Raw genomic sequence first — 57,671 nt, forward strand, 5'->3', positions numbered from 1 at the left:
TACGGCATGACAGAAACCTCCCCCACCATCAGCCAGACCCGCCTCGACCAACCGCGCAACGACGACTCGGTCGGCCAGGCCATCCCCGGCGTGGAAGTGCGCCTGGTCGATGCCGGCGGCGCCGACACGGAAGACGGCGCAGCCGGCGAGCTATGGGTGCGCGGCCCCAACATCATGGCCGGCTACTACCGCGAGCCGGAACTGACAGCGGCAACGATGCGCGACGGCGGCTGGCTCAACACCGGCGACGTCGCCCGGCGCGATGCAGACGGCGCATTGTTCATCGTCGGCCGCACCAAGGAGTTGATCATCCGTTCCGGCTTCAACGTCTACCCGCTTGAGGTGGAGACGGTGCTGAACGCGCATCCGGCGGTAACGCAATCGGCCGTGGTGGGCCGCGTCGCCGCCGACGGCAATGAGGAAGTCGTGGCCTTCGTCGAAATCGATCCGCGCCGCCAGGTCACGGCTGACGAATTGCAGCAGTACCTGGCGGGCCTGCTGTCGCCGTACAAATGTCCATCAGAGATTATCGCCATGCAGGCCTTGCCGGCAGCGGCCACCGGAAAAATATTAAAAGGGCAGCTGCGGCAACTGGCACAAAGATAACCACACCAAGGGGAGACCGGCATGAAACACATCACAATTGCGGCACTGATCGCGATGGCAATGGCAGGCGGCGCAGGTGCCGAGGAATTCACGGTCGGCGCGGAACTGCCGCTGACCGGCACGCTGGCCCGCGTCGGCTCCGGCATGCAGGAAGGCGTGATGGTCGCCGCCGAGGTGTTCAACAAGACCAACGGCAAACACAAGATCAAGATCATCACCATCGACGACGAATCGGCGCCGGCCAAGGCGGTGGCTGCGGTGGAGAAGCTGGCCAGCCAGGGCGCGGTGGCGATCACCGGCGGCTACGGCTCCAACAACATCTCTCCCGCATCCGACGCGGCCAACAAACTGGGGCTGGTCTACATCACCTCGGGCGGCGTGGACGACAGCCTGGTCAACAGCGGCCGCAAGAACTTCTTCCGCATCAATAACACCGCCGGCTATGAAAAAGCCGTGCAGGGACTGCTGGCGGACATGGGCGTGAAATCGGTGTCCATCGTCTTCTCGACCAAGGAAGCGACCTCCGACCTGGCCAACTCGGTGCAGAAGGTGTTGACCACCAAGGGCGTCAAGGCCGTCACCCACTCCTTCGATCCGGCCATCACCGACTTCAAGCCGATCATCAACAAGATCAAGCTGCAGGACAAATCGGAGGCGATACTGATGGTCGGCTACGAGAACGACTACGTCGGCATCCTGCGCGCGGCGCGCGTGCTCAAGCCGCCCGTCAAAGCGATGATAGGCGTGTGGTCGCTGGCGACGCCGAAGATGGCGTCCGAGTTTCCGGACCTGATGCCCAATGTGTACGGCACCGCGCTGCTGCCCTTCCCGGCCCACTTCGAGACGGCGGACGGCAAGGCCTTCGCCGACGCCTACAAGGCCTTGTACAAGAAGGAGCCGGACTATCTGGGCCAGTTCGGCTACGTGCAATCGATGCTGCTGTTCGAAGCCATCGCGCGCGCCGCCGACAAAGGCACGGTGAAGAAAGGCGGCGTGGCCGAAGAGCTGCGCAAGACCGACCGCGACACGCTGATCGGCCGGGTGCAGTTCGGCGCCAACGGCGACAACCCCAACTTCGTGCACCGCATGGGCCAGCACCAGGGCAAGAACATCGTCATCGTCTGGCCCAAGGAGACGGCGACCGGCAGCATGGTGTATCCGGGCCTGCCCTGGTAAGCCGTCGTGACGGAACTGATACTCCAGGCGCTGTATTCCGGCCTGTTGCAGGGCGGCTCCTACGCGCTGATCGCACTGGGCCTGGCGCTGGTGTTCGGCACCATGCGCGTGATTAACCTGGCCCACGGAGAGCTGGTGCTGCTGGCGGCCTACATCGCCTACTCGGTGGAATCGGGGCTGGGGCTCAATCCGGCGTGGGCGATACCGATAGCGCTGGTCGTGGTCAGCGCGACGTCGGCCGGCGTGTACTGGCTGGTCGGCCGCATCAAGCAGGACCGCGAGATCAACTCGCTGATACTCACCTTCGGCATCGGCGTGATCCTGACCAACCTGATACTGCTGATCTGGAAGGCCGATGTGCGCTCGACCAGTTCCAGCTGGCTGCAGGAAGCGTTCGTGGTGGGGCCGCTGTACAGCATGCGCAGCGAATTGATCTTCTTCGTGGTCAGCCTGCTGTTGATGGGCGGCTTGTGGTGGTGGTTGTCGCGCAGCTGGTACGGGCGCGCGCTGCGGGCGGTGTCCAGCAACCGCGACGCCGCCAAATTGATGGGCATCGCGCCGGGCCGCACGGAGCTGGTGTCGTTCATCGTGGCCGGCATGCTGGCCGGATTTGCAGGCGTGGCGCTGTACAGCTACGGCGTGATCCAGCCCGCATATGGCGGCGCGCTGACGGTCAAGGCCTTCATCATCACCGTGCTGGCGGGCGTAGGATCGATCCCCGGCGTGCTGATAGGCGCCGTGCTGCTGGGCGTGGCCGAAGCGCTGACCGTCACGCTGGCCAGTTCGGCCTTGCAGGAATTGGCAGGCATGACCTTGTTCCTGCTGGTGCTGTTCGTGATGCCGAATGGCCTGATGGGCGCGGCCCGGAGGCGCGGATGACCCCGAAAACCAGAAAGGGGTCTGACCCCGTACGGGGTCAGACCCCGGCATCCGGGTTGCGGGGTAGCACTCGCCTGATCTACGGCGCGCTGACCGCTGCCGCCTACCTGCTAGTCCCCACTCTGCTCGGCGCCGACAACTACATCATGAGCCTGATCGTCGCCGCCATGGTGATCGGCTGCGTCGCCCTGTCCTGGGCGCTGCTGGGCAACCTGGGCGGCATGGTCAGCTTCGGCCACAGCGCCTTCTTTGGCGTGGGCGCCTACGTATCGGCCATCGTCACCGTCAAACTGGGCGTGCCGGTGCTGGCAGGGATCGCGCTGGGCGGCATCGGCGCGCTGCTGGCCTCCGTGGTGATGCTGCCGGTGCTGCGGCTGCGCGGCCCCTACTTCGCGCTGGCCATCCTGGCCTACGCCCACATCTTCCGCATCCTGGCCACCGAATGGACCTCGCTCACCGGCGGTTCCGGCGGTATCGCCAACATCCCCGGCCTGCCGACCATCCTCGGCTACGACATGAGCGGCAAGACCGGCGCCTACCTGACGATACTGACCATCGTGCTGGCGTTCGCGCTGGCCTACCGCGCCATCCGCGCCAGCCACTACGGCACCGCCCTGCGCGCCATGCACGACAGCGAAGACGCCACCCGCGTGGTCGGCGTCAACAGCACCTTGCTCAAAGGGCTGATGCTGATGGTGTCCGCCTTCATGGCCGGCGTGGCGGGCGCGTTCAACGCCCACTACATCAACTTCCTCGAACCGGACTACGCCTTCAACGGCCTGTGGGTGACGCTGCCCATCGTCGCCGCCATCTTCGGCGGCTACCGCACCATCGCCGGGCCGGTGGTCGGCGCGCTGGTGGTCTACCTGCTGGACCAGCTGGTGTTCAAGACGCTGATCCCGACCGGGCATCAACTGGTGCTCGGCGGGCTGCTGGTAGCGATGATCATCTTCAGTCCCACCGGCCTGCTCGCCCTGCTGCGGAGGAAAGACCATGCTTGAGCTGAACAATCTCTCGGTCCGCTTTGGCGGCCTGACGGCGGTCAACGCCGTCACCCTGGCGGTCGGCACGCACGACGTGGTCGGCCTGGTCGGCCCCAACGGCGCGGGCAAAACCACGCTGTTCAACGCCATCTCCGGCCTGGTGCGGCCGACCGGCGGCACGATACGCTTCGACCGCCAGGACGTGATCCGCACGCCGATCTACCGGCGCGCGCGGCTGGGCATAGGCCGCACCTTCCAGATCCCGCAGCCCATGCACGAGCTGACGGTGCGCGAGAACCTGGTGGTGGCGCAGCGCTTCGGCACCGGCAGGATCGATGAAGACAAGATCGATGAGATATTGGAGTTCACCAGCCTGGCCGACAAGGTGCATCGCGATGCCGCGACCGAACTGGCGTTGACCGAGTTGAAGGCGCTGGAGGTGGCGAAAGCGCTGGCCACCACGCCCAAGCTGCTGTTGCTGGACGAAGTGCTGGCAGGCCTGGAGACCAGCGGCAAGCGGCGCTTCATGGGCATGCTGAAGGAGATGCATGAGCGCTTCGGCGTGGGCATCGTCATCATCGAGCATGATATCGAGACTATCAATTCGTTGTGCCAGCGGGTGGTGGTGCTCAACTTCGGCCAGTTGATCGCGGACGGCACGCCGGATGCGGTGTTCAACGATCCGGAAGTTATTCGAAGCTACACCGGAGCGGCGCATGCTTGAACTGGATCAGGTACGCGCAGGCTATGGAGCGATCAACGTGTTGTGGGACGTGTCATTGCGCGCCGAGGCCGGCCAGCTCACGACCATCATCGGCCCGAACGGCGCAGGCAAGACCACGCTGCTGCGCGCGATCATGGGACTGGTGCCTGTGACGGCTGGCGAGATCCGCTTGAACGGGGAGCGCCTGAACGGAACGCCGACATGGGAAATGGCGGACCACGGCATCGCCATGATCCCCGAAGGCCGCATGGTTTTCCGCGACATGAGCGTGGAAGAGAACCTGATCATGGGCGCGTTCCACAAATCGCACCGGCAGCATGTGAAGCGGCGATTGGAAGAAGCCTACGAGATGTTCCCACGCCTGCGCGAACGACGCACGCAGCTGGCCGGCTCGTTGTCCGGCGGCGAGGCGCAAATGCTGGCGATGGCGCGCGGCCTGATGTCCGATCCGCGCCTGCTGATTATCGACGAACCCTCGCTGGGCCTGGCGCCGTTGATTGTCAACGAACTGTTCGAGATACTGGAACGGCTCAAGGCCGGCGGCCGCACCATCGTGCTGGTCGAACAAAATACCGAGCGCGCGGTTGCGGTGGCGGATCATGTCTACCTGCTACAGAACGGTCGCGTGACACTATCCCAGCCCATTGCGGAAGTCAGTATGAAACAACTACACGCGCGTTATTTCTCCCGTTAACCAAGCTGTGCTCACCTCTGTGCGCGCTACTCATTCAGACGGAGACACTATTGCAATTTAAATTGCCAATTTGCAAGCGCTCAAGCGCGACTCTATAGCGGAGCTGCCAATCATACCGCACTTAGCAAGTGTCGCAGGAACAGTTGCCACCGTTGCAACATTTTATCAATGTAGTTCAAAAGCCACGTTTAACATACCTCCTGCTCGCAATTAAAAGTCTTTTCCATAGTTATATTAGTTAAGAAACCAATAGAACTATTTCCCCGCAGATATTCCATGTTGGAAAAATATATTGCTTTTACTCCTCGTTGATGGCAGTATAATTTTTTAAGAAATGTTATTTTGAATTTTTATTGCGGCGAAAATATTTTTATTTTAATAATATTAATTAAAATCCAAGGCTAGCACTATGGCAGACCGAAATGTCGGCATCACATTCCGTTTTCGTAGAAATGATTCAGTAGGAACAGCTGATGCTGAGTCCGATGATAATTACATATCAGATTGCTTCGTGGAAACTGGCGATTTGGAAGCTTTACGCAACTCGAATAGCCCAAAAAGAATTATTGTCGGTCGAACGGGCTCAGGGAAAAGTGCATTGATAAGAAGACTAGGCGAACTGGAGGATAATGTTATTGAGGTTCCCCCTCAGAATTTATCGTTGGGGTACATCGCAAACTCTGAAATACTAAATTTCTTTGAGACAGCAGGAGTAAATCTAGATTTGTTTTATCAACTTTTATGGAAGCACGTTTTAACCGTCGAGTTACTGAAGTACAAGTTCAACATTAATACAGAAGAACAAAAGCGGAATTTTTTAAATAATTTATTTGACACGATAAATCGTGATAAGTCCAAAGAGCAGGCAATAAATTATTTGCGCGAATGGGGAGAGAAATTCTGGGATGAAACAGAATATCGGGTTAAAGAACTTACAACAAAGGTTGAGTCAGAACTTAAAGGATCATTTGGAGCAGGATTTTCTGGTGTAAAAATGGATGCATCAGGAGGAAAAAAACTCACGGAGGAGCAAAAGCAAGAAGTGATACAGCATGGAAGAAGAGTTGTTAATGAAATACAAATTAAAGCTTTGGCCGATGTAATTCGGCTACTATCTGATGATATATTCAATGACTCACAGCAACTTTACTTTATAACAATAGATGGCCTGGACGAGCATTGGGTGGAAGAAAAGTTGAGGTATAAGTTAATCAGAGCCTTGATAGAAACAGTAAAATCATTTCAAAAAATTAAATCTGTAAAAGTAATAGTCTCCATTAGACTAGATCTTCTAAATAGAGTAATAAATGCAACTCGAGATGCTGGATTTCAAGAAGAAAAATATGAATCTCTATATTTAAAATTGAAATGGTCACATCAGCAACTGGAGGATTTGTTAGATAAGCGAATAGGAAAGTTGGTCAGATCGCAATATACAACTCGCCCGGTAAAATTAAAAGAATTATTCCCGACAAAAATCGGCAGAACTTCTTTCCTTGATTATCTCTTTGAAAGAACTTTTCTACGCCCCCGCGATGCCATTCTTTTTGTTAACGCCTGTCTGGAAAATGCTGAAAATAAAAACACAGTCACAGCACAAATTATCTCAAACTCCGAGGGAGAATATTCCAAAAAACGACTCATCTCATTACAAGAGGAGTGGGGTGCAACCTACCCAAGCATCGGAAAATATATAAAAATACTGGAAAAAAAACCTTGGAAGTTCAAGCTATCGTCCATTTCAAAAGAGTCAATTGAATCAATTTTTTATAATGATTTCAGTTTTGATCTTGATTCAAATGATATAGTGATACAAGCGGCCAGTGATTTCATTCTAAACAACAAAGGGACGCTCCACTCTTTCCTTCAAATACTATTCGATGTATTTTATCAAGTGGGGCTTGTTGGAATTAAGCCTGATGCAACCAGCAAAACATTTTGGTCGTTTCATAGTAACGATGGACCTAGTCCCGGCTCGGTCAAGCCCAACTCCGTTGCATACGTCCACTCAACATTTTGGAGGAGTCTCGGTATTCAGATAGGGGATTAGTAACCGAATATCTCTGCACATACTTACTCGGCTAGCCTCAAATATCAGTACCGAACACGATGTGAGAAATCTTTGGCGCTGCCAGCCACCCGCGCCTTGCCGGTGATGTGGGCTTGTTGCCGCAGCGAGTCGAAGCCTCCCTGCCCGGCCAGCGCGCCGATATCGAACAGGTAGCGGTCGAGATAGCCCGACGCCAGCAGCCGCCAATCCAGCGGCAAGCCGGGATCGATGCGCCGCGCCATTTCGAAGACGATGGTGGTGCAGTTGGCGATCAGCGTGTTGTAGAAGCGCGGCTCGCGCTTGAGCAGTGCGCCCTCGTCCAGATAGGACAGAAACAGCGAGCGCATCACCTCCGGCGGCATCTTCAGCCGGTACAGATACATGTCCTCTCCACGCACGTTGGTGCGCACGCGCAGGATATCGCGCTCATCGGCGGCGATCAGCACAGTCTCGAAGCGCTTGAAGAAACCGGCGATGGCGTCGAAGCTCTCGCCACGCTCCTTACGGATCTCGATGGAGAACGTCAGATAGCGCCCGTCGGCAAATCCGAACGACACCAGCGTATGCGCGATGGCCGGCCCCATCCAGTACGACAGCGCCACATCGACCGACTGCAACTGGCTCAGATCATACTGCCGCTGCTCCCAGCGCTGCGTGTAGTCGGTATCGCTGCGCCAGTCGAAGTTGCGCACCTGGTCCAGCGTGACCACGCTGCCCTGCACCCGCCCCGTGACCATGTGCGCCACGTCGTCAGCCCATACGCGCTCATGACTGGGCTTGATGGTGCTCCACCACCCCATCATCAACACGACGGCAGCCAGCCAAGGCAGCAGCACGCGCGCACTCCTGCGCCACCACCACAGCACCAGCGCTACCATGCTGGCAGCCCCCCAGACCACCGCCAGCGCAGGCGCGGCCTGGAACCACAACGCACCGACGCCCCACAGCGACAGGCACAGCACCACGAACGCGGCGCATAGCTTGCCGGCGAGAGTCAGGTATTTTTTTAACATCCCCGATTATAGGGGCTTAATCCTCTTTATCGTCGACACTGCTGCCGCAGCCGATCTGGACGCATATTACTTTTAATGCAATACTCACGACCACGCCAATTATTCCGATAAGTACCAACATGGCGATTTCCGTAAAGGGTGAAGAGACGCTTCACTGTAACGGCGCCGCGCTGATCAAGCCAATATCAAATACGGCGGCCATCTATCTCGAAACGGCATAACGGTGATTTCACTTAAACAGTTTAAATATTTTGTAGAGATCGTGGAGGCCGGCAGCTACTCGCGCGCGGCGGAGAAGCTGTACATCGCGCAGTCGGCGCTGAGCCGGCAGATCAAGGAGCTGGAGGACGAGCTGCAAACCCAGCTGCTCACGCGCGATTCGCGCCACATCGAGCTGACGCCGGCCGGCCAGCTGTTCTTCGAACGCAGCAAGCGCATCCTCGACGACATCGACCACACGGTGGTGCAAGCCCGCCAGGTCGGCCTGGGCGCGCAAGGTCTGATCCGCCTGCAGCATTCCAGCTCGGTGATCCTGACGCCGGCGCTGACCGGCGCGCTGCGCCGCCTGCTGACGGAGTTCCCCGGTGTGACGCTGGAAATCTCGATGGCGCCGTCGGAAGACCAGACCATGGACATCGAGGAAGGCCGCGCCGACATCGGCCTGATCCGCATGCCGACCTTGCGCAAGTATCCGCACATCCAGGTGCGCGAGCTGGCCACGGAGCGGCTGGTGGTGGCGGTGTCGCAGCACTCGCCGCTGGCGGCACTGGACAATATCGAACTGGCCGACCTGCGCGACGAAGCCTTCATCTCTATCCCGCACAAGAGCCGGGGCGGCCTGAGCTATCTGGTGGCCAATCTGTGCCTGGACCACGGCTTCTTCCCCAAGCAGGCGCGGGTGCTGTCGCGCAAGTCCTCGCAACTGAGCCTGATCGAAGCCAACCTCGGCATCGCCATCGTGCCCGAGTGCATGCGCCTGATGGCGCCGGCCGGCGTGCGCTTCATTCCGCTGTCGGGCGGCGGCCTGTTGACCAAGGTGGGCCTGGCCAGCCGGCGGCAGGCCGAGCCGCTGGTGTCGGCCTTCGCCGAGGCGCTGGTCCGCGAACTCAACCCGGCATCGTAGCGGGCGACTGATGGCGCTGGCATGTGGCACACTGGACGCCTGTAGATAGTCAACGAGGATGGCATGAGCGCGGGACCGGAAGACAAGGATCAAGCACAACCGGCGCAACACCGGCGCAGCACCGACCAGGACCGCCGCGCGCCGCGCCAGGATGTCGGCACGCCGCGCTACCTGGACCCGGGCGACACCGTTTTCACCCTGTGGGGCCGCGTGCTGATGGCGCGCTACCGGCGCATCGCCGCCGCCGCCACGCGCCACATCATTCAACGGCCGCTGCACATCGGCGTATCGGCCCGCATCTTCCACCCCGAGCCTGGCGCCACCGGCCTGCGCAGCAAAAACCTGCAATACCTGGAGGAATCCATCGCGCAATGGGTGATGTCGCGCGATGTGCTGGTGTTCATGATCCCCACCGTCAACACCGACGGCCTGCTGCACCCATCCAACATCCGCCTGCGCGACTATGCCAAGCATCTGGACGGCCTGGTGTTGCAAGGCGGCGCCGATGTGTCGCCGCAAAGCTATTCGGAAACGCCAACCCGCCCTGAATGGGGCGGCGACCGCGCGCGCGATATGTACGAGCTGGAGCTGCTGCACGAGTTCGTCGAGGCCGGCAAGCCGGTGCTGGGCATCTGCCGTGGCTGCCAGTTGATCAACGTGGCTTTCGGCGGCACGCTGTACCAGGACATCGCCTCCGACGTGCCCGATTCGCTGGCCCACGTCAACGACGACTACGACCGCAACCGCCACGAGGTCAGCTTCCCGGCGGGTTCCTCGCTGTCCAAGCTGTTCAAGGGCAAGAGCGCCGGCCTGGTCAACTCCATCCACCACCAGGCCGTCAAGACGCTGGGGCGCGATATGGCGGTGGAAGCCTTGTCCGTGCCGGACAATATGGTCGAGGCCATCCGCTACCGCAAGGCGCCTTTTGTGATGGGCCTGCAGTGGCATCCGGAATTCCATCAGGCCGGCGGCGTCGAATTGCTGGACTGCACCGCCATCCTCGACAATTTCCTGCGCGTCGCGCGCGAGACACGGTTCTAGGCCGCCGCAAAATTGCTGGCCGCAGATGCTTGCCGGGTGTAAACTCATGGCTTACACCGATGAGGCCTCCCATGACGGGTACGCGTAGCGCCACCATGATCGCTGTCAGCTGCCTGATGCTGCCCTTGGGCTGCGCCGCTGAAAACGCTATCAATGTCGCTTATAGCGAACGTCCGCCCTACATGATTCCGATGCCGGACGGCGCCCCCAGCGGCCTGACCGGCACGCCCACCGCCAAGGCCTTCAAGATCGCCGGCATTCCTGTGGTCTGGCACAACGTGCCGACCAACCGCCAGCTGATCATGATTCACGACGCCAGCGCACTGAACTGCGCAGTCGGCTGGTTCTGGACGGCGGAGCGGGATGGCTTCGCCAAGTTCACCAAGCCGATCTATCGCGACAAGGATTGGATGGTGCTGGCCAACGCGGCCCTGGCGGCGCGCGGCGATACCACGCTGCGCGCGTTGTTGCAGCGGCCGGAAACCCGCATCCTGGTCAAGGATAACTATTCCTACGGCACTGAGCTGGACAAGCTGCTGGCGCCGCGCCGGGCCAGCCTGGCGATCTCCACCGCCGCCTCCGGCAAGATGGTGCAGTCGATCGCCAAGGGCGTGGTGGACATGATGTTCGTCTCCGAAGATGAAGGCCATTACATCATGGCCCACCATCCCGGCGAGCAAACCCGCGAGCTGCGCCTGCTGCACTTCAAGGACATGCCCCACGGCCCCGAACGCCACATCATGTGCAGCAAGGCCGTGCCGGACGATGTCATCAACCGCCTCAACAAGGCGATCACCGCCCGCTGATCACAGCCCCCGGAAACGCTGGATCGCCGCGTCCACCATGCCTTCGGCGCTGCCGCTGCGGTCGAACTGCTGGCGCAGGTAGTGGGCGTCGCTGCCCTCGTGCGTGACCTGCATCAAATGCTGCAAGCCCGCCGTGCCGCCCAGCGCGGCGCCGTGCGGCTCCATCTTGCGCAGCGTGGTCAGGATGTCTTCACGCAGCGACAGGCTCTCATACGTCTTCGGATGCACCAGCGTGCCGTCCAGCCCGAAGCGGCAGGCCTGGAAGCGGTTGTAGTTGTAGACCAGGTAGTCATCCTCGGCCGGCGCCTCTTCGCGCCGCTCCAGCAGGTAGCGGCACAGCGCCTGCAGATACACGGCCAGCGCCGCCGCCCGCTCCACCGTCAGCGGCGTGTCGCACACGCGCAGTTCGATGGTGCCGAACTCCGGCTTCGGCCGGATATCCCAGTAGAAGTCCTTCATGCTCTTGATGACGCCGGTGTGCTCCATCTTCGAGAAGTACTCGTGCTCGAACGTCGACCAGCGCTGCATGAACGGCGCCCGCCCGCTCATCGGGAAAGCGAACACGGAATTCAAGCGCGCCGAGTTGAACAGCGTGTCATTCCCCTGCACATACGGCGACGAGGACGATAGCGCGATAAAGTGCGGCACGTAGCGGCTCAACGAATGCAGCAGGAACAGCGCATCGTCGCCGGAGGCGCAGCCGATATGCACGTGCTGGCCGAAAATCGTAAACTGTTTAGCCAGATAGCCGTACAGCTCCGACACTTCCTTGAAGCGCGGCTTGGCAAAGATGCGCCGGTCCGACCACTTCTGGAACGGGTGCGTGCCGCCGCCGCAGATGCCGATATTGAGCTGCTCGCCGGCCTGCACCAGCGTGTCGCGTATCACCTGCAACTGCGACACCAGCTCGCTGTGGTTGGTGTGCACGTCGCTGTTAATCTCGATCATGCTCTCGGTGATCTCCGGCGTGACGTTGCCGGGGAAAGGCTTGCGGCTCAACAGGTGCAGCAGGTCCGGGCTGGAGGCGGTCAGGTCGAAGTCCGACAGGCTGACCAGTTGCAGCTCCAGCTCCACGCCCATGGTGAGCGGCTGCGATGATTTGAATGGTTCCAATGGCATGTTAGTGCTCCTCTTTAGCCGGGGTTTCGTTGGCCCAGATCAGCGCCCGCTGGGTGACGATGGGGCCCACCACTTCCAACAACAGCGTCATCGCCGCCAGCGCGGCCAGTTCGTCGACCAGCACGATACCCATGTATTTGGTCTGCTCCAGCAGCAGCGTGACGAACACCGACATCGGCGACAGCGCGATCCCGGTCAGCAGCCCCTTGCGCCACGAGATGCCGCCGGCGTGCGAGAACGCGGCGACGGCGGCGGCCTTAACCACGAAGCGCGCCAGCAGCAGCACCACGCCCAGGCCCAGTCCGGCCACCACGCGCTCCCATTCCAGCGTGGACACGGCGAACACGAACAGCAGCACCGTCAGCAGTTCGCCGATGCCGCCGAAGTTGCGCTCGGTGCGGCTGAAGGCCACGCGGCTGTGGCGTGCGGCCAGGCCGAAGGTCAGCGTCGCCAGCACAGGCGACACGTCGAAGGCACGCGCCATCGCCACCAGCAGGATCACGCCCAGCGCAAAGGCGATGGTGCCGTCCTGCCCGATCGCGCCCAGGCGCCTCAGCACGGCCGGCACGATGAAGCCCAGCACGGCGCCCATGGCGGCCGATACCAGCAACTCGATCAGGCTGTGCGATATCGCCTGCGTCAGGCTGCCGGAAGTCTGGAACACCCAGAAGCCGACCACCACCTTGAACACGAACACCGCCAGCACGCAGTTGATGGCAACCAGATGCAGCACGCGCTCGGTCACTTGGCCCGAGCTGTCTTCCTCGTTGATCACGCGTAGCACGCCGGCCGGCGAAGTCGACATAGCCAGCGAGGCCAGCAACAGCGAGGTCAGCGACGGCATGCCGGTCAGATGGGAAATCAGATAGACGACGCCGAAGGTGGCGGCCGATTCGGCCAGGCCGCTGACGGCGATCCAGGGATTGATGCGCAACCAGTTCAGGTTGATGCGATAACCAAATTCAAACAGTATCAGTCCGAAGGCCAGGTTGGCCAACATGGTCACATTGCTCGATGCGCCACTGCTCAGCGCGGCCGGCAGGGCCTGCGCCATCAAAAATCCTACCAGACCGTAGACGCTGATGCGCGGCAAACGGGTCCAGCGGTGCATGAGTTCTCCCGACAGCCAGGCCAATGCAATTGCCAAAGGCCAGCCTAGTTCGGTCATGATGACCTGAATATCCGGCATGTACTTCTCCTTTTTAAAGATACTTGTACAATTCTGAACAATTACGGCAATTCTCACCGTGCGCTAAGGAACATATAGGATCAACATGCTTGAATTAATCAGTGAACATGCCTGCTACGGCGGCGTACAGCGCTTCTACCGCCACGATGCACGCGAGATCGGCCTGCCGATGCGCTTTTCCGTTTTCATCCCGGTGCAGGCCGCCGACGGCCACGTGCCGGCGCTGTTCTACCTCGCCGGACTCACTTGCAATGAAGAGACTTTCATGACCAAGGCCGGCGCCCAGCGCGCCGCCGCCGAAGCGGGCCTGATGCTGATCGCGCCGGACACCAGCCCGCGCGGCGCCAACATCGCAGGCGAAGCGGACAGCTGGGATTTCGGCGTCGGCGCCGGCTTCTATCTCGATGCAACGCAAGAACCCTGGGCCAAGCACTACCGCATGTACAGCTACATCCACGAACTGCGCGAGCTGGTGGTGCAGGAACTGCCGGTGGACGCCGAACGCATCGGCATCTTCGGCCACTCGATGGGCGGCCACGGCGCGCTGACGATGGCGCTGAAGCGGCCGGACGTGTTCCGTTCCGTGTCCGCCTTCGCGCCCATCGCGGCGCCGTCGATGTGCCCTTGGGGTAAGAAGGCCTTCAGCGGCTACCTCGGCGACGACAGCAGCAGCTGGGAAGAGCACGACGCCAGCCTGCTGATGGCGCGCTCGCACACGCCGTTCCCGGCCGGCATCCTGATCGACCAGGGACTGGGCGATAAATTCCTGGCCGAGCAGCTGTATCCCGAGGTATTCGAAGCGGCCTGCCGCAGCGCCGCGCAGCCGCTGGAACTGCGGCGGCACGCGCGCTACGACCACGGCTACTACTTCATCAGCACCTTCATGGAAGACCACATCCGCTTCCACGCGCGCTGCCTGGCGGCGCTGTAGCCGGCGCCCGAACTTGATCTAGAGCTTGATTTCCGTGCCCAGGCGCTGCAGGAACTGGCCCAGCCACGCAGGGTGCGCGGGCCATGCGGGCGCGGTGACGAAGTTGCCGTCGGTGACAGCCTGGTCGACGGGAATGTCGGCGTAGTTCGCGCCGGCCAGCTTGACCTCCGGCGAGCAGGCCGGATAAGCCGAGATGGTCTTGCCGCGAATGACGTCGGCCGCCGCCAACAACTGCGCGCCGTGGCAAACGGCGGCGATCGGTTTCGACGCGGCGGCGAACTGCTGCACGATTTCAATCACGCGCGGATTGAGCCGCAGGTATTCCGGCGCGCGGCCGCCGGCGATCATCAGCGCGTCGTACTTGGCCACGTCGACATCGTCGAAGCTGGCGTTCAGCGCGAACAGGTGGCCCGGTTTTTCCGTGTAAGTCTGGTCGCCTTCGAAATCATGAATGGCGGTCTTGATGGTCTCGCCGGCACGCTTGTCGGGGCACACCGCGTGCACCGTGTGGCCCACCATCTGCAGCGCCTGGAACGGCACCATGGTTTCGTAATCCTCTGCAAAGTCGCCCGTCAGAAACAGAATTTTCTTAGCTGCCACGGTATATCCTTTCGAGAAATGAAAACAAAAAAAGGGCCGCGACGTTGTCGTCGCGGCCCTTCGATACTACCCTTGTTTGGCTGGTCGTGCTTACACGCCGGCCTTGCCCAGCACGGTACGGATGGTGCCCGCCAGATCCTCGGCCGAGAACTTGGCCACGTAGGCATCGGCGCCCACGCCCTTGACGTGATCTTCGTTGGTCTTGCCCGACAACGAGGAATGGATCACGACAGGAATCTTGGAGAAGCGCGCATCCTGCTTGACCAGGCGGGTCAGCGTGAAGCCGTCCATCTCCGGCATTTCCAGGTCGGTCAGGATCATGGCGACGCGGTCGGTGATCGGCACGCCTTCGGCCTTGGCGCCGTCGGAAATGTGCTGCAGGCGATCCCACGCTTCCTTGCCGGACTTGGTCATGATGAAGTGTGCCCCCATCGCTTCCAGGCCCTTCTCGATCAGGTTGCGCGCGACCACGGAGTCGTCCGCCGCCAGGATGACCGCGCCCGGCTTGAGGATGACTTTCGGGCCGATGGTTTCAGGATCGACGTCCTTGCCTTCGGACGGCACCAGCTCGCGCAGGATGGTTTCCACGTCCAGCACCTGGGCCAGGCGGGTGTTCTGCACGTCGCCGTCGACGCGGGCGATACTGGTGACTTTGCCGCCGGCGGTGCCTTCGGCGGTCAGCACCTGGCTCCAGTCCAGGCGCACGATTTCATCCACCGATTCCACGGCGAAGGCTTGGGTGGTGCGGGCGAACTCCGTCACCAACATGATATTCAGACCGGTTTTTGGGGTCACACCGACGATGCCTGGCAAATCCAGCACCGTGATGATTTGTCCGCGCAGATTGACGACGCCCAGCATATGTGGCGGGGATCCGGCCACTGCGGTCACTTCCGGCATCGCGACGATTTCGCGGATTTTGAAGACGTTAATACCGAACAACTCGGAATGTTCACCGTTGGCGTCGGCGCCAAGGCGGAACAGTAGCAGTTCGAATTTATTGGAGTTGGTCAGGTTACTGCGCTCATCAACTTCCTGTTGAACTGATTTCATAGATTTCGTCTCCGTCGGTGTTAGCTCCGTAAGAAGTATAACGTTTGCAACTGCCCTCGTCACATTTTGAAAGAAGAGATATTGATTTGCAGCACGATATACAACGGTTGGCGCAGCGACGGACGTAAAAAAGGAAGCCCTCGGGCTTCCTTTTAATATGCTACTGAATTCTGGAGCGGGAGAAGAGTCTCGAACTCTCGACCTCAACCTTGGCAAGGTTGCGCTCTACCAACTGAGCTACTCCCGCAGAAGACGAAATTATGACAGAAAGATTTCAACTTTACTAGTGCCCTGACTCAACTTTTTAGAAAACCATCGATGGTGTAAGCTTGGTAGCGTTTTGCAATGCGTATCGTATCGATAATAAGGAACGGGAATGGATTCAATCGAAGTCGTGCTGGTGATGCTGCTGGCGGTGGTGGCCAGCGCCTACCTCACCCGCCTGCTGCCGCGCGCGGTGCCGCTGCCGCTGGTGCAGATCGCGCTCGGTGCGCTGATCGCCGCCAAGTCCACGCGCGGCGTGGACCTGGAGCCGGACCTGTTCTTCCTCGTCTTCCTGCCGCCGCTGCTGTTCCTGGACGGCTGGCGCATCCCCAAGAGCGGCCTGCTGCGCGACAAGGGCACCATCCTGGAGCTGGCCCTGGGCCTGGTGGTGTTCACCGTGCTGGGCGCCGGCCTGCTGATCCACTGGCTGATCCCGGCCATGCCGCTGCCGGTGGCCTTCGCGCTGGCGGCCATCATCTCGCCGACCGATCCGATCGCCGTCAGCTCCATCGCCGCCACCACGCCGATTCCGAAACGGCTGATGCACATCCTGGAAGGCGAATCGCTGCTGAACGACGCTTCCGGCCTGGTGTGCTTCCGCTTCGCCGTGGCCGCCGCGATGACCGGCGCATTCTCCGTCAGCACCGCCGGCCTCACCTTCGTCTGGCTGGTGGTGGCCGGCATAGGCGCCGGCGTCGGCGTGACGATGCTGGTGACGTGGGCGCAGCGCTGGCTGACCTATCGTTTCGGCGAACCGGTCGGCTCGCCCATCCTGGTCAACCTGCTGCTGCCGTTCGGCGCTTATCTGGTGGCCGAGCGCATGCATGCATCCGGCATCCTGGCGGCGGTGGCCGCCGGCATCACCATGAGCTACGTGGAGCTGAGCGGCCACGCGCTGGCCAACACCCGTATCCAGCGTTCGGCAGTGTGGGACACGGTGCAGTTCGCGCTGAACGGCATCATGTTCGTGCTGCTGGGCGAGCAGCTGCCCGACATCTTCCGCGGCGCCAGCGCCACCATCGAAGAGAGCGGGCACCTGAATCCTTGGTGGCTGGCGGTGTATGCGGTGGCCATCAACGTCGGCCTGCTGATGCTGCGCATGCTGTGGGTATGGGCTTCGCTGCGGCTGACGATTTTCAAACAGAAGATACGCCACCAGCCGCGCATGAAGATCAATCCGCGCCTGCTGCTGGCGACCACGCTGGCCGGCGCGCGCGGCGCCATCACGCTGGCCGGCGTGCTGACGCTGCCGCTGGCGCTGCCGGACGGCTCGCCCTTCCCTGCGCGCTCGCTGACCATCTTCCTGGCCTGCTCGGTGATCCTGGTGTCGCTGCTGGTCGCCAGCCTGGGCCTGCCGCGCCTGCTGGCGGGCATGACCTTCCCGCCCGAGCCGGAAGAGCAGCGCGAAGAAGACCAGGCGCGGCGCGCGGCGGCCAACGCCGCCATCGTCGCCATCGAGCACACGCAGGTGGTGCTGATGGAGGCCGAATCGTGCATCGATCCGGAGGCGTATCCGCAGGCGGCGGCGCGGGTGATCGCCTTCTACGAGCATAAACTCAAGGAAGTCGATCCCGAGAACGACGCGGCCTGGCGCAAGACCGACCACGCCGAGAAGGAGCTGCGGCTGGCGGCGCTGGACGCCGAGCGCACCACCATCTACGACCTGGCGCGGCACGACCGCATCTCCGACGAGATTTCGCGCAAGCTGGTGCGCGAGATCGACTTGATGGAAGCGCGCTACCGCTAGCCTACTCGGATCATTGACGTATTGACAATAATCGGTAATCATCTGGACCATGTTCAAAAAACGCTCACGCATCGCGCTCGCCATTGCCTGGGTTCTGTTCTGGCTGCTGATGAACATCACCGCCGTGCAGGACTACCTGCATGACGGGAATCACGACATCTGGAAGCCGATCCTGTGGGAGACCTCGTCCTCGGTGACGGCCACGTTGCTGCTGCTGGCGCAGCGCTACTTCACCAGCAAGTACGACGCCCTGGTGGCGCAGCCGCTGCGCTGGTTCGGATTGCAGCTGTTATGCCTGCCGGTGTATTGGGCGACGTTCGTGCCGCTAGCCTTCGGCATCCGCCACGCGGTCTACGCCATGGCCGGCCAGACCTACACCCACACGCCATGGCCCGAGACCTTCCTCTACGAAGACATCAAGATCACGGTATTCTTCAGCACCTTCACCGCCATCACCTTCGGCGTGCTGTCCTACCACGCCATGCAGGCCGAGAAGCTGCGCGTGGAGCGCATGAACAACTCGCTGCGCGAGGCGCAGCTGCTGCGGCTCACCCAGCAGATGCAGCCGCACTTCCTGTTCAATGCACTCAACACCATCTCCTCGCTGATGCACAGCGACGTGGCGCGCGCCGACGCGATGCTGATCCAGCTGGCCGACGTGCTGCGGGCGACGCTGGATGTCAGCGAGCAGCACCAGGTGACGCTGGAGATGGAGCTGCGCCTGCTGCGCGGCTATGCGGCCCTGATGAGCGAACGCTTCTCCGACCGCGTGCGCATCGACTGGCACATCGACGACGCCCTGCTCGACTGCCAGGTACCGGTGATGAGCATGCAGCCACTGCTGGAGAATATCTTCAAGCACACCGTCGAACGCCGCCGCCAGGCCACCGCCATCACCATCTCGGTCAGCCGCGACCAGGACGCCATGCTGCTGCGGCTGGAGGATGACGGCGGCACGCTGGCAAACAGCGCCACGCCCGGCCCCACAGCCGGCAGCGGCATCGGCGTGCGCAACCTGCGCGAACGGCTGGCGGCGCTGTATGGCGCCGGCGCTTCCTTCGACCTGATCCAACTATCGCCCGCCGGTGTGCGGGCAGAAATGCGATTGCCATGCGCGTCCTGATCGTCGACGACGAGCGCCCCGCGCGCGACAAGATGCGCCGCCTGCTGGAACAGGAGGCCGACATCACCGCCATCGACGAAGCCCGCGACGGCGTCGACGCGCTGGAGCGCCTGCCAGGCTTCGCGCCCGACCTGCTGCTGCTCGACATCCAGATGCCCGAGATCACCGGCCTGGACGTCGCCGCCTCGCTGCCGGCGCCGGCGCCGCTGGTGGTGTTCGTCACCGCCTACGACGAATACGCGATCCGCGCCTTCGACGCCAACGCCATCGATTACCTGCTTAAACCTTACGACCAGCAGCGTCTGCAACGCGCCCTCCAGCGCGTGCGCGAACGTCTCGCGCAGCAGCGCGCAGCCGCCCTGACCGTTCCATCCATGCCCTTGAACCTCCACGAAGAAACCATCTCCGCACCACCCGCTCCGCAGCCCGCGCTGCCCGCCATCCGCCAGTTGCTGATCCCCGAACGCGGCGGCACCCGCATCGTCCGGGTCGAGCAGATCCAATGGATAGAAACCGCCGACAACTACGTCGTGCTGCACACCGACGACGGCCAGCCGCTGATGCGCCAGACGCTGGCCGGCCTGGTGGACAAGCTCGGTCCGCGCTTCCAGCGCTGCCACCGCCGCGCCGCCGTGCAGCTGGACTGGGTCGCCAGCGTGCAGCACCTCGACAAGGGCGACGGCGAACTGGTGCTGCGCAGCGGCGCCCGCGTGCCCTGCTCGCGCCAGTACCGCGCCGAAGTGATGGACCGCCTGCAGGCGACGGCTAGCCGTGCGCCGGCACAGCCGCCATCCTGCTAGCCTCTTTCAGCAAGGGCCAGCCTGTGCCCGGACAGCAGGCGTCGTCGTCAACCAAGATCAGGAGACCACCATGCACAGCATCCAGAAGATCACTCCCTTCCTGTGGTTCTCGGGCCGCGCCGAGGAGGCCGCCGAGTATTACGTCGGCATTTTCCGCAACTCCCGCATCTGCCAGGTCATACGCTATACCGAGGCCGGCCAGGAACAGCACCGGCAGCCGCCAGGCAGCGCCATGACCGTCGCCCTGAAACTGGACGGCCAGGACTTCACGCTGCTGAACGGCGGGCCGATCTTCCAGTTCACGCCGGCGATCTCCTTCGTGGTCAACTGCGAAAGCCAGGAAGAGATCGATTATTTCTGGGAGCGCCTGTCCGAAGGCGGCGCGCCGGAAGCGCGGCAGTGCGGCTGGCTGGCCGACAAGTTCGGCCTGTCGTGGCAGATCGTGCCGACCGCGCTGCCGGCAATGCTGCAGGACGCCGATGCCGAAAAAGCCGGCCGCGTCATGGCGGCCCTGATGGGCATGAAAAAGATCGACCTCGCCGGGCTGAAAAAGGCCTACGCCGGCCAATAGCTAGTGTGGCCAACCGGCCCGCCCCACCAGCATCCCGTTTCGCCCCATCGCGCTTTACGCCGGCCATGGGGCGCATCTAGACTGGCTCCATTAAAACAAGGAGCCAGCCATGCAGCAAAACGACCATCAGCGCCTGTACTTCCTCGACTGGATACGCATCTTCGCCTTCTTCGTCCTGATCTTCTACCACACCGGCATGTACTATGTGAGCTGGGGCTGGCACGTCAAGAGTCCCTACGCCAGCACCGCCATCGAACCGCTGATGCTGCTGTCGTCGCCGTGGCGCCTCGGCCTGCTGTTCATGATCTCCGGCGTCGCCACCGCCTTCATGCTGAAGAAAATCCGCGTCGGCGCCCTGCTCAGACAGCGCAGCTGGCGCCTGCTGGTGCCGCTGGTGTTCGGCATGCTGGTGATCGTGCCGCCGCAGTCGTATTTTGAAGTGATCGAAAAGCTCGACTACGCCGGCAGCTACGCCGACTTCATGCGCCTGTATGTCAGCGGCTACCACGGCTTCTGCAAGGAAGGCAGCTGCCTCGACCTGCCGACCTGGAACCACCTGTGGTTCGTGGTCTACCTGTGGGCCTACACGCTGCTGATCGGCGCCGTGGCCGCACTGGCCGGCGCCGCGCGCCTGAAGTCGTGGTCCGACGCGCTGGGCCGCCGCCTGACCGGCTGGAAGATCATCGCGCTGCCGGTGCTGGCGCTGTACGCGGCCCGCTACGCGCTGGTCGAGTACTTCCCCGAGACCCACGCGCTGGTCAACGACTGGTACAACCACGCCCACTACCTCATCCTGTTCGGCCTGGGCGTGATGCTGGCTTTGCAAAGCGGCTTCTGGGCCAATGTGGACCAGCTGCGCTGGACCAGCCTGGGATTGTGGCTGTTCAGCTGGGCCGCGATGGTGTGCCTGCACACCATGCCCGAGCCGATGGGCGATCTGCCGATCATCACGCAACTGAAACCGCTGCTGCGCCTGATCTTCTGCGTCGGCCAGTGGGCGCCGATCGCCGCCATCTGCGGCTTCGGCCACCGCCACCTGAACTTCGACAGCGCCAAGCGCCGCTACCTGACGGAGGCCGTGTTCCCGGTCTACATCCTGCACCAGACGCTGATCGTCTGCATGGCGCACTGGCTCAAGCCGGTGAAGATGGCGCCGGGTACCGAAGGCGGGGTACTGGTCGTGCTGACCTTCGCCCTCAGCTTCGGCATCTTTGAAGCGGTGCGCCGCGTCGCCGTGCTGCGCCCACTGTTCGGACTCGGTCGCGCTACTTCACAAACGCCAGCGTATGCACCGCAGGACCAGGCAGCAGCGGTGTCTCACGCCCGCTAACCCAGTCGTTGCGGCCATCGAGGAAGTACGGCGACAAGGGATGGCCGCTTTGCCCGCCCGGCATGTTGAACACGCCCTGTTCCTCATGGCCCGGCGACACCGTCAAGCGTTCCGACTGGCCGAATCCCGGCCCCGACACGCGCGGCATGTGCTGGTCGCCGGGCAGCATGTCCGGCGCGACCTTCAGGTATTTGCCCAGCACCGGCACCACGGCCGCAAACGGATGCGCGCTGGCCGCCGTATTGCGCCGGCCCCAGGTGGCGGCCGCCAGCGGCTTGCCATCCCTGGTCAGGTCGACGACCACGCGGTCCAGCGCCGCCAGCTGCAAGGCCTGCCAGCTGGCGTACTGCGGCGGCAGCCAGCCGGCCGGCTGCTGGTCCAGCATGCGCGCCACCACCACCGGCCAGCGCGACGTCACCGCCGCCATGCTGGCCTTGGAATCCACCTTCGCCATTTCCTCGTTGGCGCTCTCGAACAGGATGTCGTACAGCGCATACATGTAGGAGCGCGAAATGCGGTAGCCCACCGAATCCACGCTGGCCTTGCCGGTCCAGCTGTCCTTGAGCAGCTTCAAGGCCTCGGCCCGTTGCGGATGGCCTTCCAGCGCCTTGGCGTCCAGTGCGGCGATGGCGCGCTCGCGCCACGCGGCCTGGAACACGGCGCGATCGTCCAGCGTGATGGCGTAGACTTTCTTCACATCGGTCTTCGGCCCCAGCGCGGTCAGGTCGTCGCGCACCTGGTGCGTGCGCGCGCCGAGGTCGAAGCCGCCGTCGCCCAGCAGCTCGGCGCCGGCGTTGGCCAGCTGGCGGCTGTTGGCGGTGGCCAGCTGGCCGCCCGCCGGATTGACGACCTTCGGATATTCGTCCGGCTTCAGCCAGCCGGTCCAGACGCCGGCCTGGTCGTCCGCCGTCAGCGGATAGGTGGCCGCCACGCCGGCCGGCGCGCGGCGCGGCAGCGCACCGGCGATGGTCCAGCCGATATTGCCCTTGTCGTCGCCGCCGACAAAATTCTGCGCCGGGATGCCCATGGTGGGCGCGATCGCCAGCGCCTGCTCCAGCGTGTCGGCGAACTCCAGGTTCTTGGCGTTGAGGTTGACCGCCACCGCCGTGTGCGCAACCCAGTGGATGGCGTAGCTGCGGCCCATCGCTTCGCGTATCGGGCCAAGGCTGGTCTCGCGCACGGCCAGTTTGGCGGCCGCCTCGCCTTTGATCAATATCGTTTCCTCGTGCAGCACCGGGGTCTCCCAACCGCTCTGCGTGCGCACCTGGCCCGGTTTGGCGGCATCGGTGTCGAGCGCGATCAAATCCAGGTAATCGCCGTAGCTGTTGGTGAAGCCCCAGGCCACGTGGCCGTTGCTGCCGACCACCACCACCGGCGCACCCGGCAGCGTGACGCCGACCACGCGCCGCTGTCCGCCTTTGCCGTCCGGGAACTGCAAGGCGGCGCGGTACCAGATCGCCGGCAGCTGGATGCCGAGGTGCATATCGTCCGACACGATGGCGGCGCCGGTGTCGCTGCGCGCGCCCGCCACGGCCCAGTTGTTGCTGCCCACGGTGTTGAGCAATTCGGCCGCCGCCACCTTCGGATCGGTATGCGAGGCGTTGCCGTCCGCCTTGGGCTTGCCCCACCATGCAGGCGGCGCGGAAGGAAGCGCGATGTCCGCCGCCGCCACCGATTGCGCGTCGAGCGGTGCATCCCACAACGTCGACTCCGGCGCCAGGAAGGCGCGCTGTTCTTCGCTCGCGTGGTCGCGGAACCAGCCGCGCGCCAGCTCGCGCGGCTCCTGGCTGCCCTGCAGGTCGAAGTACATGGCCCAGATCACCAGCAGCGAATCGGCCGGCGCCCAGGCGCGCGGCGGGGTGCCGATCAGCGTGTATTCGAAGGGCTTGGCGCCGAGTTTGTCCAGGCCCGCGTTGACGCCTTCCACGTAGCGGTCCAGCAGCGCGCGGTCGGCCGCCGGCATGGATTTCAGCGCCAGCTCGGCGCGGGCGCGGAAGCGGTGCAGGCGATGGGACTTATCGAGCGGCAGCGCGCGGGCGCCGAACAGCTCCGACAGTTCGCCGGCCGAGACGCGGCGCAGCAGGTCCATCTGGAAGTAGCGCTCCTGCGCGTGCACGAAGCCGGTGGCGTAGGCGACGTCAAGCCGGCTGCCGCCGCTGATCAGGGGCACGCCGTGCTCGTCGCGCGCCACCGTGGCGCCGCTTTCCAGTCCGGCCGTCTTCAGCGTGCCGTCCAGTTGCGCAAGGCTGCCGCGCAAATGCAACCACGCCGCCGCGACAGCGAGCAAAATCAACACCACCAATCCGATTACGACACGCTTGGACCACACTGCCAGCCTGCTCTTTTGCATAGATTCCCCATGATAGATTAACTTGCCATGTTGCGAATAATGCCAGAGAACCGCCTGCGCAGGCAATCAAGTGCTTGATGATATCGAAGCGGTCAGAGGTCCAGCTCCCAGGTTTCGTTGACCATCTGTTGGCCGAATGCGAATACCGGCTCTTCCGCCACCAGCACATAGCCCTTGCCGAGGTAGATCTGGCGGGCTTCCTTCTGCTGGTCGGTGGTCCACAGGCGCATCTTGCGGTAGCCGGCGGCGCGGGCGAAGCGGTGGCACTCGTCCACCAGCCGCGAACCGAGGCCGTAGCCGCGCGCCGGCTCGTCCACCAGCAGCAACCGCAGCTTGCCCACGCCCTGCTCGCCGCTGCGCGCCAGCGCGATCGAGCCCACCGGCTGGCCCGCCATCTCGGCGATCCAGCACTGCTCCAGCGCCGGATCGAAATGGCGCTCGAAGTCGGCGCAGATCTCGCCGACCAGGGTTTCGAAGCTGTCGTCCCAACCCTGTTCCGACGTGTACAGCGCGCCGTGGCGGCGGGTGATCCACGCCATGTCGCCGGCGCGGTGCGGGCGCAGCACGAAAGGCTGGGCGTATTTGAGGCCGCTGCTGTCGTCCAGCAGCTGCTGGATGGTCCGCATCGCATCGAGCATGCGCAGCTGGTCGGACTCGCCGAAGCGAGCCAGCAGATCGCCGACCTCCTCGCGCGAGCGGCGGTCCAGCGGCTCGTAGACGGCGCGGCCGCGCGCCGTCATGTGCAGCAGCTTGGTGCGGCCATCGGTGGCGGACGGCACGCGGGAGACCAGCCCGGCGCTCTCGAACTTGGCCAGGATGCGGCTCAGATAACCCCGGTCCAGCCCCAGGTCGCGGCCCAGTACTGCGGCCGGCTGGTCGCCGTGGTGCGCCAGTTCGTACAGCACGCGCATCTCGGTCAGCGTGTATTCGCTGTGCAGCAGGCCTTCGCGCAGCACGCCGATCTGGCGCGTGAAGAAGCGGTTGAAGGAACGGACCGCCGCAACGCGGTCATCGGCGACGGGAACAGGAACGGGCATACGCACTCCGGCAAAAATTCATACGCCGATTTTGCGACACATTGTTGACTGAGTCAACAATAAATTCCGCCGTCGCCGCCGCAACGGTGCTACAGTCGTCACACACCGACTTCGCGACCGTGACGCCTATGCTAGCTGCCCCGATCCCCGACAACGATGCCGAACGCCTGGCGGCGCTGCGCGAACTGCTGATACTGGACACGCCGCCGGAACAGCGTTACGACAAGGTGGTGCAGTTCGCCGCCGAAGAATTCGACATGCCGATCGCGCTGCTGTCGCTGATCGACGAGAACCGTCAGTGGTTCAAGGCCAACGTGGGCATGGACATCTGCGAGACCGCGCGCGACATCTCCTTCTGCGGCCACGCGATCCTGCAGCCCGATATCTTCGTCATCCCCGACGCCCGCGCCGACGCGCGCTTTGCCGACAACCCCATCGTCACCGGCGAGCCTCATGTGATTTTCTACGCCGGAGCGCCGCTGCGCATGCCGTCCGGGTTCACCATCGGCACGCTGTGCATCATCGACCACAAGCCGCGCACGCTGGACGCCACCGAACTGGCGATCCTGACCACGCTGCGCGACCTGCTGCTGGAGGAACTGAACGGATCCGCGGAGGCGGCACATGCCTGAGAGCGGGATCAAAAACATGAACATGCTGCTGGTGGAAGAGCAAACGCTGCTGCGCCGGACGGTCTCGCTGACCGCGCGCTCGCTGGGCATGGGGACCATCCATGAAGCGGCCAGCATGGAAGCGGCCGAACGCCTGCTGCGCGAACGCAGTTTCCAGGGCGCGGTGATTTCCATCGACTGCGGCACGCTGCCCGGCTGCGAGTACAACCTGACCTTGCTCGACCGCATGCGCCACGGCATGTACGCCAGCGACAGCAACATCCCCATCGCGGTGATGGCGGAACACGCCACAGCGGAACTGCTGCAGGATCTGCGTGCCCGCAACGTCAACCGCGTGATCCTCAAGCCCTTCCGCGCCAAGGTGCTGCTGGACGCCTTCGCCAGCTTCGGACAGGCGCAGGCGCCCAAGTCCTAGTACATCTCCTTCGCCACTTCGCGCACGATCTTCAGCAGCAAGCTGGCGCCGGGCGACATGATGTGGCCGTCCACCGTGATGATGCCGTAGCCGTCCATGCGGCACGGCAGCTCTATCGGCAGGATGTTGAGCACATTCTGCGATTCGTAATACTTGGCGACAGCGACCGGCATCACGTTGAGCGCGTCCGTCTGCTGCAGCAGCGGTTTGATCAGCAGCACGGCGGTGGTGTCCACCACGTTGGACGGCACTTCGAGACCGGCGCGGCGGAACATCAACTCGCAGCGGGCGCGCAGGATGCTGCCTTGCGACGGCAATATCCACGGCTGGCTGGCGATGTCGCGCAGCGACAGGTTGCGCACCTTCAGCAGCGGATGGCCGGGCCGCACCACCGCGCACGCCGGCTCGTCGCCCAGCTCCTCGTAGCTCAAGCCCTCCGCGCTCTGGCGCTCGGGGATGCGGCCGATCATGAAGTCCAGACGCCCGCGCTGCAACTGTTCCAGCAGGATGTTGGACTGCTCCATCTCCACGCCGATGCGCAGCTTGGGCGCCTGCGCCTTGGTGCGCGTGATCGCCTGCGGCAGCAGCGCTATCCCCGGCGTCATGATGGTGCCGATATCCACCTGCCCGGACAGGCCGGCCTTGATGGCGACGATGTCCTCGTGCGCCAGCGAGAGGCTGGTCAGCGCCATGCGGGCGTGGCGTATCATCGTCTCGCCGTAGATGGTCGGCTCCATGCCGCGCGGCAGGCGGTCGAACAGCTGCACGCCCAGCATCTCCTCCAGGTCCTTCAGCTGCTTGGAGGCGGCCGGCTGCGTCATGTGCAGCTCTTCCGAGGCACGGTGGATATTGCGTTGTTCGTCGAGCGCGATCAGCAGCAGCAGCTGGCGCGTCTTCAGACGCGCGCGCAAGAACCAGTTCGGGTTAGTTTCCATAGAAAAATGATATCACAATCGGTATTGATCTTGGTGGCATACCGACTGTTGCGATATCACTTGCATGCGGCGGAAGGATTGGCGGCAGGGCCTTCCTTGGTCTGCCTGATGAAGGGGATGGTGCCGTCGGCGTTGTACTGGAACTCCTCCACCGCGACCGAACGGCGGTACTCGCTGCCGCCCGGCAGTTTGGCATTGTGGTAGAAGATGTAGGACTTGCCGTTGAAGTCGATGATGGCCTGGTGGATGGTCTTGACCTTGGCGTTCTTCGACATGATCACGCCGCGATAGCGCCATGGGCCGGTCGCGCTCGGGCCGGTCATGTACGCCGTCTCTTCCGGGAAGTTGCGGGAATAGGATAAATAGTATGTGCCGTTATGCTTGTGCAGGTAGGAGGCCTCGGTGAACATGTCCATGCCGACGGTCTGGATCGGGCCGTCGAATTCGATCATGTTCGGTTTCAGCTTGGCGTACTTCAGCACCGTGTTGCCCCAGTAGAGATAGGCCTGGCCGTCATCATCCTGGAACACGGCGGGATCGATGTCGTCCCACGCGATCGGCGATTGCAGGGTCATGTCGTTCGACACCAGCGCCGAGCCGCGCGCATCGACGAAGGGGCCGGTCGGGCTGTCGGAGACGGCGACGCCGATGGCATGGCCGGGAATGGTCGCGTGGTCGACCGTCGAATAGAAGTAGTACTTGCCATCGCGCTTGCTGATGTCGGCGGCCCAGGCGTGGCCGCGCGCCCATTTGAAGGTGGAGGCCTGCACCGGCGAGCCGCGATCGGTCCAGTTCTTCATATCGCAGCTGGTGTAGACGCGCCATTCGTTCAGCACATAGTCCGGGCTCTTGGGCGTGGCTTCGTCATGGCCGACGTACAGATAGACGGTGCCGTTTTCCACGTAGGCCGACGGATCGGCCGTGAACAGTTTGGTGAACAGCGGATTGGCCGCCTGCGCGGCGCCCATCGCCAGGCCCGCCAGCGCGACGGCGGCAAATGTAGTCAGTTTGTTTTTCAAAGCTCTCTCCGGTTATTTTTTATGTTTTGCGCCCAATGCCATCAGCCGCTGCACCACGCAGAAGACAAACAGCAGGCCGCCGATCACGATTTTGGTCCACCACGAACTGAGGGTGCCGTCGAAGGCGATCAATGTCTGTATGGTGCCCAGCACCAGCACGCCGGACAGCGAGCCGGCCACGTAGCCATAGCCGCCGCTGAGCAGCGTGCCGCCGATGACCACCGCCGCTATCGCGTCCAGTTCCGTCCCTTGCGCATGCAGGCCGTAGCCGGACAACATGTAGAACGAGAACAGCACGCCGGCCAGCGCGGCGCAGAAGCCGCTGAAGGCGTAGATCATCACCTTGGTGCGCCCTACCCTCAGGCCCATCATCAGCGCCGACTGTTCGCTGCCGCCGACCGCATAGATGGCGCGGCCAAACGGCGTGCAGTGCGCGACGTAGATGGCGGTGGCCAGCGTCAGCAAGGCGATCAGCGCGCCGGGCGAGATGAAGCCGCCCAGTATCGGCAACTGCGTCTGCGACATGGCGACATAAAGTGGATCGTCGATGGTGATCGAGTTAATGCTGATCAGGTAGCACAGGCCGCGCGCCAGGAACATGCCGGCCAGCGTGACGATGAACGGTTGCAGCTTGAAGTAATGGATCATCGCGCCCATGGCCGCGCCGAAGGCCGCGCCCAGCGCCAGCGCGATGACGATCACCAGCAGCGGCGGCAGGTGCCAGCTTTGCAAGAGCCACGCGGAGACCATCGTCGTCAGCGCCAGCACCGAGCCTACCGACAGGTCGATGCCGCCGGAAAGGATGACGAAGCTCATGCCGACGGCGATCACCAGCAGGAAGGCGTTGTCGATCAACAGATTGAAAAGCACCTGCAAAGACAGGAAGCCGGGATAGACAACGCCGCCCGCCGCCAGCAGCACAACCAGCAGCAGCACCGTCACCAGCGATGTGAAGTACGGCGACGCCATCCAGGCCCGCCCGCGAAGTATCATGCCGCTCATGCCGCGCCACCTTGTTTTTTGGCGCGCAGGGCACGCCACATGTTCTTGAATTCCGCCGACTGCGACAGGCAGACCAGGAAGACCACCACGGACTTGACGACCATGTTCACTTCCGGCGGCAGGCCGAGGGAGTAGATGGTGTAGGTCAGCGTCTGGATGATCAGCGCGCCGATGACGCTTCCCGCCAGGCTGAATTTGCCGCCAGCCAGCGAGGTGCCGCCCAGCGTGACCGCGAGGATGGCGTCCAGCTCCAGCAGCAAGCCGGCGTTGTTGGCGTCCGCGCTCTTGATGTTCGCGCTGATCATCAGCCCGGCCAGGCCGGCGCTGGCGCTGCAGAATACGTAGACGAAGAAGACCAGCACCGCCGTCTTCAAGCCTGCCAGCCTCGCCGCGACCGGATTGATGCCGACCGCCTGGATGAACAGGCCCAACGCCGTCTTGCGCATCAACAGTGCGGTCGCCAGGAACACGGCGCCGACGATGTAGAGCGAGAACGGCAGGCCGAAAAGGTAGCCGCTGCCGAGGAAGAAGAACGGCTTGTAGTAGACGGTGAGGATCTGGCCGTCGGTGAAGAGCTGGGCCAGGCCGCGCCCCGCCACCATCAGGATCAGCGTGGCGACGATGGGTTGCAGTCCCAGGCCGGCGACCAACAGGCCGTTCCACGCGCCGCACAGCAGCGCCGCCCCCATCGCTGCGCACAGTGCCCATGCCATCGGCGTGTCGGCGGCGGAGGCGCCGCCGATGAGCATCGCGGCGACGGTGCCGCTGATGGCCACCACCGCGCCGACCGAGATGTCGATGCCGCGCGTTGCGATCACCAGCGTCATGCCGAGGGCGGCCAGCACCAGCGGCGCGGCGCGGTTGGCGATGTCGATCAGGCTGCCGTACAGGTGGCCGTCCTTGATCTCAAGGTGGAAGAAGCCGGGGACCAGCAGCAGGTCCACCAACAACAGCAGGACCAGCGCCGCCAGCGGGCGGAATAAGGAATGGCGCACAAACATGGACAAGACCGAAGTGGTGGCGGTGGCCGGGCGGCTGCCCGGGGCGCGGGATGCGGCAACGCCGTTCATTGGGCTATTCATGGCCGTCCCCTGCGGCGATCACTTGCAGCACCGAGGTTTCGTCCAACGCGCCACGCGGGTACTCGCCCCCGGCCTTGCGGTCGCGCATGACGACGATACGGTCGCTCACGCGCAGCACCTCCGGCAGTTCGGACGAGATGAACAGGATCGACATGCCCTTGCGGCACAACGCTGTCACATAATCCATGATCTCCTGCTTGGCGCGCACGTCGATGCCGCGCGTCGGCTCGTCCAGGATCAGCATTTTCGGCTCCGTGGCCATCCAGCGCGCCAGCAGCACCTTCTGCTGATTGCCGCCGGAGAGCGTACCGATAGGCGTCTCGATGCTGGCCGTCTTGATGCCCAGCGCTTTGACGTATTCCTCAGCCAGCTGCTGCTGGCGTTTGAGCGGAATCGCGCGCAGGATGCCGGTGCGGGCTTGCAGCGCAAGGATCAGGTTCTCGCGCACCGACAGCTCCAGCACCGCGCCCTCGTGCTTGCGGTCTTCGGAGCAGAAGCCGATGCCGGCTGCGATGGCGTCGCGCGGTGAAGCGAAGTTGCACTCCTTGCCGTCGATGACGATGCTGCCGCTGTCCGCGCGGTCGGCGCCGAACAGCAGGCGCGCAGCCTCGGTGCGGCCGGAGCCCAGCAGGCCGGCCAGCCCTAGCAGCTCGCCTTGCCGCAGCTCGATATCCATCGGCGACAGCGCGCCCTTGCGGCCAAGGCCAACAGCGCGCAGGAAGGTCGTGAGTTTCGACGGTGCGGATGGCGCAGCGGCAGCAACCGGCGATGGCGCAGGTGCCTGCGCTGGCGCTGGCGCCCCCACCATCTTGTTCACCAACTCAAGCCGCGACAACTCGCTGCATGCATACTCGCCCTCACGCTCACCGTTGCGCATGACGGTGATGCGATCCGAAATCGCGTAGGTCTGGTCCAGGAAGTGCGTCACAAACAATATCGCCATGCCCTGCTCGCGCAGCCCGCGCAGGACGTTGAACAACAGTTCTACCTCTTTCTCATCGAGACTGGAAGTCGGCTCATCGAGTATCAGCACCTTGGCCGACACCAGCAACGCCCGCGAGATCGCCACCATCTGCTGTATCGCCAGCGGATAGCGCGCCAGCGGCAGCGACACATCGATCTGTATCTGCATCCGCTCCAGCAGCTCCGTCGCCTGCCGCTGCATGCCGGCCCAGTCGATACCGCCACGCTTGCGCGGATAACGGCCGATGAAGATATTCTCCGCCACCGACAGGTTCGGACAAAGATTCACTTCCTGATAAACGGTGCTAATGCCCAGGTTCTGCGCATCCAGCGTGGACGAAGGCTGTATCGCCCGCCCGTCCAGCAGAATCTGCCCCTGGTCCGGCGCGTACACGCCGGTGAGAACCTTGATCAGCGTCGATTTGCCGGCGCCATTCTGCCCCATCAGCGTATGCACCTCGCCCGGATACAGGTTCAGCGCGACGCCGCTCAAAGCCTGCACACCCGGGAAAGCCTTGCTGATACCGCGCAGCTCCAGCACCGGCGCGGAAGATAAGATAGCCATTGGATCAGTATTTACGGTTCGGGAATTCCTTGGCCGCGACTTCGGCCGGGAACACGCCCTCTTGGGTGACAACGCGCTTGGGCACCGGTTTGTTCGCCACCACATCGCGCGCCAGCTGCATCAGCTGGGGGCCCAGCAGCGGGCTGCACTCCACCGTCACGTTCAGCTTCCCGGCGATCATCGCCTCGAAAGCGCCCTTGACGCCGTCAATGGAAATCACCACGATGTCCTTGCCCGGCTTCATTCCGGCTTCCTCGATCGCCTGGATCGCGCCAATCGCCATGTCGTCATTGTGCGCGTACAGCACGTTGATCTTCTTGCCCTCGGCCTTCAGGAAGGCTTCCATCACCTCCTTGCCCTTGGCGCGGGTGAAGTCGCCGGTCTGCGAGCGGATCACCTTCAGCTTGGGATTGCCGGCGATGACTTCCTCGAAGCCCTTCTTCCGATCCAGCGCAGGCGCCGAACCGACCGTGCCTTGCAGCTCAACGATATTGATAACGGTATCGGGCGTCTTCCTGGCGCGCTCCAGCAGCCAGCGGCCGGCGCGGCGGCCCTCTTCCACGAAGTCCGAGCCGATGAAGGTCGCGAACAGCGAAGGATCGCTGACATTAACGGCGCGGTCGGTCAGGATGACGGGGATCTTCGCGGCCTTGGCTTCGCGCAGCACCGTGTCCCAGCCCGATTCCACCACCGGCGAAAACGCGATCACGTCCACGCGCTGGGCGATGAAGGAGCGGATCGCCTTGACCTGGTTCTCCTGCTTCTGCTGGGCGTCCGCGAACTTGAGGGTGATGCCGTCCTTCTTGGCGGCGTCCTTGATCGAGACGGTGTTCGCGGTGCGCCACTCGCTTTCGGCGCCGACCTGCGAGAACCCGATCACCAGCGGCTTGGCCGCGAAGACCGGGGTGTTGAAGGCAAAGGCGGCCAGGAATGCGGCGGCCAATACGGTTCTGCGATTGCATGTCATAGCAAAGTCTCCAGATGGATTTTTATGTATTTTCTGGATCACATACTATGAGAAACACGAATATCTATCCAATGACATTTTCTGGCAGTTTGATACTCGTTTTGACATCAGCGCAGCAGCCGTAAACCGTACAAGCCGCCCGCCATCGAGCCCTCGCGCGCGACAAATCTGACCGCCAGTTTGCCGCCGGCCCGCATCGCAGGCGGGATGACGTAGTCCCTTGTGTAGATCTCCTGCGGCGACGCGGCGTCCAGCACTACCTCGGCCAGCAGCAGGCCGTTAATGAAGATATCGAAGCGGCGGCCCGCATCCAGTGTCGAGTAAGTCAACCGCAGCGTGCGTGCTTCGCCCTTCGGGTCGTTCAGATCATAGCTGAACCAGCCGCTCGCATGCCGCCAATGCAGGCCTTTGTTGATGCCCGCGTCGGCGCCCTCGCCTTTGAAGAAATGGTCCGACTCCGGCTGCTGCTCGCCCGGCGCGAGCTGGTCGATGGTCTGCGCATCCAGCGCCAGCCGCGCCGCCTCGTCCTGAGCGGCCCTGGTCTGCATGGAGGCCAGGTTGGCAGGCGTCGAATACGGCCAATACAGCACATAGCGCGAATCGTGCAGGCGGAAGAACGGGATGAACGTGACGCTGCCGACGTTCTTGCCCTGCACCAGGCCGGGCGCGGTGAACGTCAGCGGTTTGCCAGAAACCGGCTTGAAGCGATCCATGAAGGCCTTGGTATCGCTGACGAGCACCGGCGCGGACTCCAGCGGGCAGACCTGCCCTTGCGCCACGTGGCCCATGCGCGAGTCGTCGGCGAAGAAGTTCAGCTTTTCGCCGGCGAAGGGATTGGTCTTCGCCGCCAGCACGATGGGGCCGTGCAGCACCGCGTAATAGTTGGATTTGTCCGGCATCTGCTCCAGATGGGTTTTCATCGGCAGCCGGATATCGACCTTGTCGCCGTCGCGCCATAGCCGGTGCAGGCTGACGTAGCGGTCCGCGCCTGCATCGGCCCGCACAGGCTTGCCGTTGACGGTGATACGCAAGGCGCCCCGCGCCACCCACTCGGGATAGCGGATCTTCATCGTAAAGGCCTTGCTGCCATGGACCGTGATGGTGCTGCGCTCCTCGTCAGGGAAGCGATTGGTCTGGGCGATCGTCACGCCCTGGGCGCGCCAGTTCAGCGTCGATGGGATGAACAGGTTCACATACAACTGGTCGCCGCGATGCGCGTAAATGAACTCGCCGTACTTGGCATGGCTTTCGATGCCGGAGCCCACGCAGCACCACATGGCCTTGTCCACCTGCGAGTAGACGCGATAGTGATTGGGCCGCATCGGCGTGAAGTAGACGAAGCCGCCGCTGTCCGGACGCTGCGAGGACAGGATATGGTTGTACAGCGCGCGCTCGTAGTAGTCGGTGTAGCTGCCGTTGGCGTCACTGAGGAACAACAGCTCGGTAAGCTTGAGCATATTGTAGGTATTGCAGGTTTCGGGGCCTTCCACCTCGTCGACCATGGACGAGAAGTCCCTGTCGTCGTGGAAGTGCTCCTTGATGCTGTTGCCCCCGATGGCGACGGTACGGTGATCGCGCACGGTCTGCCAGAAGAACTGCGCGGCCTGCTGCCAATCGCGGCGGCCGGTCATGTCGCCGATGCGTTTGAAGCCTATCACCTTGGGAATTTGCGTATTGGCGTGCAGGCCGGTGAGCTGGTCCTTGCCCTCTTCCAGAGGCCGCAGAATGGCCTGGTGCGAGAAGCGGATCGCCAGGTCCATGTATTTTTTTTGCCCCGTCATCTGGGCGACATCGACCAGTACTTCATTCATGCCGCCATGTTCGCTGCGCAGCATCGTCTGCATCTGTTCTTCGCTCAGGTGCGACGTGAGTTCCAGCGCCCAGTCGGACATCGAGACCAGCATGGCGCGTGCGTCCGCGTTGCCCGCATAGGTATAGGCATCGCGCAGGCCGGCGTACACCTTGTGCAGGTTGTACCACGGGACCCATTTGCCGTTGACGGAGAAGTTATCCGCATGGAGCTCGCCCCTGGCGATGGCCTGCCACGCGGCGCTGCCGTCCGGGATGCCGCCGATGTAGCCGTTGCCATTGCGCTCCTGGCAGCGTTTAAGTTCCGCGACGAAGTAGTTCAACCGACGCAGGACTTCCTCGTCACCGGTGGACGCGTACATCAGCGCCAGCGCGGACAGGTAGTGGCCGCCGAGATGGCCGTCCAGACCCGTGGACTCCCAATTGCCGTAGCTCGGCTGCTTCAGCGGCAGTCCGGCTTCGCGCAGGAATGGGGCCAGCAGGCGGTCGGGCTCCATCTCAAGCAGGTAGTGGAGGTCCGTCCGCTGGGCTTCCAGAAACGGGCTGTCGCCCAGGCGGACGTCAGCCAGGGGGAACAGCTGCAACGGCGCGGTAGCATTGGCCGATCCACCCAGCACCGCCGCAAAGATGAACGCAGCGGCCCTGCGCAGCGCGACCGCCACCGTCATGGCGTCGGCAGCTGCGTGCTGCGGTACCGGTTCAGGTCAGCCTGGTCCACAGACGGCCAGCCACTGGCGTCCCACTTCATTTCCATGATTTTCAGCTTTTGCAGGTAGTTATCCGCCGTCTCGTAGGCGTGCAGCACCATGAAGTCCTTGCCATCGATGGTGTAGGCGCTGTTGTGGCCCAGGCCTTTCCAGTCCTTGTCGCCGGCGATGACGGTGGAGCCGCCGCCCTTCATCATGTCCACGCCGTTCTTGTCGACGTACGGCCCGGTGACATCCTTCGACCGTCCGACCACGACATGGTAAGTGCTGTCGCCCTTGCGGCAGCAAAGCCCGAAGGATGCGAACAGGTAGTAGTACTCGCCCTTCCTGAAGATAAAGGGCGCTTCGATTTCATCCGGCCCGGCCGACTTGTCCGCCACCGACGGCCCGCGCGAGCGGCTGGCGATAGCGTGCCATTCCTGCGGCTCCGCCAGGCCGGTCCAATCCGCGTTCAGCCTGACCAGTTTCAGCCCGCTCCAGAAGGAGCCGAACGCCATCCACGCGCCACCCTTGCCGTCTTCGACGATGTTCGGGTCGATGGCGTTCCAGTCGTCACGCAGCGGCACCGATTGCAGCACCATGCCCTTGTCTTCCCAACGGTAGTCCGGCGAGCGGGGATTGAGCGTCTTGCTGATGGTGACGCCGATGCCCGACGTGTTCTTGCCGAAGCCGGACACGGAATAGTACAAATAGTATTTACCATTATGGAAGTGCACATCCGGCGCCCAGATATGGCCGTCGAACGTCGGCGCGGCGCGCTTGGCCCACACCGGCTGCTCCTTGAAGACCCGGCCTTCCGGCGTCCAGTCCTTCATGTTTTTGGAGCTGTAGAAGGTGATGCCCGGCCCCGTACTGAACACGTACCAGGTATCCCCCTCCTTCGCCATCACCGGATCATGGACGCTCACTTCCTTGGCGGAGCAAGCCGACAGCGCCGCCAGACCCAATGCAAATATCGCAGACTTCATTTCAACTCCCTGTACGCGCACCCCAGATCGACACGCCATCCACCGACTGCGCCGTCCACGTCACCACGAAAGCGCTGGCGTTGGTATTCCATTGGCGCGACAGTACGCCGTTGAAGATTCCCGCTGCGCCCAGCGATATCGCGATCTTGTTGGCTCCATTATGCTTCCAAGTGCCGGTGGCGGCGCCGGAAACCGTGCCGTCGGCGGCCAGCCGGATATTCTGCGAGGCCTTGATCGCTGCCGTGATGTCCTTGCCGTGGTTGATCATCTTGTACGCACCGGCGGCATCGGCGGCCGTTACCTCGGCCGACAGCGCCGTCGCGCTCTTGCTGAGCGGCGCGTAGCGGAACGGCGACACCACGATCCAGCCATCCTCGTTGATGAACATCTCGTGCACGCGGATCTGGTGCAGCTCGCCGGTGCCGGGGAAGCGCGTGTGGAACACCAGGAAGTACTGGCCTGTAGCCGCTTCGTAGTAGGCCGAGTTGTGGCCTGGCGATACATAGCCCAGCGGCGTGCCGCTTTCGCCGTCGGCCAGTGCGAACTGGTGGTTCCCCATGATCTTCTGGCCGAACGGTGCGATGCTGGCGTCGTCGAACAGCGGCAGCGCGGGATTGGACTTGACGTTCGCCATGTCGTTGCCTTTGGCGTCCACGTAAGGGCCGTCCGGGTTCAGCGAGCGCGCCACGCGCATATTGTAGGCGCCGTTCGCATCCAGTCCGCCGAAGGAGGTGAACAGGTAGTAGTACTTCGACTGCGGGCTGTACATCACGTACGCGCCTTCGATGCGGCTGTGGTTCCCGCCCATCAGGTGCTTGCCATAGCCTTGGCCCGGCTTCTGCAAGCCGGTGGCAGGGTCCATGGCCAGGATGAAGATGCCGCCCGAATAGGAGCCGTAGACCATCCACAGCTTGCCATCCTTGTCGAAGAAGGTGGTCGGGTCCACCACGTTCGGCATCGTTAGCGCATCGTAGACGTTGACGCCGTCCTCGCTCACCTGGCCCCACATGCCGGACTTGAGCAGGATCTGCTTGTTGACGTACGGGCCTTCGACCTTGTCCGCGACGGCCACGCCCAGCGCCGAGCGCGGGGAATCGCCCTTGCAGGCGTTGTAGTAGAAGTAGAACTTGCCGTCGCCGAGCTTGACCACGTCCGGCGCCCACAAGTCCGTCACCTGCGCCCAGGTGAAGGTATCCGCCAACGCCGTGACGACGTTGTTGAACAGCGGGTTGGCCGCATTGACGCCGTCGGCGATCTTCGTCCAGTTCATCAGGTCCGTCGATTTGGCGGCGGCCAGGTGCGAGCCGAAGACGTAGTACGTGCCGTCCACCTTGATGACGGCGGGATCGTGCACGGACGCCTCGCCGAACGTGATGCTGGTCGGCGACGGGGTGGGCGTCGGCGTCGGCGTTGGTGTTGGAGTCGGCGTAGGAGCCGGCGCCGGTGTTGGCGTCGGCGCCGGGGCGGCAGTGCCGCCTCCACCACCACAACCCGCCAGCAGCAGCGCAACGCCGCCCGCAATGGCCTTGCGGCGCGAGATCGAGATATCGTGTTCGCTCATGGCGTTACTCCACCGCTACCACGATTACGGCCTTCGCCGGAATCTTCACCGTCAGCTTGCCATCGACGGCAGTGGCGCTGTACGGCGCAGGCTTGATGGCCTGCGGCGCCTGGAAAGTGTTATGCGCGTCCATCGCGGCGGCGGTCAGCACGCGGCCCTTGACGGCCTTGATCGCCTGCCCCGGCACGTTGATCGCCACATCCGCAGCCTGCGCAGGATTGGTGTTGACCAGCGCCAGATAAAGCTTGCCATCCGTGCCGCGCGCGGCCGACGCGCTGATCTCCGGCACGCTGGCGCCATCGAGCGCGTACTGCGGATTGTTCGACAGCGTCAGCGGCAGCGAGACCGCGCCCTGGAACGGCACATACATCTCGAACGCGTGATAGGTCGGCGTCAGCACCATCTTGTCCTTGTCGGTGATGATCATCGATTGCAGCACGTTGACCATCTGCGCGATATTGGTCATACGCACCCGGTCTGCATGGGCATGGAAGATGTTGAAGTTAAGCGCTGCAACAACCGCATCGCGCAGGGTGTTCTGCTGAAACAGGAAGCCGGCGTTGGTGCCCTTCTCCACGTCGTACCAGGTGCCCCATTCGTCGACGAACAGGCCCAGTTTCTTTTCCGGGTCGCTCTTGTCCATCGCTGCGGAGTTCTTGCGGATGTGGTCTTCCATGCGCAGCGTGTTGGACATCGTGGACATCCACTCCTTCTCGGGGAAGCCGGTGGCCGCGCCCTTCACTTCCCATTTTCCGGTCGGGATGGTGTAGTAGTGGAAGCTGATGCCGTCGGTCTGGCGTTTGAGCTGCTTGCTCAGCACCTCGGACCAGCTCACATCGTTGTCGTTGCCGCCGCTGGCGATCATCTTCGGACGGTATTGCTGCGGCGCGCGCAGGAAGGTCTCGACGTTCTTGTACAGGTCAGCGTAGTGTTCCGGCGTCATATTGCCGCCGCAGCCCCAGGCCTCGTTGCCGATCGCGAAATAGGCCACCTTGAACGGCTTGTCGCGGCCATTCTTGCGGCGCAGGTTGGCCAGCGTGGACTTGCTGTCCGAGGTCAGGTACTCGACCCACTCCGACATCTCCTGTGCGCTGCCGGTGCCCAGGTTGCCGTTGACGTAGGCATCGGCGCCCAGCAGATCGACCAGGTCGAAGAACTCGTGCGTGCCGACGGCGTTGGACTCTTCCACGCCGCCCCAGTTGGTGTTGACCTTGACCGGCCGTTTCTCGCGCGGGCCGATGCCGTCCTTCCAGTGATACTCGTCGGCGAAGCAGCCGCCCGGCCAGCGCACCAGCGGCACGTGCATGGCCTTCAAAGCGCCGACGACGTCGTTGCGCCAGCCCTTGGTGTTCGGGATCTTCGATTTAGGGCCGACCCACATGCCCTCGTAGATGCCGGTACCGAGATGCTCGGCGAACTGGCCGTAGATATCCTTGTTGATGACTGCACCCGGCTTGCCGGCGTCGATGGTCAGGCCGATGGTGTCGACTGCGAACGCGCCGCCCGAGGCGAGCAGGCACAGGGCGAGTACGCCATGTTTGATTTGGTTCATTGTGATCTCCTGTTTATAGTTTTATGACGAAACCGCCGTGCGGCTTGATCGTGACTGCTACTTTTTTACCCTTCGCTATGCTGCGCTGGGTGAAACTGCGTTCGGCGTCGCCGTCACCGATGATCGTGCCCTGCTTGGCGCCGGCAAAGGACAGGTCCAGCATCAGCGTCTTGTCGGCACTGGTGGCGTTGATGCCGGCTATGTACCAGGTGTCTCCGGCGCAGCGCGCGATGACGGCGTATTGGCCCGGGTAGCCGTCCAGCAGGCGGCTGTCGTCCCAGCTGCGCGGCAGCTGCTGCAGGAAGGATTTGACGTAGGCCGGCACGGTCGCCATGCCTTCCGGGATCTCGGCGAAGTGCTGGATGCCGGAGATGTACAGCACCGACGTGGCCAGTTCAAAGCCATTGCTGGAGCTGCGCTTGATCTTGGGGATGTCGCCGAACACCATCGGCGTGAAGTCCATCGGATCGAACAGGTTGCGGGCGAACGGCAGCATGGCTGCGTGGGTCGGCATCTTGTCCTCGTCCGCTTGCTCGAAGGTGGTGAACTCCATGCCGCGCACGGCTTCCATGGTCATCAGGTTGGGCCAGGTGCGGGTCCAGCCGCGCGGCAGCGTGGCGCCGTGGAAGTTGACCAGCAAACCCGCATCCGCGGCATCGCGCAGGATGGCGATGTAGTAGGCGATCATCGATTGTGCGTCGCCGTTGAAGAAGTCGATCTTCACGCCCTTGACGCCCATATCCCGCAGGCGCTTGAACTCGGCCACGCGCTGCTCGTGCGTCAGCAGCTGATTTTTGGGCGAGTACTCGGTCTCGTTCCAGGGGCCGGATGAGTTATACCAGAGCAGGATGCCGACTTTTTTCGTTGCCGCGTAGCCGACCAGCTCCTTGATCTTGTCGTAGCCGATCTTGCGGTCCCAGTCAGCGTCGATCAGGGTGTAGTCCCAGTGCATGTCGGCGGCGTAGTCGATGAACTTCTTCTGCACGTCGTAGACCGTGGCATCGTCCTTCATCAGCGCCCAACTCCACGAAGCGTGGCCGGGCCTGACCAGTTGTTTGTCGAAGGCGATGGCCGGTGCGGCCAGGTCGGTGCCCAGAGTGGAGTTGACGACCGTCTTCAGCGGCCCCAATGCCAGCAGGCGCCATGGCGATGTGAGCGTGCCGTCGACTTCGGCCAGCAAGCCGCCTCCGGGGTATACTTCAGCGGCCATAGGATTGCCGATGCTGTAGATGCCGCCCAAGGACTCGGGCGCCAGGCGCGAGGCCTGGAAGCTGCCGTCCATGCCGGCTTCGGAGATCGCCACCCAGTTGTCGCCGCTCTTGAACAGCGCCGGGAACACCCAGCCCGCCGGCGACGGCGATGGCATGCCGACCGGGATGTCCATCTGGTAGTGCTCCTCGTAAGATGGATTGGTGCGGCCCCAGCCGGTCTGCGCGACGGCGATCGGTTGCAGCCATGCCTTGGCGGCGGGCGGCAAGGAGAAGGTGGTGAGTTCCTGGACCAGCTTCTTGTGCGGCAGCGCAGGTTCGGCGACGATGTAGCGGAAAGCGACGCCGTCGTTCGATACGCGGAACACGATATCCATCGCCTGCTGCTGCGGATTGCGCACAGTGTAGGTCTGCTCGTTGGCGCGGTAGCTGATGCTGCTCTTTTTGCCAACCGCCATCTGGTACTGGTCGTTGACGACATGGGCCTTGGAGGTGGCGGTCAGCGTCAAGGCGCTGGCCAGGTCGGCCCCTTGCAGTTGCAGGCCCAAGGTGGAAGCCATCAACACCGGCTTGCCATCACGAGAGATCGAGTAGCTCAACGCGCCGGCGGCGGTGGAGTGCAGTGTGACGGCGACGTGGCGATCAGGACTGGTCAGCACCGGCGCCGCGACGGCGGCAGTCATTGCACCGGCGGCGAGCGCCAGCGCGGAGAAACATGTCTTTACCATGTTCTTACCTTCTAAAGGCTGGGGTCAAGTCTGACATTTGGACACGATCTCTGCAGTAGCGGCTGTTACAGCAGAGGCCGTGTCCAAATGTCAGACTTGACCCCATTGTTTTTATACCCAGCCTGCGTCGACGATGAACTCCTGGGCTGTGCACATTGCGCCGTCTTCGGCGGCCAGGAACAGCACCATCGATGCCACGTGTTGCGGCATCAGTTTGGTCGGGAGGCATTGGTTGCGCTTGATGTCCTGCTCGCCCGCGTCGTCCAGCCACAGGTCGATCTGGCGCTGCGTCATCACCCAGCCTGGCGTGACCGTATTGACGCGGATGCCGTGCGCGCCGAACTCGCGCGCCAGCCCGCGCGTGAGGCCGTGCACCGCAGCCTTGGACGTGGCGTACACCGCATAGCCGGCATTCTTCACATGCCACGAGATAGAACCGACGTTGATGATCGAACCGGAGCCCTTTTTCTTCATGCCCGCCAATACCGCCTGGCAGGTGAAGAACATCGGCCGCTGGTTGATGGCGATACGCTCGTTCCAGTAGTCCACCGTTACTTCCGCCGTTTCGTGGCGCTGGTCGTTGGCGGCGTTGTTGACCAGGATGTCGAAGTCGCCCACCGCAGCGACCATCTCGGACATGGTGTCCTGCAGCGCAGGGATGTCGGTGATGTCGCATTGTCGGAACAACGGCTCGGGATAGCCAGCTTCCTTCACGCGGCGCACCAGCGCCAGGCTGGCGTCGCGGGCGATGTCCACGAACGCCACCTGCGCGCCCTGCTCGGCGAAGGAAATCACCATCGCCTCACCGATGCCGGTGCCGCCACCGGTGATAAATACACGCTTGCCGCGCAAGCTGCCAAATTTGGCCAATTGGGTCATACGGTCTCCGTCTTGTTTTTATCAGCTGCGCGTCAGTTCGCCATCTCGGCGGCGCCAGGCTGCGGCGCCGGTGTCGCGCAATACTTCCGGCAGCAATGCCTGCGGCAGGCTCTGATACGACACCGGACGCAGGAAGCGCACGATAGCGCCCGTTCCTACGGACGTGCTGCGTCCATCGGACGTCGACGGGAACGGCCCGCCATGCACCATCGCACTGCACACCTCAACCCCGGTCGGGAAGCCGTTGGCCAGGATGCGGCCCGCCTTGCGCTCCAACACAGGCAGCAGCGCATGCGCCAGATCCAGATCGCCATCGTCCAGTTGCAGCGTGGCCGTCAACTGGCCTTCCAGGCTCTCCACCACCTTGTGCAGTTCCGCGACATCTTTGCACGCGACCACCAGCGAAGCCGGGCCGAATACCTCTTCCGACAACGCATGCTGCTCCAGGAAAGCCTCGCCGCTGGCGACGAACAGCGCCGGAGCGCCCTTGCCTTCCGACTGCGGCGCCAGTGCCAGCGTCTTCACGTCCGCATGTTCCGCCAGTTGCGCGATCCCGCGCTGGAAGCTGCCCGCGATCCCCGGCGACAGCATCGCGCAGGCCGAGCCCCCCGCCAGCGCCTGTGCCGCCGCATGAGCGAAGCGATCCAGGTCCGGGCCGGCGATGCCGATCACCAGGCCCGGATTGGTGCACATCTGCCCCACACCCAACACCAGCGAAGCGGCGAAGCCGGCGCCGATGTCCTCGGCCCGCGCAGCCAGGGCGCGCGGTAGCAGGAACACCGGATTGATCGAACTCATTTCCGCATACACGGGAATCGGCACCGGCCGCCCAGCCGCAACGCCCATCAGCGCCACACCGCCGCTACGCGAACCCGTAAAGCCGACCGCCTTGATGGCCGCATGCCGCACCAGCTCCTGGCCGATGCCATTGCCGCTGCCGGTCAGCAGCGAGAACACGCCGGCAGGCAGCCCGCATAGCTCAACCGCCTTCACCACGGCGCGGCCCACCAGCTCCGACGTGCCGGGGTGCGCGGAGTGCGCCTTCAGCACGACCGGGCAGCCGGCCGCCAGCGCCGATGCTGTGTCGCCGCCTGCTACAGAAAACGCCAACGGGAAGTTACTGGCCGCGAAGACGGCTACCGGACCGAGTCCGATCATGCGCATCCGCAGGTCGGGGCGCGGCGGCGCCCGTTCCGGCAGCGCTTTGTCGATGCGGACATCGTTCCACGAACCTTCGCGCAGCAGGTTGGCAAACAGTTTCAACTGGCCGACGGTGCGGCCACGCTCGCCCTCGACGCGCGCACGCGGCAGGCCGCTTTCGGCCATCACGCGTTCGACCAGTACATCGCCCAGCGCCATGATCTGGTCGCCGATGGTTTCAAGGAAGACGGCGCGCTTCTCGTCGCTCAGCGCACGGAAGGTGTCGAACGCGGCGTCGGCCAGGCGGCAGGCCTGGTCGATCTGCGCGAAATCGACGCCGAAGAACTCAGGCTCCATCTGCTGTTGCAGCGTTGGGTTGTAGGCGCGGATGGCAGCGCCCGTACCTTTGACGGCAACGCCGCCGATCAATGCTTCACCGGTGATGATCATAATGTTTTCACTTTCGCGACTTCGGTCTTGTACACGGCCAGCTTGTTGCGCAGGGCCGGGCCGAACTGCGGCGCTTCGATTTCAAACGTCTCGCCTGGCTTGACGACGATGTTGTCGGCCACGCTCAGCGTCGCCGTGCCGAAGAAGTGGATATGCACATCGCCGGGACGCTTGAACAGCGGGTACTTGAAGTGGTGGTGCTCCAGGTTGGCGATGGTGTGCGACATATTCTGTTCGCCGCTGAAGAAAGCCTTCTGCCAGCGTACCTTGCCCTCCACGTCGTAGATGCGCGACGTGCCTTCGATATGCGCAGGCGCTTCCCCGACCAGCAGCGCCGGGCCCAGGCCGCAGGCGCGCAGCTTGGAGTGTGCCAGGTACAGGTAGTTCTGGCGTTCGGTCACGTGGTCCGAGAACTCGTTGCCGATGGCGTAGCCGACGCGGTATGGCTGGCCGTCGTCGCCGATCACGTAGAGGCCCGCCACTTCCGGCTCTTCGCCGCCATCGAGCGCGAAGTCCGGCATGTTCAGGGCCTGGCCGCTGGCGGCGACGATGGAGCCGTCGCCCTTGTAGAACCATTCCGGCTGCACGCCCGCTTCGCCCGCCGCTGGCTTGCCGCCCTCCACGCCCATGCGGAACATCTTCATGGAGTCGCTCAGGGATTCGACGTCGCCGCCGATTTTCTTGTGCATGGCGTCGCGGGTGTCGGCGCTGCCCAGGTGGGTCAGGCCGGTGCCGGTGACGTAGCAATGGGCATCGTCGCTGTGGTCCAGTGGCGGCAGCAGGCGGCCGGCTGCGGCCACGGCGTCGAATGCCAGCACGGCGTGGCCGGTGGCCTTGGTCGCCAGGTCGGCCAGCCCGACCGACTTGCGGATCGCGTCCTGCGCCAGCGCGTAGGTCGTGCTATAACCTTCGATGACGCGGATGGTGTTCTGTTCCAGCACGCCGATCTGGCGTGCGCCTTGTTCGTTCTTGAATTGTACGAGCAGCATAAAGTCTCCGGATTTTTATCAGTGCGAATGGCGCGGCACGGCCGAACCGCGGTTCCCGACCAGGAAGTCGAAATCGCAGCCTTCATCGGCTTGCAGCACGTGTTCGATATACAGTTTCTGGTAGCCAGTCTTGGGGCCCGGCGCCGAGCCGGCGACGCGTACGGCCTGGCGTTCCGCCATCTCCGCATCCGAAATCTCCAGGTTCAGCAGGCCACCCGCGCAATCGAGCGTGATCCAGTCGCCATCCTTGACGATGCCCAGCGGGCCGCCGGCCATCGCTTCCGGCGCCACGTGCAGCACCACGGTGCCGTAGGCGGTACCGCTCATGCGCGCATCCGAGATGCGGACCATGTCCTTGACGCCGGCCGCCAGCAGTTTCGGCGGCAGGCCCATATTCCCTACTTCGGCCATGCCGGGATAACCTTTCGGGCCGCAGTTCTTCATCACCAGCACCGAGCTGGCATCGACTTCCAGCTCCGGATCGACGATGCGGCTCTTGTAATGCTCGAAGTCCTCGAACACCACGGCGCGGCCGCGATGCTGCATCAGTTCCGGCGTGGCGGCCGATGGCTTCAACACCGCGCCGCGCGGCGCCAGGTTGCCGCGCAGGATGCAGATGCCGCCATCCTTCAGCAGCGGCTTCTCCAGCGGACGTATCACTTCATCGTCGTAGATCGGCGCTTCCTTGCAGTTTTCCCACAGCGTTTTGCCGTTGACGGTCAGCGCATCCGGATGCGGCACCAGGCCGCCGTCGCCCATGCGGCGGATAGCGCCCGGCAGGCCGCCGGCGTAGTAGAACTCTTCCATCAGGAAGCGGCCCGACGGCAGCAGGTCGACGATGGTTGGCGTGCCACGACCCACGCGGGTCCAGTCTTCCAGCTCCAGGTCGACGCCGATGCGGCCGGCGATGGCTTTCAGGTGGATCACGGCGTTGGTCGAACCGCCGATGGCGGCGTTGACGCGGATCGCGTTCTCGAAGTTTTCGCGCTTGAGGATCTTCGACAGCGTCAGGCCTTCCCTCACCATTTCAACGGCGCGGATGCCCGACATATGCGCCAGGATGTAGCGGCGCGAATCGACGGCCGGGATGGCGGCGTTGTGCGGCAGCGTGGTGCCCAGCGCTTCGGCCATGCAGGCCATCGTCGATGCCGTGCCCATGGTGTTGCAGGTGCCTGCGGAGCGGGAGTGGCCCGACTCCGCCGACATGAATTCGTGCATGGTGATTTCGCCGGCCTTGACCTGCTCGTGCAGCTGCCACACGGCGGTGCCGGAGCCGATGTTCTTGCCGTTGAGCTTACCGTTCAGCATAGGGCCGCCGCTGACGACGATGGTCGGGATGTCGACCGATGCGGCGCCCATCAGCAGCGCAGGCGTGGTCTTGTCGCAGCCGACCAGCAGCACCACGCCGTCCATCGGATTGCCGCGTATCGATTCTTCGACGTCCATGCTGGCCAGGTTGCGGGTCAACATGGCGGTTGGACGCAGGTTCGATTCGCCGTTGGAGAACACCGGGAACTCGACCGGGAAGCCGCCCGCCTCCAGGATGCCGCGCTTGACGTGTTCCGCCAGCTTGCGGAAGTGGGCGTTGCAAGGGGTCAGCTCCGACCAGGTGTTGCAGATGCCGATGATCGGTTTGCCCTGGAACTCGTGATCAGGAATGCCCTGATTCTTCATCCAGCTGCGATACATGAAACCGTTCTTGTCCTGGGTGCCAAACCACTCGGCGGAACGCAGTTTCACCTTTTTGTCGCTATCAGACATGCATATCTCCTCAGTATGTTCCTGTACGGGGACGGGGTTGTCATGCCCCCGTATCGATAAGCCATACTAAGTTGTAGTGAGATATCTTTCCAATAAATTATTATTCGACTTTGATACCAGAATGAGTATCAGTCCTCGACGGCGAAGCGGTAGCCCATGACGGTGGTGTACTCCGCGCCCGGGCGCAGTATCGTCGACGGGAATTCGGCGCGGTTGGGCGAATCCGGATAGTGTTGCGGTTCGAGACAGAAGCCGCTGCGGTGGCCGTAGATGCGGCCCTTGCCCTGCATGCCGTCGTGCAGGAAGTTCCCGCTGTAGAACTGGATGCCCGGCTCCTGCGTCACCACCTCCAGCACGCGGCCGGACGAGGGATCGCGCACGCGGGCAGCCAGCTCCAGCGCGCCGGGCTGCGATTTGTTCAGCACGAAGTTGTGGTCGTAGCCGGCGCCATGGCGCAGTTGCTCGTCGTCCGCGTCGATGCGGGCGCCGATCGCGTGCGGCGTGCGGAAATCGAACGGCGTGCCAGCCACCGTTGGCAGTTCGCCGGTCGGTATCAGGCCGCTGTCGACTGGCGTGTAGGCGTCGGCCACGATGGTCAGCTCGTGGGCCAGGATGTCGCCCTTGCCGGCCAGGTTGAAATAGGCGTGGTTGGTCAGGTTGACCGGCGTGGCTTTGTCGCTGATTGCGTGGAAAGCGATACGCAATTCGTTATCGTTGCGCAGTTCGTAGATGACGGTGACTTCCAGGTTGCCGGGGTAGCCTTGCTCGCCGTCGGGGCTCAGGTAGCTCAGGATCAGGCCTGCGGATTTCGGCGTGGCGAAGGATTCGGCTTCCCACAGGCGGCGGTGGAAGCCGTCCTGGCCGCCGTGTAAATGGTTTATACCGTTGTTCACGTCCAGCTGGTGGGTTTCGCCGTCCAGCGTGAAGCGGCCGTTGGCGATGCGGTTGCCATAGCGGCCGATCAGCGCGCCGAAATAGTGGGATTCGCCCAGGTAGGCGGCCGGGTCGTCGAAGCCCAGGCAGATGTCGGCCAGTTGGCCGTTGCGGTCGGGCGTGTGGATTTCGGTGATGACGCCGCCGAGGGTGCTGATCTTGACGATCATGCCGTTGGCGTTGGTCAGGGTGTACAGCGTGGCGTCTGGGCCGAAGGCTGCGGAGGTGATCGAAGGTTGGGACATTGTTTGGCTTTCTAATGGCACGGCGGCCGAGAGGAATAAACCTTCTCGGCCGCCGCAGTGATTGTTGCAGTCTCGCTCAGGCGATAGATGGCTTCCCGAACACCGGCATGCCCTGCCCGTCCCATTTCAATGGCTTGACGTAGGTGTGCCGGTCCGGGTTCCAGAGCGGATCGCCGATAATCTCGGTATAGGTGCGCGCATGATAAACCAACATGACGGTTTCGCCATCGTCGCCGACGGTGAAGCTGTTATGCCCAGGCCCGTACACACCATGCTCATAGCAGGTTTGCAGCACCGGCTGCGGCATCTTGGTCCACGCGGCCGGGTCCAGCAGATCGGCATTCTCGTCCGCCCACAACAAACCCATGGCGTAGTTCTCGTCGGTGGCGCTGGCCGAGTAGCTGATGAAGATCTTGCCGTTCTTCTTCAGCACCGACGGTCCCTCGTTGACCCAGAAGCCGCGTATCTCCCAGTCGAACTCCGGCTTGCTCAGCATGACCGGCGGGCCGTCCAGCTGCCACGGCGTTTTCATCGGCGCGATGTACAGGTTGGAATTACCCTCGATGGCCACGTCCTTCTGCGCCCACAGGTAGTACAACTGTCCCCTGTTGCTGAAGGTGGTGGCGTCCAGGCAGAAGGTGTCGATGCCGGTGTCGATCTGGCCCATGAACTCCCATTCGCCTTCCAAAGGATTGGGATTGGCGTTGCGGATCGCGTACATGCGGTGCTGGAACAGCTTGTGTTTGATCTCGCGGCTCGGCGCAGCGGCGAAGTAGACATACCAGGCGCCGTCGTTGAAGTGCAGCTCCGGCGCCCAAACCAGCTCGCTATACGGGCCGGCCTCCGGCTTGTGCCAGACGTCGACCTTGGCCGCATCCGCCAGGCCGGCGATGGTCTTCGCGCGGCGCAGTTCGATACGGTCGTACTGCGGCACCGAGGCGGTGAAGTAGTAGTAGCCGTCGCTGTGACGAATGATAAAAGGATCGGCGCGCTGCGCGATCAGCGGATTGAGTACATCTTCCATTGCTTCGACTTCCAAAAAATTAGACTGCCACATAGCCCTTGACTCCCATTTCCGCCTTGACCTCCGTGTAGTACTTGTCGTTGATACGGTACTTGAACATCAGAAGTCCCATGACGGTATGGAAGAAACCGGGGATCAGCGTCATCATCAGCACGATGCCGTGCAGCGCGTACGCGGTCTGCTCGACGTTGGGCACATAGGCGAAGTGCGTCAGCAGCTTGCCGACCAAAACGCCGGCAATGCCCATGCCCGCCTTCTGGCAGACCGAGATGCCGCCGAAGGCAAAGCCCGATACGCGCTTGCCCGTCTTGACCACGCCGTAGTCGATGGTCTCGGCGATGGCCGACCAGAACACCGGCGCATGCAGGTCCACCACGAACGACAGCAGGAAGTACAGCACAAACGCCAGCACGGTGTCGCCCGGCCCGACGAAGAAATAGATCGCGGCACTGAGGGCGCCCACACCGATCTGCGTCCAGCGGAACAGATTGACCTTGCAATAGAACTTGGTGATCCACGTCGATGCGACCATCGACAGGATGGCGGCCACCACGCCGGTCGACAGGAAGGCCGAGATGGTCGGGCCGTCGGCGCCGAGATAATATTTGGCGTAGTAGATGGCCACCGAGCCGCGCACCACGTAGCCGATGGTGCCGGTCACGCAGACGCCGCACAGGATCAGCCACTGGTCGTTCTTCACCAGCACCTTGACCTGCTCCCACAGCGACTGGCGCTGCACTACGTGCTGCACACGCTCGCGGGTGGTGAAGAAGCAGAACAGGAACAGCAGCACGCCCATGCCCGCCATGACGGCCATGGCGAACTGGTAGCCGGCGGCAGCGTTGCCGCCGCCCCAGCGTTCCGACAGCAGCGGCACGATGACCGTCACCATGAAGGCGCCGATCTTGGCGAAGAACAGGCGGTAGCCGTTGGCGGACAGGGTCTCCTGCGGATCCTTGGACAAGGCGCTGGGCAGCGAGATGTAGGGAATGCCCACGCCCGCCGTCATGATGGTCATGATGATGTAGGTCGAGTAGGCCCAAACCAGCTTGGCGCTGTAGCCCCAATCGGGCGTGGTGAACACGAAGAACACGCTGAGCCCATACGGCACGGCCAACAGCAGCAGCCACGGACGGTAACGCCCCCAGCGGCTGGTGAAACGGTCTGTGATCTGGCCCATCGTCAGGTCGGCCATCGCGCCGACGAACTTCACCACGCCAAACATCATCGCCAGGTCGACCGTCTTCAGGCCGTAGATGTCCGTGTAGAAGAAGGTGATGATCAACATCATCGACGAGATCACCACGTTCAGCGCCATGTCACCGGCGCCAAAGCCTACTTTTTCCAACAAAGACATTTTTTGATTCGACATCGGATACTCCACCAGGTTGTCATTCCCGCGAGCGGGAATGACGTCAACACAATAAGACGGGAACGCTCTTACCGTCGGGCTTACATTTTCCAGCGCAAGCCAACCGATACCGAACGTCCGATCTGGAGCGCACCGAAATTGGTCAGCTGCGCGTTGCCAGCACTGCCGAAGTGGTAGTACTGCTGCTGCATTTCGTTGGTCAAGTTGACACCACTGATATCGACCGACATGTTGTCGTTGATTTTATAGGAGATCTGCATGTCGACGCTCTTCTCCGGCTGACGCCAGATACCAATCGGATTCGCAAACAGGGCGGCTTCGTTCCTGGCCAGGAAGCCGGAACGCCAGACATAGGACAAGCGCGTGCTGATCGGGCCCTTTTCGTAAGCCAGCGTGGCGTTGTACGAGCTGTTGGACACGCCGAAGAACGGCGTCTCGAGCTGGGAGACGATGACGCCGGCATCATTGGCGTCAGGCACGTTCTGCGACGAGGTGAGGCGCGTATAGCTGCCCTGGAATCCCAGGCCGTCCAGCAGGCTCGGCAGCCCTTTCGGGAAGTAGATCAAGCCGAGTTCGGCGCCCTTGATCGTGCCGTTGGAGGCGTTGACCGGCGAGTTGATGACGTAGTCATAGCCGTTCGTATGGTCGCCGCCCGAGGTCGAGTTACGGAACGGGTCGTTCGCCGGATCGACGTGCACCTTGTGACGCAAGCTCACGACCAGGCCGTCGATCTTGCGCTTGAACGCAGTGCCGTAGAGTGCGCTGTCCTTCTGGAAATACCACTCAGCCGTCAGATCCAGGTTCTTGGAGCGGGTCGGCTTCAGGTCCGGATTGCCGCCGGTGCCCGAGCCGTAACCCACCTTCGAAACGTCGTCACCGAGTTGCAGGACAGGATTCAAATCGCCGAAGTTCGGGCGGCGCAGGGTTTCGCCATAGTTAAGGCGGAGCACGACGTCCTTCGACGGGTCGTAAATCAGCGTCATGCTGGGCAAGACCTTGCTGGTCGACTTGCTGGCGCCGGACGGCGTGACCGCCTTGGTGCTGGCATCAATCTTATAGAAGGTCATGTCGGTATCGACCTTCACGTAGCGCAGGCCGAAATTGCCGCGCAGGCGATGGCCGAACAGCTCGTTCTGGGTATTCCCCATCACAAACAGGTTGTTCGTCTTTTCATCGACCTCGAAGGTCTTCTGCAGGTTCAGCTTGTCCGTTGTCTGGAAGGTCTGATCCACCGAATTAAACAGCTTGCGCCAGTCGTCGATATGGTCGCGGATGTAGTAGGCATTTGGTTCAACCCATGAACGCGGAACGTCCGAGATGGCCGTGCCGAAGTTCGAGTTGGTCGAGGCATACTCCGGCCCCAGCGAAGCGAGGTTGCGGTTCAAGCTGGCCGATTGGGTGCGGTTGGCCTCCGACGCCTTGCGGTCGTCGAAGCGTACGCCGAAGTGGATCGTCTCCAGCGGCCCCCAGTTGGCATCGAAGACGCCACCCAGATTGGCCGTCGCGGCGCTGCCCTTGTTGCGGTTGGCGGTATCGAAGAACTGCGCGACATTCCACTTGGACGGGTCGGTCAGGTCGGCATCGTTGTTGAAATGGAAGGCCGTGCCACTGCCGCCGGCATTGAAGTCGACGTTGATGGAAGGTGCAACGCGATCAATCCGGGTGGCGGTGAATTCCGAGTGAAAGGTGCTGGTCTGGTAAGACAGATCGCCTTCCAGCCGGAGGCGGTCGCCAAGGTTCCACTTGCCGTTCAGGGCATAAACGTAGGAATCGGTGGCCGACGTGGTGTAGTCGCCGCTGTTGAAGCCGTAGACGTTATTGACTTTACGGGTCTTGATCACGTTGGTTCCCGGATACGTCGTGATCGTCCCCGCAGGGTTGCTGCCGAGATCGCCCCACCAGTCGACAAAACTGAACAGCAACTGGTTGAAGGACTTGTCGCGATAACCGTTGTACATCGACTCGAAGGTGTAGACCGAATCGCTGTTCGGCTTCCACTGCAAGGCGAGATTGGCGGCGGGACGCTCCCGCTTGCCCTGGACGTCGCTCTGGAAAACGGCGTCGCGCGCCAGGTAATACGGGTAGGCCTTGCCGTTGAAATCCAGCGTAGAACCCGCCGCCATCGGCAAGCCGGTATGGGTGCCAGGCGTCCAGATATTGTTGTCGAAGATGCGCTGCAGGGGCGTGTAACCTGGCGGGACTTCGGCGGCATTGGGGCTGGTGAACGGCACCATGGCGCCCGGCGTCACGCTTTCGTTGCGGTACTTCGTCTCGCTGGCCGACAGATTGACCAGGGCGCCGACTTCGCCGATGCCGGTTTCCCAGCGGTTGCTTAACAGGGCGCTGAGCTGCGGGTTGGCCTTTTTCGCCGGATCGAGATAGGTTTCGCGCGCCGACAGCGACACTTTCGGCCCCTTGAAATCGAATGGCCGCAGCGACTTGACGTCAACCTGGCCGGCGATTCCGGTTTCTAACTGGCTGGCGTCGCGCGTCTTGTAGACGTCAATCTGGCGAACCAGGGTCGAGGGTATGTCCTGCAGCGCGACCTGCGTGCCGGACGCCGTAAAAATAGTGCGGCCGTTCCAGGTGGTTTGGACGTCGGGCAGACCGCGAATGGACAAGGTGCCGACTTCGCCGCCGGAGCGGTCCGTGACCTGTACCCCCGTAATGCGCTGCAGCGCTTCGACGACATTGTTGTCGGGCAGCTTGCCGATGTCTTCGGCAACGATCGATTCCACGACCTGGTCGTTGGTGCGCTTGATCGCCAGGCTCTTGATCAGCGACGCCTTGACGCCGGTGACGACCACGGTGGCGGCGTCCCCTGCTTCCGTCTTTTCGGCGGCCGCCTGCGCCCACACCGAGGCGCTGCTGAGCAGGCCGGCTGCGGCGAGCACCGCGACGCCGGTTTTCAGGACGAGGCGATGCTTCGCCTGGGGCTCGAAAGCCCCGGTTGATAGTTGGTTCATACGTCTCCTGTGTTATCTGTTTTATAGTTTTGTGCAGCGACCTCGAAATCATCTTAGGGTCTGAGCAAAAAACAAACCAATCAATTTTTTCGGGTTTTTGATACCAAAAAAAGTATCAGCACAGACAGGAAAAAGAATAAAAAAGCCCGCGCTTGGCGGGCCTCATGCATTTTTTGCATGACTTTACTGGAAGGCGACCTCCGTAAAGCTGCGTAACTTGCGGCTGTGAAGCTTGTCCACGCCCAAAGCGCGCAGCAGCTCCAGCGCGCGGATGCCGATCCGTAAATGCTGGTCAACACGGTCGCGATAAAACTGGTTAGCCATGCCGGGCAGTTTGATTTCACCGTGCATGGGCTTGTCGCTCACACACAACAAAGTCCCGTACGGCACGCGGAAACGGAAACCGTTGGCGGCGATGGTGGCGCTTTCCATGTCCAGCGCGATCGCCCTGCTCTGGCTGAAACGGCGTTCCGGCGTGCGCTGCGGCAGCAGTTCCCAGTTGCGGTTGTCGGTGCTGGCGACGGTGCCGGTGCGCATCACGCGCTTGAGGTCGTGGCCGGTCAGCTGCGTGACCTCGGCCACGGCGGCCTCGATCGCCACCTGCACCTCGGCCAGCGGCGGGATCGGCACCCACAGCGGCAAGTCTTCGTCGAGCACGTGGTCCTCGCGCACATAGCCGTGCGCCAGCACGTAGTCGCCCAGCTGCTGGGTGTTGCGCAGGCCGGCGCAATGGCCCAGCATCAGCCAGGCGTGCGGCCGCAGCACGGCGATATGGTCGGTGATGGTCTTGGCGTTGGCCGGGCCGACGCCGATGTTGACCATCGAGATGCCGGTGCCGTCTGCGCGGATCAGGTGGTAGCCCGGCATCTGCGGCAGGCGCGGCGGCTGAGCGCCGTGCGCGTCGTTGGCCTGCACCGCCTGGCCGACGCGGCGCGTGACCATATTGCCCGGCTCGATGAAGGCGATGTAATCGTCGTCCGGCGCGCTGGACGCCTGGCTCATCAGCTCATGCCCCAGCTTGACGAATTCGTCGATGTAGAACTGGTAGTTGGTGAACAGCACAAACTTTTGGAAATGCTCGCACGAGGTGCCGGTGTAGTGGCGCAGGCGTTGCAGCGAGTAGTCCACGCGCGGCGCCGTGAACAGCGACAGCGGCTGCGCCTCGCCCGGCGGCGGCTCGTGGGTGCCGTTGGCGATGCCGTCGTCCATCGCGGCAAGGTTGGGCAGATCAAATACGTCGCGCATCAGCAGGCGCCGTTCGGCGCTCATATTGCCTTCGATGTGCTCGTGCTCGGCGAACGAAAAGTGGATCGGGATGGGTTGCGAACTGGTGCCCACCTCGATGCGCAGGTGGTGGCTGCCGTGGTTCTTCAACAGCAGCTTGAACTGCTGTTGGTAGTAGCGCGCGAACAGGTCGGGCCGCGTCAGCGTGGTTTCGTAGGTGCCGGGGCCGGCGACGAAGCCGAACGCCAGCGTCGAATCGGCGCGGGCCACGGTGTCCGTATGCACGCGCACGAAGGGGTAGCAGCCGCGCACATGCTCGCCGACATCCTCGCCGGCGACAAAGCGTTTCATGGCGTCGCGCAGGTGGGCGACGTTGGCCTCGTAAATGGCCAACACCTGTTCATAAGCGGCAATCGGATCGTCAAATTGCAGCGGTGCGATAAACGGACGGGTCATGGACATTGGGCTCCTTGGTGGCGCAGGTAGTTCCTGATATTTCCTATTGTAAAGGCTGTAAGCGGAACTTGCATGCTCCCTCTAGGGGAACGAACAGGCGTACCGTACAATGACACCCGCCAACACAAAATAAAGTAACAGCATGAACGACCCAGTATCGCCGCACATTCCGCAATCGCATCCAGATATTCTGTACGGGGCGCCGCAGGGCGAACTGCTGCGCGAGGAAATACTGGCCGATCTGCTAGAAGCGAGCGCCGCCCGCAATCCCGGCCAGACCGCGCTGATCTTCGGCGAGCGCCGCCTCAGCTACGGCGAGCTCAACGACCAGGCCGACCTGGTGGCGGCGCGCCTGATCGATGCGGGCGTGCAGCCGGGCCAGATCGTCGGCCTGTGGCTGCCGCGCGGGATCGAGCTGCTGGTGCTGCAAGCGGGTATCGCCAAGGCCGGCGCGGCCTGGCTGCCGGTCGATGAAGACACGCCGGTCGACCGCCTGCAAGTGTGCCTGGACGACGCCGACGGCGCCGGCGTGCTGACCTGCGCCGCGCTGGCGCCGCGCCTGGCCGCGCTGGAGGGCTTCGGCCGTCCCGTGTGGACCGCCGAAGCGCTGCTGGCCGCGCCGGCCGAAGGCGCTACGCTGTCGCGCCGTGGCGCAGTTTCGCCCGACGTGCCGGCCTACGTCATCTACACTTCCGGCTCGACCGGCAAGCCGAAAGGCATCCTGATCACCCAGCGCAGTATCTGCCACTTCCTGCGCAGCGAAAACGAAGTGCTCGGCGTGACCGCGCAGGACAAGGTCTACCAGGGCTTCTCGGTCGCCTTCGACATGTCGTTCGAAGAGATCTGGATCGCCTACCTGGCCGGCGCCACGCTGTGGATAGGCCCCAAGGAAATCAGCGGCGACCCGGAAACGCTGCCGCGCATGCTCGACGAAAACCAAGTCACGGTGCTGCACGCCGTGCCGACGCTGCTGGCGCTGTTCAATCAGGAAGTGCCCAGCCTGCGCCTGATTAACCTCGGCGGCGAGATGTGCCCGGAATCGCTGGTGGAGCGCTGGTCGCGCGCCGGCCGCCAGATGTTCAACACCTACGGCCCGACCGAAGCAACGGTATCGGCCAGCCTGGCGCGTTTGCAGCCCAGCCATCCGGTGACAATCGGCACGCCGCTGCCCAACTACGGCCTGCTGGTCGTCGACGTCAACGCCCTCCCCGCCTTGCGCCTGCTGCCGCGCGGCGAGATCGGCGAGTTGTGCATCACCGGCCCGGGCCTGGCGGCGGGCTATCTCGGCCGCCCCGACCTGACGGAAGAAAAATTCCTGGTCAATCCCTGGTCCAGCGGCGCGCATGACGGCCGCCTGTACCGCACCGGCGACCTGGCCCGCATAGCCGCCGACGGCGAAGTGCTGTGCCTGGGCCGCGCCGACGACCAGGTCAAGATACGCGGCTTCCGCGTGGAGCTGGGCGAGATCGAAACCGTGCTGGCGCAACAGGAAGGCGTGGGCACCGTGGCCGTCCTGCTGCGCAAGGACGACGGCATCGACCAGCTGGTGGCCTACATCGTGCCGGAAGCGGGCGTGGAACTGGACAGCAAGGCGCTGCGCGCCAGCCTGGCCGCCAAGCTGCCGCCGTACATGGTCCCCGGCCGCTACGAAATGCAGGAAGCCATGCCGCGCCTGACCTCCGGCAAAATCGACCGCAAGGCGCTGAAGGCCATGCCGCTCAGCGCAGCGCCGGCCGGCGGCAGCGAAGACTCCGACCTGCCCGACACCCCGGCCGAAGCGGCGCTGTTCGGCGCGCTGGCCGCGCTGTTCCCTGGCCAGGCCATACTGCGCAACGCCGACTTCTTCACCGACCTTGGCGGCCACTCCTTCTTTGCCGCGCGCCTGGCCTCGGCCCTGCGCGCCGACCCGCGCTTCGCCCACATCACCGTGCGCGACATCTATCAGCAGCGCCAGATCGGCAAGATCGCGCTGGTGCTGGCCGACGCACCCAAAGCCGCCGAAGCGGAAGCCGGCTGGACGCCGCCGTCCGCGCTCAAGCGCTGGACCTGCGGCCTGGCGCAGGCGGCCGCCATGCCGGCGCTGGTGGCGCTGCGCATGGCGCAGTGGCTGGCGCCGTTCTTCACCTACCACTTCTTCACCGGCGACCCGGGCGACTCCGTGGTGCGCGCCATCGCCGCCTCGGTCGGCGTGTTCCTGCTGGCGACCATCGGCGAATTCGGCATCGCCATCGCCGGCAAATGGCTGATCGCCGGCCGCCTGAAAGCGGGCGATTATCCGCTGTGGGGCGTCACCTACTACCGCTGGTGGCTGGCCGACCGCCTGGTCGAAGCCGCGCCGGCCTACCTGCTGAGCGGCTCCTCGCTCAACGCGTGGTGGCTGCGCGCGCTGGGCGCCAAGGTGGGCAAGGATGTCATCATCGGCTCGATGACGCTGCGCTCGCCGGACTTGCTCAGCATCGGCGACAACGTCAGCATCGGCAACGCCGTCAATTTCGAGAACGCCCGCGTGCAGCGCGGCCGCCTGCTGCTGGGCCAGATCACGCTGGGCGACGACGCCTGCATCAGCTCCTTCGCCGTTTTGGAAGGCAATACGCAAGTCGCAGCACTGGGCCACCTGGAAGGCCAGTCCGCACTGGGCGACGGCGCCCGCGTACCGGCCGGCCGTGTCTGGGCCGGCTCGCCGGCGCGCGATACCGGCGCCTTCGACACCACCCGCCTGCCGCCACGCCCGCAGGTGGGCGCCGCGCGCCGCCTGGGCGAAGGGGTATTCTTCATCCTCGGCATCCTGCTGATCGTCACGCTGTTCTTCATGCCGGTGTTCCCGAGCTTCGTGCTGATCGACTGGTTCGACGAACAGGGCTGGCTGCCGTGGATACAGGGCGACGACGTGCGCATCCAGCTGCTGCGCTA

46 protein-coding genes and 1 tRNA gene (2 of these 47 running past the window's edge) are annotated in these 57,671 nt (G+C 63.1%); 19 read left to right on the plus strand and 28 right to left on the minus strand.

Features of this window, described 5'->3' with window-relative positions; genetic code table 11:
- From DUGA2_RS20240 to DUGA2_RS32850, 7 genes are all read left to right on the plus strand, one after another.
- Window positions 1–606: the 3' portion of a class I adenylate-forming enzyme family protein gene (locus DUGA2_RS20240; protein WP_070271288.1), read on the plus strand. The gene continues 963 nt to the left of window position 1, outside the view; the window shows 606 of its 1,569 coding nt (coding positions 964–1,569); the start codon falls outside the window, past its left edge; it ends in the stop codon at window positions 604–606.
- 21 nt (window positions 607–627) lie between these two features.
- Entirely contained in the window at window positions 628–1,782 is a 1,155-nt protein-coding gene (locus tag DUGA2_RS20245; RefSeq protein ID WP_070271289.1) for an ABC transporter substrate-binding protein, read from the plus strand.
- Window positions 1,783–1,788: 6 nt separating this feature from the next.
- On the plus strand, window positions 1,789–2,661 hold the full coding sequence (locus DUGA2_RS20250; protein WP_070271290.1) for a branched-chain amino acid ABC transporter permease: 873 nt from the start codon (window positions 1,789–1,791) through the stop codon (window positions 2,659–2,661).
- Window positions 2,658–3,662: a branched-chain amino acid ABC transporter permease gene (locus tag DUGA2_RS20255; RefSeq protein WP_083296387.1), complete on the plus strand. Its 1,005-nt coding sequence runs from the start codon at window positions 2,658–2,660 to the stop codon at window positions 3,660–3,662. The genes DUGA2_RS20250 and DUGA2_RS20255 overlap by 4 nt, the downstream gene beginning before the upstream one ends.
- Entirely contained in the window at window positions 3,655–4,368 is a 714-nt protein-coding gene (locus DUGA2_RS20260) for an ABC transporter ATP-binding protein (protein ID WP_070271292.1), read from the plus strand. The genes DUGA2_RS20255 and DUGA2_RS20260 overlap by 8 nt, the downstream gene beginning before the upstream one ends.
- Entirely contained in the window at window positions 4,361–5,062 is a 702-nt protein-coding gene (locus DUGA2_RS20265) for an ABC transporter ATP-binding protein (RefSeq protein WP_070271293.1), read from the plus strand. Before DUGA2_RS20260 ends, DUGA2_RS20265 begins: the two co-directional genes overlap by 8 nt.
- Before the next feature lie 409 nt (window positions 5,063–5,471).
- Window positions 5,472–7,112, plus strand: a complete 1,641-nt coding sequence (locus DUGA2_RS32850; RefSeq protein WP_071658955.1) for a P-loop ATPase, Sll1717 family — start codon at window positions 5,472–5,474, stop codon at window positions 7,110–7,112.
- A gap of 44 nt (window positions 7,113–7,156) precedes the next feature.
- On the opposite strand, the gene DUGA2_RS20270 is transcribed toward DUGA2_RS32850, so the two are convergent.
- Entirely contained in the window at window positions 7,157–8,125 is a 969-nt protein-coding gene (locus DUGA2_RS20270) for a DUF4105 domain-containing protein (RefSeq protein WP_070271294.1), read from the minus strand.
- Window positions 8,126–8,348: 223 nt separating this feature from the next.
- Between DUGA2_RS20270 and DUGA2_RS20275 the strand changes: the two genes are divergently transcribed.
- From DUGA2_RS20275 to DUGA2_RS20285, 3 genes are all read left to right on the plus strand, one after another.
- On the plus strand, window positions 8,349–9,248 hold the full coding sequence (locus tag DUGA2_RS20275; protein WP_070271295.1) for a LysR family transcriptional regulator: 900 nt from the start codon (window positions 8,349–8,351) through the stop codon (window positions 9,246–9,248).
- A 63-nt stretch (window positions 9,249–9,311) separates the two neighbouring features.
- A complete protein-coding gene (locus DUGA2_RS20280; RefSeq protein WP_070271296.1) occupies window positions 9,312–10,289 on the plus strand; it encodes a gamma-glutamyl-gamma-aminobutyrate hydrolase family protein in 978 nt (325 codons plus the stop codon).
- Between the two features lie 71 nt (window positions 10,290–10,360).
- Window positions 10,361–11,095, plus strand: a complete 735-nt coding sequence (locus DUGA2_RS20285) for a transporter substrate-binding domain-containing protein (protein ID WP_070271297.1) — start codon at window positions 10,361–10,363, stop codon at window positions 11,093–11,095.
- Here the strand turns inward: DUGA2_RS20285 and DUGA2_RS20290 are convergent, their stop codons facing one another.
- Together DUGA2_RS20290 and DUGA2_RS20295 are read right to left on the minus strand one after the other, a co-directional pair.
- Window positions 11,096–12,214, minus strand: coding sequence for a YbdK family carboxylate-amine ligase (locus DUGA2_RS20290; RefSeq protein WP_070271298.1), 1,119 nt, complete (start codon window positions 12,212–12,214; stop codon window positions 11,096–11,098).
- Window position 12,215: 1 nt separating this feature from the next.
- On the minus strand, window positions 12,216–13,403 hold the full coding sequence (locus tag DUGA2_RS20295; RefSeq protein WP_070271299.1) for a cation:proton antiporter: 1,188 nt from the start codon (window positions 13,401–13,403) through the stop codon (window positions 12,216–12,218).
- An 85-nt stretch (window positions 13,404–13,488) separates the two neighbouring features.
- Between DUGA2_RS20295 and fghA the strand changes: the two genes are divergently transcribed.
- Window positions 13,489–14,334 carry an S-formylglutathione hydrolase gene (fghA, locus tag DUGA2_RS20300; protein ID WP_070271300.1) on the plus strand — a complete coding sequence of 282 codons (846 nt, stop codon included), beginning with the start codon at window positions 13,489–13,491 and terminating at the stop codon, window positions 14,332–14,334.
- Window positions 14,335–14,352: 18 nt separating this feature from the next.
- Here the strand turns inward: fghA and DUGA2_RS20305 are convergent, their stop codons facing one another.
- The 3 genes from DUGA2_RS20305 to DUGA2_RS20315 form a co-directional block, all read right to left on the minus strand.
- Entirely contained in the window at window positions 14,353–14,934 is a 582-nt protein-coding gene (locus DUGA2_RS20305; RefSeq protein ID WP_070271301.1) for a DJ-1/PfpI family protein, read from the minus strand.
- Window positions 14,935–15,024: 90 nt separating this feature from the next.
- The gene (locus DUGA2_RS20310; protein WP_008449653.1) at window positions 15,025–15,987 is read right to left on the minus strand and encodes a chemotaxis protein; all 963 of its coding nucleotides are present in this window, start codon (window positions 15,985–15,987) and stop codon (window positions 15,025–15,027) included.
- Between the two features lie 171 nt (window positions 15,988–16,158).
- Window positions 16,159–16,234: transfer RNA gene (locus DUGA2_RS20315), tRNA-Gly, on the minus strand.
- Between the two features lie 129 nt (window positions 16,235–16,363).
- Between DUGA2_RS20315 and DUGA2_RS20320 the strand changes: the two genes are divergently transcribed.
- The 5 genes from DUGA2_RS20320 (at window position 16,364) to DUGA2_RS20340 (ending at window position 21,822) form a co-directional block, all read left to right on the plus strand.
- Window positions 16,364–17,998 carry a Na+/H+ antiporter gene (locus DUGA2_RS20320; RefSeq protein ID WP_070271302.1) on the plus strand — a complete coding sequence of 545 codons (1,635 nt, stop codon included), beginning with the start codon at window positions 16,364–16,366 and terminating at the stop codon, window positions 17,996–17,998.
- Between the two features lie 49 nt (window positions 17,999–18,047).
- The gene (locus tag DUGA2_RS20325) at window positions 18,048–19,121 is read left to right on the plus strand and encodes a sensor histidine kinase (protein ID WP_070271303.1); all 1,074 of its coding nucleotides are present in this window, start codon (window positions 18,048–18,050) and stop codon (window positions 19,119–19,121) included.
- Window positions 19,109–19,921 carry a LytTR family DNA-binding domain-containing protein gene (locus DUGA2_RS20330; RefSeq protein ID WP_070271304.1) on the plus strand — a complete coding sequence of 271 codons (813 nt, stop codon included), beginning with the start codon at window positions 19,109–19,111 and terminating at the stop codon, window positions 19,919–19,921. Before DUGA2_RS20325 ends, DUGA2_RS20330 begins: the two co-directional genes overlap by 13 nt.
- 70 nt (window positions 19,922–19,991) lie before the next feature.
- Window positions 19,992–20,492 carry a VOC family protein gene (locus tag DUGA2_RS20335; protein WP_070271305.1) on the plus strand — a complete coding sequence of 167 codons (501 nt, stop codon included), beginning with the start codon at window positions 19,992–19,994 and terminating at the stop codon, window positions 20,490–20,492.
- Between the two features lie 109 nt (window positions 20,493–20,601).
- Entirely contained in the window at window positions 20,602–21,822 is a 1,221-nt protein-coding gene (locus DUGA2_RS20340; protein ID WP_070271306.1) for an acyltransferase family protein, read from the plus strand.
- Here DUGA2_RS20340 and DUGA2_RS20345 read toward each other — a convergent pair.
- Window positions 21,758–24,172, minus strand: coding sequence for a penicillin acylase family protein (locus tag DUGA2_RS20345; RefSeq protein WP_070271307.1), 2,415 nt, complete (start codon window positions 24,170–24,172; stop codon window positions 21,758–21,760). The genes DUGA2_RS20340 and DUGA2_RS20345 overlap by 65 nt on opposite strands.
- A 92-nt stretch (window positions 24,173–24,264) precedes the next feature.
- Window positions 24,265–25,209 (minus strand): bifunctional helix-turn-helix transcriptional regulator/GNAT family N-acetyltransferase, encoded by a 945-nt coding sequence (locus DUGA2_RS20350; RefSeq protein ID WP_070271308.1) that lies wholly within the window; start codon window positions 25,207–25,209, stop codon window positions 24,265–24,267.
- Between the two features lie 128 nt (window positions 25,210–25,337).
- Between DUGA2_RS20350 and DUGA2_RS20355 the strand changes: the two genes are divergently transcribed.
- Window positions 25,338–25,841 (plus strand): GAF domain-containing protein, encoded by a 504-nt coding sequence (locus DUGA2_RS20355; RefSeq protein ID WP_070271309.1) that lies wholly within the window; start codon window positions 25,338–25,340, stop codon window positions 25,839–25,841.
- 16 nt (window positions 25,842–25,857) lie between these two features.
- Window positions 25,858–26,256 (plus strand): response regulator, encoded by a 399-nt coding sequence (locus DUGA2_RS20360; RefSeq protein WP_229214735.1) that lies wholly within the window; start codon window positions 25,858–25,860, stop codon window positions 26,254–26,256.
- Here the strand turns inward: DUGA2_RS20360 and DUGA2_RS20365 are convergent.
- From DUGA2_RS20365 to DUGA2_RS20460, 20 genes are all read right to left on the minus strand, one after another.
- Window positions 26,253–27,191: a LysR family transcriptional regulator gene (locus tag DUGA2_RS20365; protein ID WP_008449692.1), complete on the minus strand. Its 939-nt coding sequence runs from the start codon at window positions 27,189–27,191 to the stop codon at window positions 26,253–26,255. The genes DUGA2_RS20360 and DUGA2_RS20365 overlap by 4 nt on opposite strands.
- A gap of 56 nt (window positions 27,192–27,247) precedes the next feature.
- Window positions 27,248–28,210 (minus strand): glycoside hydrolase family 43 protein, encoded by a 963-nt coding sequence (locus DUGA2_RS20370; RefSeq protein WP_070271311.1) that lies wholly within the window; start codon window positions 28,208–28,210, stop codon window positions 27,248–27,250.
- Window positions 28,211–28,222: 12 nt separating this feature from the next.
- Complete coding sequence (gene yjfF / locus DUGA2_RS20375; RefSeq protein WP_229214736.1) at window positions 28,223–29,212, minus strand: galactofuranose ABC transporter, permease protein YjfF; 990 nt, start codon at window positions 29,210–29,212, stop codon at window positions 28,223–28,225.
- Window positions 29,209–30,213 (minus strand): ABC transporter permease, encoded by a 1,005-nt coding sequence (locus tag DUGA2_RS20380; protein WP_373994844.1) that lies wholly within the window; start codon window positions 30,211–30,213, stop codon window positions 29,209–29,211. Before DUGA2_RS20380 ends, yjfF begins: the two co-directional genes overlap by 4 nt.
- 73 nt (window positions 30,214–30,286) lie before the next feature.
- The gene (locus tag DUGA2_RS20385; RefSeq protein ID WP_070271313.1) at window positions 30,287–31,822 is read right to left on the minus strand and encodes a sugar ABC transporter ATP-binding protein; all 1,536 of its coding nucleotides are present in this window, start codon (window positions 31,820–31,822) and stop codon (window positions 30,287–30,289) included.
- A gap of 4 nt (window positions 31,823–31,826) precedes the next feature.
- On the minus strand, window positions 31,827–32,789 hold the full coding sequence (locus DUGA2_RS20390) for an ABC transporter substrate-binding protein (RefSeq protein WP_070271314.1): 963 nt from the start codon (window positions 32,787–32,789) through the stop codon (window positions 31,827–31,829).
- 107 nt (window positions 32,790–32,896) lie between these two features.
- Complete coding sequence (locus DUGA2_RS20395; protein WP_070271315.1) at window positions 32,897–35,266, minus strand: glycoside hydrolase family 127 protein; 2,370 nt, start codon at window positions 35,264–35,266, stop codon at window positions 32,897–32,899.
- Window positions 35,263–36,273, minus strand: coding sequence for an arabinan endo-1,5-alpha-L-arabinosidase (locus DUGA2_RS20400; protein ID WP_070271316.1), 1,011 nt, complete (start codon window positions 36,271–36,273; stop codon window positions 35,263–35,265). The genes DUGA2_RS20395 and DUGA2_RS20400 overlap by 4 nt, the downstream gene beginning before the upstream one ends.
- Before the next feature lies 1 nt (window position 36,274).
- Complete coding sequence (locus DUGA2_RS20405; RefSeq protein WP_070271317.1) at window positions 36,275–37,834, minus strand: glycoside hydrolase family 43 protein; 1,560 nt, start codon at window positions 37,832–37,834, stop codon at window positions 36,275–36,277.
- 4 nt (window positions 37,835–37,838) lie between these two features.
- A complete protein-coding gene (locus tag DUGA2_RS20410) occupies window positions 37,839–39,386 on the minus strand; it encodes an alpha-N-arabinofuranosidase (RefSeq protein ID WP_070271318.1) in 1,548 nt (515 codons plus the stop codon).
- Window positions 39,387–39,399: 13 nt separating this feature from the next.
- Window positions 39,400–41,322 carry a glycoside hydrolase family 97 protein gene (locus tag DUGA2_RS20415; protein ID WP_070271319.1) on the minus strand — a complete coding sequence of 641 codons (1,923 nt, stop codon included), beginning with the start codon at window positions 41,320–41,322 and terminating at the stop codon, window positions 39,400–39,402.
- A 111-nt stretch (window positions 41,323–41,433) separates the two neighbouring features.
- Window positions 41,434–42,201, minus strand: coding sequence for an SDR family NAD(P)-dependent oxidoreductase (locus DUGA2_RS20420; protein WP_070271320.1), 768 nt, complete (start codon window positions 42,199–42,201; stop codon window positions 41,434–41,436).
- A gap of 21 nt (window positions 42,202–42,222) precedes the next feature.
- Window positions 42,223–43,791, minus strand: a complete 1,569-nt coding sequence (locus DUGA2_RS20425) for an aldehyde dehydrogenase (NADP(+)) (protein WP_070271321.1) — start codon at window positions 43,789–43,791, stop codon at window positions 42,223–42,225.
- Entirely contained in the window at window positions 43,788–44,780 is a 993-nt protein-coding gene (gene araD1 / locus DUGA2_RS20430) for an AraD1 family protein (protein ID WP_070271322.1), read from the minus strand. The genes DUGA2_RS20425 and araD1 overlap by 4 nt, the downstream gene beginning before the upstream one ends.
- 18 nt (window positions 44,781–44,798) lie before the next feature.
- Window positions 44,799–46,541 (minus strand): IlvD/Edd family dehydratase, encoded by a 1,743-nt coding sequence (locus DUGA2_RS20435; RefSeq protein WP_070271323.1) that lies wholly within the window; start codon window positions 46,539–46,541, stop codon window positions 44,799–44,801.
- Window positions 46,542–46,669: 128 nt separating this feature from the next.
- A complete protein-coding gene (locus DUGA2_RS20440) occupies window positions 46,670–47,719 on the minus strand; it encodes an aldose epimerase family protein (protein ID WP_070271324.1) in 1,050 nt (349 codons plus the stop codon).
- 76 nt (window positions 47,720–47,795) lie between these two features.
- Window positions 47,796–48,743: a family 43 glycosylhydrolase gene (locus tag DUGA2_RS20445; RefSeq protein WP_070271404.1), complete on the minus strand. Its 948-nt coding sequence runs from the start codon at window positions 48,741–48,743 to the stop codon at window positions 47,796–47,798.
- A 19-nt stretch (window positions 48,744–48,762) separates the two neighbouring features.
- Window positions 48,763–50,115, minus strand: coding sequence for an MFS transporter (locus DUGA2_RS20450; RefSeq protein WP_070271325.1), 1,353 nt, complete (start codon window positions 50,113–50,115; stop codon window positions 48,763–48,765).
- 80 nt (window positions 50,116–50,195) lie between these two features.
- Window positions 50,196–53,009 (minus strand): TonB-dependent receptor, encoded by a 2,814-nt coding sequence (locus DUGA2_RS20455; protein ID WP_229214737.1) that lies wholly within the window; start codon window positions 53,007–53,009, stop codon window positions 50,196–50,198.
- A gap of 255 nt (window positions 53,010–53,264) precedes the next feature.
- Entirely contained in the window at window positions 53,265–54,767 is a 1,503-nt protein-coding gene (locus tag DUGA2_RS20460) for an AMP nucleosidase (RefSeq protein WP_070271327.1), read from the minus strand.
- A 136-nt stretch (window positions 54,768–54,903) separates the two neighbouring features.
- Here DUGA2_RS20460 and DUGA2_RS20465 point away from each other — a divergent pair, with 136 nt between their 5' ends.
- Window positions 54,904–57,671, plus strand: partial view of a Pls/PosA family non-ribosomal peptide synthetase gene (locus DUGA2_RS20465; RefSeq protein ID WP_070271328.1) — the 5' portion only. It continues 1,264 nt past the right edge of the window; the window shows 2,768 of its 4,032 coding nt (coding positions 1–2,768); its start codon is at window positions 54,904–54,906; the stop codon falls past the right edge of the window.

Source organism: Duganella sp. HH101 (genome assembly GCF_001758795.1).
Taxonomy (GTDB): Bacteria; Pseudomonadota; Gammaproteobacteria; order Burkholderiales; family Burkholderiaceae_D; genus Rugamonas; species Rugamonas rivuli.

Bases quoted from the DNA above. Each gene is read 5' to 3' on its own strand.
- DUGA2_RS20355 (WP_070271309.1), top strand. From the start codon at position 25,338: ATGCTAGCTGCCCCGATCCCCGACAACGATGCCGAACGCCTGGCGGCG.
- DUGA2_RS20340 (WP_070271306.1), top strand. From the start codon at position 20,602: ATGCAGCAAAACGACCATCAGCGCCTGTACTTCCTCGACTGGATACGC.
- DUGA2_RS20385 (WP_070271313.1), bottom strand. From the start codon at position 31,822: ATGGCTATCTTATCTTCCGCGCCGGTGCTGGAGCTGCGCGGTATCAGC.
- DUGA2_RS20445 (WP_070271404.1), bottom strand. From the start codon at position 48,743: ATGGAAGATGTACTCAATCCGCTGATCGCGCAGCGCGCCGATCCTTTT.
- DUGA2_RS20460 (WP_070271327.1), bottom strand. From the start codon at position 54,767: ATGTCCATGACCCGTCCGTTTATCGCACCGCTGCAATTTGACGATCCG.
- DUGA2_RS20325 (WP_070271303.1), top strand. From the start codon at position 18,048: ATGTTCAAAAAACGCTCACGCATCGCGCTCGCCATTGCCTGGGTTCTG.
- DUGA2_RS20320 (WP_070271302.1), top strand. From the start codon at position 16,364: ATGGATTCAATCGAAGTCGTGCTGGTGATGCTGCTGGCGGTGGTGGCC.
- DUGA2_RS20410 (WP_070271318.1), bottom strand. From the start codon at position 39,386: ATGAACCAAATCAAACATGGCGTACTCGCCCTGTGCCTGCTCGCCTCG.
- DUGA2_RS20390 (WP_070271314.1), bottom strand. From the start codon at position 32,789: ATGACATGCAATCGCAGAACCGTATTGGCCGCCGCATTCCTGGCCGCC.
- DUGA2_RS20335 (WP_070271305.1), top strand. From the start codon at position 19,992: ATGCACAGCATCCAGAAGATCACTCCCTTCCTGTGGTTCTCGGGCCGC.
- DUGA2_RS20360 (WP_229214735.1), top strand. From the start codon at position 25,858: ATGAACATGCTGCTGGTGGAAGAGCAAACGCTGCTGCGCCGGACGGTC.
- DUGA2_RS20420 (WP_070271320.1), bottom strand. From the start codon at position 42,201: ATGACCCAATTGGCCAAATTTGGCAGCTTGCGCGGCAAGCGTGTATTT.
- fghA (WP_070271300.1), top strand. From the start codon at position 13,489: ATGCTTGAATTAATCAGTGAACATGCCTGCTACGGCGGCGTACAGCGC.
- DUGA2_RS20260 (WP_070271292.1), top strand. From the start codon at position 3,655: ATGCTTGAGCTGAACAATCTCTCGGTCCGCTTTGGCGGCCTGACGGCG.
- DUGA2_RS20405 (WP_070271317.1), bottom strand. From the start codon at position 37,834: ATGAGCGAACACGATATCTCGATCTCGCGCCGCAAGGCCATTGCGGGC.
- DUGA2_RS20380 (WP_373994844.1), bottom strand. From the start codon at position 30,213: ATGTTTGTGCGCCATTCCTTATTCCGCCCGCTGGCGGCGCTGGTCCTG.
- yjfF (WP_229214736.1), bottom strand. From the start codon at position 29,212: ATGAGCGGCATGATACTTCGCGGGCGGGCCTGGATGGCGTCGCCGTAC.
- DUGA2_RS20395 (WP_070271315.1), bottom strand. From the start codon at position 35,266: ATGACGGTGGCGGTCGCGCTGCGCAGGGCCGCTGCGTTCATCTTTGCG.
- DUGA2_RS20440 (WP_070271324.1), bottom strand. From the start codon at position 47,719: ATGTCCCAACCTTCGATCACCTCCGCAGCCTTCGGCCCAGACGCCACG.
- DUGA2_RS20400 (WP_070271316.1), bottom strand. From the start codon at position 36,273: ATGAAGTCTGCGATATTTGCATTGGGTCTGGCGGCGCTGTCGGCTTGC.
- DUGA2_RS20270 (WP_070271294.1), bottom strand. From the start codon at position 8,125: ATGTTAAAAAAATACCTGACTCTCGCCGGCAAGCTATGCGCCGCGTTC.
- DUGA2_RS20310 (WP_008449653.1), bottom strand. From the start codon at position 15,987: ATGAAATCAGTTCAACAGGAAGTTGATGAGCGCAGTAACCTGACCAAC.
- DUGA2_RS20290 (WP_070271298.1), bottom strand. From the start codon at position 12,214: ATGCCATTGGAACCATTCAAATCATCGCAGCCGCTCACCATGGGCGTG.
- DUGA2_RS20365 (WP_008449692.1), bottom strand. From the start codon at position 27,191: ATGGAAACTAACCCGAACTGGTTCTTGCGCGCGCGTCTGAAGACGCGC.
- DUGA2_RS20425 (WP_070271321.1), bottom strand. From the start codon at position 43,791: ATGATCATCACCGGTGAAGCATTGATCGGCGGCGTTGCCGTCAAAGGT.
- DUGA2_RS20265 (WP_070271293.1), top strand. From the start codon at position 4,361: ATGCTTGAACTGGATCAGGTACGCGCAGGCTATGGAGCGATCAACGTG.
- DUGA2_RS20345 (WP_070271307.1), bottom strand. From the start codon at position 24,172: ATGCAAAAGAGCAGGCTGGCAGTGTGGTCCAAGCGTGTCGTAATCGGA.
- DUGA2_RS20350 (WP_070271308.1), bottom strand. From the start codon at position 25,209: ATGCCCGTTCCTGTTCCCGTCGCCGATGACCGCGTTGCGGCGGTCCGT.
- DUGA2_RS20330 (WP_070271304.1), top strand. From the start codon at position 19,109: ATGCGCGTCCTGATCGTCGACGACGAGCGCCCCGCGCGCGACAAGATG.
- DUGA2_RS20245 (WP_070271289.1), top strand. From the start codon at position 628: ATGAAACACATCACAATTGCGGCACTGATCGCGATGGCAATGGCAGGC.
- DUGA2_RS20285 (WP_070271297.1), top strand. From the start codon at position 10,361: ATGACGGGTACGCGTAGCGCCACCATGATCGCTGTCAGCTGCCTGATG.
- DUGA2_RS20255 (WP_083296387.1), top strand. From the start codon at position 2,658: ATGACCCCGAAAACCAGAAAGGGGTCTGACCCCGTACGGGGTCAGACC.
- araD1 (WP_070271322.1), bottom strand. From the start codon at position 44,780: ATGCTGCTCGTACAATTCAAGAACGAACAAGGCGCACGCCAGATCGGC.
- DUGA2_RS20415 (WP_070271319.1), bottom strand. From the start codon at position 41,322: ATGGTAAAGACATGTTTCTCCGCGCTGGCGCTCGCCGCCGGTGCAATG.
- DUGA2_RS20435 (WP_070271323.1), bottom strand. From the start codon at position 46,541: ATGTCTGATAGCGACAAAAAGGTGAAACTGCGTTCCGCCGAGTGGTTT.
- DUGA2_RS20280 (WP_070271296.1), top strand. From the start codon at position 9,312: ATGAGCGCGGGACCGGAAGACAAGGATCAAGCACAACCGGCGCAACAC.
- DUGA2_RS20450 (WP_070271325.1), bottom strand. From the start codon at position 50,115: ATGTCGAATCAAAAAATGTCTTTGTTGGAAAAAGTAGGCTTTGGCGCC.
- DUGA2_RS20295 (WP_070271299.1), bottom strand. From the start codon at position 13,403: ATGCCGGATATTCAGGTCATCATGACCGAACTAGGCTGGCCTTTGGCA.
- DUGA2_RS32850 (WP_071658955.1), top strand. From the start codon at position 5,472: ATGGCAGACCGAAATGTCGGCATCACATTCCGTTTTCGTAGAAATGAT.